The 57,671-nt window shown below is 72.1% G+C and carries 40 protein-coding genes (2 of these 40 only partly in view); 19 read left to right on the top strand and 21 right to left on the bottom strand.

All coding sequences use genetic code 11. The features are described from left to right. Both QDS12_RS09755 and QDS12_RS09750 read right to left on the bottom strand, forming a co-directional pair. A protein-coding gene (locus tag QDS12_RS09755) for an NAD(P)/FAD-dependent oxidoreductase (RefSeq protein WP_279878796.1) crosses the window boundary here: on the bottom strand, positions 1 to 127 show its beginning. Its footprint begins 1,271 nt before the window's first position; only the first 127 of its 1,398 coding nucleotides appear in the window; the start codon lies at positions 125 to 127; its stop codon lies beyond the left edge, outside the window. A 106-nt stretch (positions 128 to 233) separates the two neighbouring features. Then, entirely contained in the window at positions 234 to 986 is a 753-nt protein-coding gene (locus QDS12_RS09750) for an SDR family oxidoreductase (RefSeq protein WP_279878795.1), read from the bottom strand. A gap of 360 nt (positions 987 to 1,346) precedes the next feature. On the opposite strand from QDS12_RS09750, the gene QDS12_RS09745 reads away from it, so the two are divergent. Beyond that, positions 1,347 to 3,080, top strand: coding sequence for an FAD-dependent oxidoreductase (locus QDS12_RS09745; RefSeq protein ID WP_279878794.1), 1,734 nt, complete (start codon positions 1,347 to 1,349; stop codon positions 3,078 to 3,080). 25 nt (positions 3,081 to 3,105) lie between these two features. On the opposite strand, the gene QDS12_RS09740 is transcribed toward QDS12_RS09745, so the two are convergent. Beyond that, positions 3,106 to 3,786, bottom strand: a complete 681-nt coding sequence (locus QDS12_RS09740) for a sigma-70 family RNA polymerase sigma factor (protein WP_279878793.1) — start codon at positions 3,784 to 3,786, stop codon at positions 3,106 to 3,108. A 96-nt stretch (positions 3,787 to 3,882) separates the two neighbouring features. Between QDS12_RS09740 and QDS12_RS09735 the strand changes: the two genes are divergently transcribed. After that, positions 3,883 to 4,947, top strand: a complete 1,065-nt coding sequence (locus tag QDS12_RS09735) for a ferritin-like protein (RefSeq protein WP_279878792.1) — start codon at positions 3,883 to 3,885, stop codon at positions 4,945 to 4,947. Between the two features lie 14 nt (positions 4,948 to 4,961). Here QDS12_RS09735 and QDS12_RS09730 read toward each other — a convergent pair whose 3' ends face one another. The 5 genes from QDS12_RS09730 to QDS12_RS09710 all read right to left on the bottom strand — a co-directional run bounded on the left by QDS12_RS09730 (position 4,962) and on the right by QDS12_RS09710 (position 12,451). Then, positions 4,962 to 5,138 (bottom strand): hypothetical protein, encoded by a 177-nt coding sequence (locus QDS12_RS09730; protein WP_279878791.1) that lies wholly within the window; start codon positions 5,136 to 5,138, stop codon positions 4,962 to 4,964. Between the two features lie 80 nt (positions 5,139 to 5,218). Further along, on the bottom strand, positions 5,219 to 7,969 hold the full coding sequence (locus tag QDS12_RS09725) for a LuxR family transcriptional regulator (protein ID WP_279878790.1): 2,751 nt from the start codon (positions 7,967 to 7,969) through the stop codon (positions 5,219 to 5,221). Between the two features lie 99 nt (positions 7,970 to 8,068). Then, positions 8,069 to 8,809, bottom strand: a complete 741-nt coding sequence (locus tag QDS12_RS09720; RefSeq protein WP_279878789.1) for a sigma factor — start codon at positions 8,807 to 8,809, stop codon at positions 8,069 to 8,071. A 269-nt stretch (positions 8,810 to 9,078) separates the two neighbouring features. After that, positions 9,079 to 11,958 (bottom strand): LuxR family transcriptional regulator, encoded by a 2,880-nt coding sequence (locus QDS12_RS09715; RefSeq protein ID WP_279878788.1) that lies wholly within the window; start codon positions 11,956 to 11,958, stop codon positions 9,079 to 9,081. 25 nt (positions 11,959 to 11,983) lie between these two features. Continuing rightward, complete coding sequence (locus QDS12_RS09710; protein WP_279880408.1) at positions 11,984 to 12,451, bottom strand: Rrf2 family transcriptional regulator; 468 nt, start codon at positions 12,449 to 12,451, stop codon at positions 11,984 to 11,986. A gap of 88 nt (positions 12,452 to 12,539) precedes the next feature. Here QDS12_RS09710 and QDS12_RS09705 point away from each other — a divergent pair, with 88 nt between their 5' ends. The 3 genes from QDS12_RS09705 (at position 12,540) to QDS12_RS09695 (ending at position 14,908) form a co-directional block, all read left to right on the top strand. After that, entirely contained in the window at positions 12,540 to 13,274 is a 735-nt protein-coding gene (locus QDS12_RS09705) for an NAD-dependent epimerase/dehydratase family protein (RefSeq protein WP_279878787.1), read from the top strand. Positions 13,275 to 13,391: 117 nt separating this feature from the next. Then, entirely contained in the window at positions 13,392 to 14,315 is a 924-nt protein-coding gene (locus tag QDS12_RS09700) for an alpha/beta hydrolase (protein ID WP_279878786.1), read from the top strand. 11 nt (positions 14,316 to 14,326) lie between these two features. Further along, positions 14,327 to 14,908: a redoxin domain-containing protein gene (locus QDS12_RS09695; protein ID WP_279878785.1), complete on the top strand. Its 582-nt coding sequence runs from the start codon at positions 14,327 to 14,329 to the stop codon at positions 14,906 to 14,908. Positions 14,909 to 14,958: 50 nt separating this feature from the next. Here QDS12_RS09695 and QDS12_RS09690 read toward each other — a convergent pair whose 3' ends face one another. Both QDS12_RS09690 and QDS12_RS09685 read right to left on the bottom strand, forming a co-directional pair. Continuing rightward, positions 14,959 to 16,389 (bottom strand): aldehyde dehydrogenase family protein, encoded by a 1,431-nt coding sequence (locus QDS12_RS09690; RefSeq protein WP_279878784.1) that lies wholly within the window; start codon positions 16,387 to 16,389, stop codon positions 14,959 to 14,961. 28 nt (positions 16,390 to 16,417) lie between these two features. Next, a complete protein-coding gene (locus QDS12_RS09685) occupies positions 16,418 to 17,263 on the bottom strand; it encodes a helix-turn-helix transcriptional regulator (protein ID WP_279878783.1) in 846 nt (281 codons plus the stop codon). Between the two features lie 151 nt (positions 17,264 to 17,414). Here QDS12_RS09685 and QDS12_RS09680 point away from each other — a divergent pair, with 151 nt between their 5' ends. The 5 genes from QDS12_RS09680 (at position 17,415) to QDS12_RS09660 (ending at position 21,737) form a co-directional block, all read left to right on the top strand. Then, complete coding sequence (locus tag QDS12_RS09680) at positions 17,415 to 18,260, top strand: alpha/beta hydrolase (RefSeq protein WP_279878782.1); 846 nt, start codon at positions 17,415 to 17,417, stop codon at positions 18,258 to 18,260. 31 nt (positions 18,261 to 18,291) lie between these two features. After that, positions 18,292 to 19,245 (top strand): alpha/beta hydrolase, encoded by a 954-nt coding sequence (locus tag QDS12_RS09675; protein WP_279878781.1) that lies wholly within the window; start codon positions 18,292 to 18,294, stop codon positions 19,243 to 19,245. 37 nt (positions 19,246 to 19,282) lie between these two features. Then, positions 19,283 to 20,014, top strand: a complete 732-nt coding sequence (locus QDS12_RS09670) for an alpha/beta hydrolase (RefSeq protein ID WP_279878780.1) — start codon at positions 19,283 to 19,285, stop codon at positions 20,012 to 20,014. A 24-nt stretch (positions 20,015 to 20,038) separates the two neighbouring features. Continuing rightward, positions 20,039 to 21,496, top strand: a complete 1,458-nt coding sequence (locus QDS12_RS09665; RefSeq protein WP_279878779.1) for a cytochrome b N-terminal domain-containing protein — start codon at positions 20,039 to 20,041, stop codon at positions 21,494 to 21,496. A gap of 64 nt (positions 21,497 to 21,560) precedes the next feature. Beyond that, on the top strand, positions 21,561 to 21,737 hold the full coding sequence (locus QDS12_RS09660) for a hypothetical protein (RefSeq protein WP_279878778.1): 177 nt from the start codon (positions 21,561 to 21,563) through the stop codon (positions 21,735 to 21,737). Between the two features lie 186 nt (positions 21,738 to 21,923). On the opposite strand, the gene QDS12_RS09655 is transcribed toward QDS12_RS09660, so the two are convergent. Together QDS12_RS09655 and QDS12_RS09650 are read right to left on the bottom strand one after the other, a co-directional pair. Next, positions 21,924 to 26,819: an NAD-glutamate dehydrogenase gene (locus QDS12_RS09655; protein WP_279878777.1), complete on the bottom strand. Its 4,896-nt coding sequence runs from the start codon at positions 26,817 to 26,819 to the stop codon at positions 21,924 to 21,926. 69 nt (positions 26,820 to 26,888) lie between these two features. After that, the gene (locus QDS12_RS09650; RefSeq protein ID WP_279878776.1) at positions 26,889 to 27,338 is read right to left on the bottom strand and encodes an Lrp/AsnC family transcriptional regulator; all 450 of its coding nucleotides are present in this window, start codon (positions 27,336 to 27,338) and stop codon (positions 26,889 to 26,891) included. Positions 27,339 to 27,496: 158 nt separating this feature from the next. Here QDS12_RS09650 and QDS12_RS09645 point away from each other — a divergent pair, with 158 nt between their 5' ends. Then, positions 27,497 to 31,027 carry an indolepyruvate ferredoxin oxidoreductase family protein gene (locus QDS12_RS09645; protein ID WP_279878775.1) on the top strand — a complete coding sequence of 1,177 codons (3,531 nt, stop codon included), beginning with the start codon at positions 27,497 to 27,499 and terminating at the stop codon, positions 31,025 to 31,027. A gap of 34 nt (positions 31,028 to 31,061) precedes the next feature. Here QDS12_RS09645 and QDS12_RS09640 read toward each other — a convergent pair whose 3' ends face one another. The 5 genes from QDS12_RS09640 to QDS12_RS09620 all read right to left on the bottom strand — a co-directional run bounded on the left by QDS12_RS09640 (position 31,062) and on the right by QDS12_RS09620 (position 38,889). Then, a complete protein-coding gene (locus QDS12_RS09640; protein ID WP_279878774.1) occupies positions 31,062 to 33,662 on the bottom strand; it encodes an ABC transporter permease in 2,601 nt (866 codons plus the stop codon). 71 nt (positions 33,663 to 33,733) lie between these two features. Further along, on the bottom strand, positions 33,734 to 36,913 hold the full coding sequence (locus tag QDS12_RS09635; protein WP_279878773.1) for an ABC transporter permease: 3,180 nt from the start codon (positions 36,911 to 36,913) through the stop codon (positions 33,734 to 33,736). A 10-nt stretch (positions 36,914 to 36,923) separates the two neighbouring features. Beyond that, a complete protein-coding gene (locus tag QDS12_RS09630; RefSeq protein ID WP_279878772.1) occupies positions 36,924 to 37,610 on the bottom strand; it encodes an ABC transporter ATP-binding protein in 687 nt (228 codons plus the stop codon). Beyond that, complete coding sequence (locus tag QDS12_RS09625) at positions 37,607 to 38,530, bottom strand: ATP-binding cassette domain-containing protein (protein WP_279878771.1); 924 nt, start codon at positions 38,528 to 38,530, stop codon at positions 37,607 to 37,609. Before QDS12_RS09625 ends, QDS12_RS09630 begins: the two co-directional genes overlap by 4 nt. A gap of 221 nt (positions 38,531 to 38,751) precedes the next feature. Next, positions 38,752 to 38,889 carry a hypothetical protein gene (locus QDS12_RS09620; RefSeq protein WP_279878770.1) on the bottom strand — a complete coding sequence of 46 codons (138 nt, stop codon included), beginning with the start codon at positions 38,887 to 38,889 and terminating at the stop codon, positions 38,752 to 38,754. Between the two features lie 155 nt (positions 38,890 to 39,044). Here QDS12_RS09620 and QDS12_RS09615 point away from each other — a divergent pair, with 155 nt between their 5' ends. Beyond that, positions 39,045 to 39,698 (top strand): hypothetical protein, encoded by a 654-nt coding sequence (locus tag QDS12_RS09615; protein WP_279878769.1) that lies wholly within the window; start codon positions 39,045 to 39,047, stop codon positions 39,696 to 39,698. Between the two features lie 115 nt (positions 39,699 to 39,813). Here QDS12_RS09615 and QDS12_RS09610 read toward each other — a convergent pair whose 3' ends face one another. Next, positions 39,814 to 42,870 (bottom strand): glycoside hydrolase family 3 C-terminal domain-containing protein, encoded by a 3,057-nt coding sequence (locus tag QDS12_RS09610; protein ID WP_279878768.1) that lies wholly within the window; start codon positions 42,868 to 42,870, stop codon positions 39,814 to 39,816. A gap of 192 nt (positions 42,871 to 43,062) precedes the next feature. Between QDS12_RS09610 and QDS12_RS09605 the strand changes: the two genes are divergently transcribed. The 5 genes from QDS12_RS09605 (at position 43,063) to QDS12_RS09585 (ending at position 47,583) form a co-directional block, all read left to right on the top strand. After that, the gene (locus tag QDS12_RS09605) at positions 43,063 to 44,235 is read left to right on the top strand and encodes an ROK family transcriptional regulator (RefSeq protein ID WP_279878767.1); all 1,173 of its coding nucleotides are present in this window, start codon (positions 43,063 to 43,065) and stop codon (positions 44,233 to 44,235) included. 276 nt (positions 44,236 to 44,511) lie between these two features. Beyond that, positions 44,512 to 44,964, top strand: a complete 453-nt coding sequence (locus tag QDS12_RS09600; protein ID WP_279878766.1) for a VOC family protein — start codon at positions 44,512 to 44,514, stop codon at positions 44,962 to 44,964. Between the two features lie 106 nt (positions 44,965 to 45,070). After that, a complete protein-coding gene (locus QDS12_RS09595) occupies positions 45,071 to 46,756 on the top strand; it encodes a ribonuclease J (protein ID WP_279878765.1) in 1,686 nt (561 codons plus the stop codon). Continuing rightward, the gene (locus tag QDS12_RS09590; protein WP_279878764.1) at positions 46,753 to 47,100 is read left to right on the top strand and encodes a hypothetical protein; all 348 of its coding nucleotides are present in this window, start codon (positions 46,753 to 46,755) and stop codon (positions 47,098 to 47,100) included. The genes QDS12_RS09595 and QDS12_RS09590 overlap by 4 nt, the downstream gene beginning before the upstream one ends. Before the next feature lie 186 nt (positions 47,101 to 47,286). Further along, entirely contained in the window at positions 47,287 to 47,583 is a 297-nt protein-coding gene (locus QDS12_RS09585) for a DUF4193 family protein (protein ID WP_279878763.1), read from the top strand. Between the two features lie 86 nt (positions 47,584 to 47,669). Here QDS12_RS09585 and QDS12_RS09580 read toward each other — a convergent pair whose 3' ends face one another. Then, positions 47,670 to 51,098 carry a glycosyl hydrolase gene (locus tag QDS12_RS09580; protein ID WP_279878762.1) on the bottom strand — a complete coding sequence of 1,143 codons (3,429 nt, stop codon included), beginning with the start codon at positions 51,096 to 51,098 and terminating at the stop codon, positions 47,670 to 47,672. A gap of 79 nt (positions 51,099 to 51,177) precedes the next feature. Next, the gene (locus QDS12_RS09575; RefSeq protein ID WP_279878761.1) at positions 51,178 to 54,678 is read right to left on the bottom strand and encodes a family 78 glycoside hydrolase catalytic domain; all 3,501 of its coding nucleotides are present in this window, start codon (positions 54,676 to 54,678) and stop codon (positions 51,178 to 51,180) included. A 298-nt stretch (positions 54,679 to 54,976) separates the two neighbouring features. Here QDS12_RS09575 and QDS12_RS09570 point away from each other — a divergent pair, with 298 nt between their 5' ends. Then, positions 54,977 to 55,315, top strand: coding sequence for a hypothetical protein (locus QDS12_RS09570; protein WP_279878760.1), 339 nt, complete (start codon positions 54,977 to 54,979; stop codon positions 55,313 to 55,315). Beyond that, positions 55,312 to 55,986 carry a hypothetical protein gene (locus QDS12_RS09565; protein ID WP_279878759.1) on the top strand — a complete coding sequence of 225 codons (675 nt, stop codon included), beginning with the start codon at positions 55,312 to 55,314 and terminating at the stop codon, positions 55,984 to 55,986. The genes QDS12_RS09570 and QDS12_RS09565 overlap by 4 nt, the downstream gene beginning before the upstream one ends. Positions 55,987 to 56,102: 116 nt before the next feature. Here the strand turns inward: QDS12_RS09565 and QDS12_RS09560 are convergent, their stop codons facing one another. Further along, positions 56,103 to 57,671 carry the 3' end of a TIM-barrel domain-containing protein gene (locus QDS12_RS09560; protein WP_279878758.1) on the bottom strand. It continues 1,677 nt past the right edge of the window, so the window shows 1,569 of its 3,246 coding nt (coding positions 1,678-3,246); the start codon falls outside the window, past its right edge — the gene reads right to left on this strand; the stop codon is at positions 56,103 to 56,105.

Below are 57,671 nucleotides of genomic sequence, written 5' to 3'. Positions count from 1 at the left end.
CCGTCGCCTCGCCGGGGCGCAGGCGCTTCTCGAGCTGCCACGCGGTGTAGAAGCCGGCGTACCCGCCTCCGACGATGACGATCCGTCGGGGCGCGGAGCCTCGGTGTGCACGGGTGAGGGTCTTCACGAACTCTTAGACCGCACACCCCGCCACGGTGTGACAGCCGGGGGCAGCAGCGCGCCGGCCGCCGGACAGATCCGGCGACCGGCGCGACGTACGCCCCGCGGAGCGGTCAGCGCTGCTCGGAGAGCTTCACCCACTCCTCGTAGGTGGTCGCGGCCAGCTCAGCACCCTCGCCCGGGACGATGGTGTCCTCGGCCAGCACCTGGCCGAAGTACGGCGCCTGCGGATCGGCGACGACGCGGCGCGGGTCGCCGAGGCGCTCGAGAACACCGGCGATGAACTCGTCGAACCGGTAGCGGGTCGGGCCGGCGACCTCGAGATGCCCGTTGATCGGCTTGCCGGCGGCCATCCGACCGACGGCGCGCGCGACGTCGTCGGACGCGATGGGCTGGAACCCGACCGGCGGCAGGTGCACCTCACCGTCGACGGTGGCCGAGTCGGCGATCGTCTTGCCGAACTCGAAGAACTGCGTCGCGCGGACGATGCAGTACGGCTGTCCGGACTCCTGGATGAGCCGCTCCTGGGCGACCTTGGCGCGGAGGTAGCCGCTGTCGGGCGCCCGGTCGCAACCCACGATCGAGAGGGCGACGTGGTGGTCGACGCCGGCCTTCTTCTCCGCCTCCAGGATGTTCGTGGTCGACGCGGTGAAGAAGTGCAGGACGTCGTCGTCGGCGAACGACGGTGAGTTCGACACGTCCACGACGACGTCGGCGCCGGCCACGGCTTCGTCGAGGCCTTCACCAGTGACGGTGTTGCACCCGGTCTGCGGCGACGCCGGCACGGCCTCGTGGCCGTGCTCGCCCAGCAGCTTGACCACCTTCGAGCCGACCAGACCGCTTCCTCCGATGACGACGACCTTCATCAGACACCTCTTTCCTCTTCGTTGACAGGCGTGTGGGTCCTCTGCCCGGCCGGGATCGCCGGGACGAGCAGGGGGTGGGTGTGCACCACGGACGACCGGACGCCACGGTCGCGTGTGACAGCTGACCCGGCCGGGGTGGCGAGTGGGACCAGTCGCTCTCTGCTTCCGGCATGGCGGCGTGGGCCGCCCCGGTGAAACCCGGTCTGTCCCGCCCTTCTCCGCGACTCGACCCCGACCGGTGCGCCGGACCGACCGGGAGGAGGCGCGCCCTGTGACGGCCCGCTACGCGTTGTCACAGCGCGGCGCGCTGTCCGGTCGTGCAGGTAGGCGCCACACCGGGTGGCCCGGAGAGGTTGATGCATGCGCGCGAACGAGCGGCGGATCACGACGAGCGTGCTCGTCATCGGCACGGGCGGGGCCGGCCTGCGGGCGGCCATCGAGCTCGCGGAGGTCGGTACCGACGTCCTCGTGATCGGGAAACGGCCCCGGCTGGACGCCCACACCTCCCTGGCGGCAGGCGGCATCAACGCCGCACTGGGCACGATGGACCCCGCCGACAGCTGGCAGCAGCACGCGGCCGACACCATCAAGGAGAGCTACTTCCTGGCCGACCCCCGCACCGTCGAGGTCGTGGCGAAGGGCGCCGAGCGCGGGATCGCCGACCTGGTCCGGTTCGGGATGGACTTCGCGCGCGAGGACGACGGCCGGATCTCGCAGCGCTTCTTCGGTGCGCACACCTACCGCCGCACCGCCTTCGCCGGCGACTACACCGGCCTCGCGATCCAGCGGGCGCTCGTCGACCGCGCCGAGCAGCTGCGCGTGCCGATCCTCGACAGCCTCTACGTGACGCGGATCCTGACGGCGGACGGTGTCGTGTTCGGCGCCTACGCCTTCGACCTGACCGAGGGCACCCGATATGTGCTGCACGCGGACGCGGTGATCCTGGCCGCCGGCGGCCACACGCGCATCTGGCGGCGTACGTCGTCCCGGCGCGACGAGAACAACGGCGACTCCTTCCGCCTCGCGGTCGATGCCGGCGCCCGGCTGCGGGACGCCGAACTCGTGCAGTTCCACCCCTCGGGCCTGCTGGCGCCGGAGAACGCGGCCGGCACCCTCGTGTCGGAGGCCGCCCGCGGCGAGGGCGGGGTGCTGCGCAACGCGCTCGGCGAGCGCTTCATGGAGCGCTACGACCCGGCGCGGATGGAGCTCTCGACGCGTGACCGGGTCGCCCTCGCGTCCTACTCCGAGATCAAGGCGGGCCGGGGAACCCCGCACGGCGGGGTCTGGCTCGACGTCTCGCACCTACCCCGCGAGACGATCGTGACCAGGTTGCCCCGCGTCTACCAGACGCTGATGGACCTGCAGATGCTCGACATCACGACCGACCCGATCGAGGTCGCCCCGACGGCGCACTACTCGATGGGCGGCGTGTGGGTGCGACCGGACGACCACGGCACCGACGTCGAGGGCCTGTATGCGATCGGCGAGGCCGCCAGTGGGCTGCACGGCGCGAACCGCCTGGGCGGCAACTCCCTGATCGAGCTGCTCGTCTACGGCCGGATCACCGGCCGCGCCGCCGCGGAGCACTCGGCGGGGCTGGAGGTCCATCGCAGGTCGCGGGAGGCCGAGGAGGAGGCGCGCGAGGAGGTGCGGGCGCTCCTCGCGGCCGACGGTCGGGAGAACGTCCGCGCGCTGCAGCGCGCGGTCCGCGACACGATGACCGAGCATGCGGGCGTCCTCCGTGACGGGGAGGGGCTGCGGGCTGGCCTGCTCGACCTCGAGGAGATCGAGGGCCGCGCTGAGTCCGTCGGCATCCACCCCGACATCGCCGGCTTCCAGGACCTGGCCCACGCCTTCGACCTCAAGGCCTCGCTGCTCGCGGCGCGAGCGACGCTGGAGAGCGCCCTCGAGCGGCGCGAGACCCGCGGGTGCCACAACCGGAGCGACCACCCCGAGCTCGACCCCGCGCTCCAGGTGAACCTCGTCTGGTCGCCGACGACCGGGGTGGTGCGGGAGGGGGTCCCGCCGGTCCCGGCCGAGCTGACTCGGCTCGTGCGCGAGGACGTCCCGATCGACGGCAAGCTGGTCGAGTGAGCGCGCGGGCGGTGGCCGGGCCGGCTCAGGCGGGCTCGGTCATCCGCTCACGCAGCTGGCGCAGGTAGCGGTCGAGCAGTCGGGAGACGTGATATTGCGACACGCCGAGCTCGTCCGCGATCTGCTGCTGCGTGCGGTCCTCGACGAACCGCCGGTGCAGCACCCGCCGCGCTTGGACGGGGAGAGCTTTCAGGTGCGGCGCGAGCATGAGTCGTGCCTCGGTCTGCTCCCAGGTCCGGTCGTCGAGGTCGACCAGCGTCTCTCTCAGCGGTGCGGCGGTGTCATCGGGAGCGTCCAGGCTGTAGGGCCTCAGGCAGGACCGGAGGGGGACGCCGTCCACCACGTCGTCGCCGTGGTCGGACCGCAGGTACTGCGCCTGTGCGGTCCGCGGCGGTCGCACGAGCCAGGCCGAGTCGCGGAAGTAGCGCTTGACCGCGCCCCTGATGCACGGGACGGCGTACGAGAGAAAGTCGTGCCCGAGCGTCGGGTCGAAGTCCCGCGCGGCCCGCACCAGGGCGAGATAGGCCACCTGCTCCAGATCCAGAACGTGCTGGGAGTGGCGTCCGAGGCGGTGCGCGATGCGCCGGGCCAGCACCATGTTGGTCACAGCGAGGTCGTCGACCAGCTCCGCGCGTTCTTCGTCGGTGGCCGTCCTGAGCCGGTCCACCAGCTCGTCGGTGCGCATGCGTCGTTGGACGTCGTTCATGGTTCCTCCTGCGTCGTGCTTCGTCGGCAGGAATGACCGGGGGTGGGGACGGCTTGTGACTCGTCACGTCGGCGGCTTCCGTCCGGTCGGAGGGGCATGAACCAGATGACATCCCCCGTCCCCCTGTCGCCCGCCCGGATCGACAGCATGGAGAGCCTGCGTGAGCACCTGCAGTGGGCCATCGAGCTCGAGCACGCGACGCTGCCGCCGTACCTGTGCGCCCTCTACTCGCTGGATCCGCAGCGGAACCGGGCGGCCGCCGAGGTCGTCGAGAGCATCTTCATCGAGGAGATGCTGCACCTGACGCTCGCGGCCAACCTGCTCAACGCGGTCGGTGGCAGCCCGATCCTCGACTCGCCCCGGCTCCTGCCCGCCTACCCGACGACGCTGCCGCACGCCGACCGGTCCTTCGACGTCGAGCTCCTCCCGTTCGGCCCGCAGGCGATCGAGCTGCTGCTCCGGATCGAGCGGCCCTCGGTCCGCGAGGCGGCGCCCGAGAGCGAGGGCTACGAGACGATCGGCCAGTTCTACGCCGCGATCCGGGCAGGCCTGGTCGACCTGTGCGCGGAGCTCGGCGAGGACGCCGTGTTCAGCGGCGACCGTGCGCGGCAGGCCACCCCGACGGTGCCCTACGGCGGCTCGGGCCGCATCATCGCGGTCGACGGGCTGGACTCGGCACTGCAGGCGCTCGACGAGATCGTGGAGCAGGGCGAGGGCGCCGCCCACCGCGACGTCTGGGACGGCGACCACGACATGTTCCACCCCGACCGGGACGAGGTCGGGCACTACTTCCGGGTCCTCGAGCTGAAGCTGGGCCGGCGCTTCCAGCGCGGTGACACCCCGGTCTCGGGTCCGAGCGGTGAGCCGGTGACCGTGGACTGGGACGGCGTGTGGCCGATGCGGCCGAACCCGCGGATCGCCGACCACGAGCCGGGCAGCGAGATCCGGGTCGCGCAGGAGCGCTTCAACGTCTCGTACTGCACGCTGCTGAACCACCTCGAGCAGGCCTTCAACGGCAACCCGGGACTGCTGGGCGCGGCGGTCGGGGAGATGTACGGGCTGAAGGCGCAGGCCCAGGCGCTCATGCAGCTGCCCAACGAGGACGAGGAGTCCACCGCCGGACCGACCTTCGAGTACGTCGCGCCGGCGGACCGCGGCTGACGGTCTCCCCGTTCTCAGCCCTCCTCCGTGTCCCCGGCCGCGACGGCATCCCGGAGGCTGAGCAGCCTGGTCAGGTAAGGCTCGGCCTCCGGTTCGTCGTCGCCGGCGGGGTCCGCGCCGGCCCGGGCGAGAGCGATCTCGAGGTCGATGTCGTCGCGGAGGCGATCGGTGCGGTGAGGCTGCTCGGGCATGGGTGGCTCCTGGAGGTCTCGTGCCGGACCGGTGCCCGGTCACTGGGACGACCGGACTCCTCACGTGTTCGTGACAGGCCTCACCGAGCGAGTCGCGAGGCGATCTCCCGCCGCGACCGGATGCCGAGCTTGGCGAAGACCTTGCGCAGGTGCCACTCGACAGTGTGGGCGCTGAGGAAGAGCTCCGCCCCGATCTCCGGATTGGTCATGCCGGTGGCAGCGAGCGCCGCGATCTGCGCTTCCTGCGGGGTGAGCGGTGATGGCGCCGTCCGTGCCTGGCTGTTGACCGCGGAGCGGCTGGTGCCGAGCGCGGCGAGGGCACGTCGGGCGAAGGCGGCCGCGCCCATCCGTTCGAACAGGTCGTGGGCGTGCGCGAGCCGGTCGCGCCCCTCGTCGATGCGTCCCTGTCCGAGCAGCCACTCGCCGTAGACCAGGTGGGCCCGTGCCGCGAGGGCGTGGACGTCGGCGCGCTCGAGGCGGTCGACCGCCTCCTGGTAGAGCTCTTCAGCGTCCTCGTCGCGCGCGACCAGGGCGGAGACGTAGGCCGCCGTGCCCAGGGCCCAGTCGCTGCCGCTGGCCAGCGCACTCGCGCGCAGCCGGCGTACGGCGTCCTCCGCCTCCTGCGGACGGCCGACCCGGGAGGCCGCCTCGACGACCTCCACCATCGACCAGGTGGAGAGGCCCATCTCCGCGGGGTGCGCCGCGCCACCCCGCCCCGCGACAAGCGCCTCCTCGTGGTGTCCGGTGGCGTTGGCGAGCACGGCAGCCGCCCATCGGGTCGCCGTGATCACCTTGCCCTCGCCCTGGATCGAGCTGTCCGCGTTGATGCGCCCGATGAGGTCCGCCGTCCACTCCTCCTCCCCTTGCCACGGCGCGAGCACCAGAGCGCCGTAGTTGGCTGCGAATCCGCTGCCGGCGACCTCGGCCAGGGAAGTGGCCTGTGCCAGGAGCGCCTCCCCGGCGGCGAGCTCACCGGCGAAGACCCGGTTGGAGAGCCGCAGCAGGAACGCCGAGGGCAGCACGGCGAGGGCGCCCGCGGCCCGGGCGAGGTCGACGAGGCGGCCGGAGAGGAACGACCAGGTGCCGAACTCCCACGCGTCGTGCGCCATCCGGCAGGCGAGGGGGAGCCACCCGAGTGCCTCCTCCGGCTCGAGGTCAGCGGACTCGTACGCCGTGAGCGCCTCCTGTAACTGGGGTAGTCCGGCGGGGTCGCCGGTCACCAGGCGTGCTGCGCCTTCGAGGAGGAGGTCGGCGCGGGACCGATCGACGGCCTGTCGCCTCATCAGGATGGCCGCAGCGACGTGCTCGGCCGCGCCTGGCTCCCGGGGGACGCTGCCGGCGGTCAGGGCCGCGTAGAGCGCGTCGCGGTAGGTGAGTGTCGCCAGCGCCGGGTCGAGCGTCTCCAGCCGCCATGCCGCGGAGAGCAGCAGCGGCAGCCCGGCGCTCGCGCTGCGCGATGCGGCCAGTACCTGTCCCCGGACGAGTTCGGCTCGAGCTTCGTCGCGCTCACCGAGAGGATGCAGCCGCGCGGCGTCGAGGAGCTCGAGGGCGGGGCCGAACTCCCCCGCCTGGGACATCAGGGTCGCCGCCTCGAGCGTTCGCCGGCCACGGCGCTCGGGATCGGCCGTGAGCTCGGCGGCCCGGCCGAGGAACGCGGCAGCGGCGGCGACACCGCCGCGCGCGCGGGCGCGCCCGGAGGCCGCCTCGAGCCCGGCGGCGACCCGCTCGTCCGCGGCCGCGGTGGCGTTGGCCAGGTGCCACGCCCTGCGATCGGGGTCGGTCAGGGGATCGGTGGCCGCGGCGAGAGCGGCGTGCACCTGGCGGCGCTCCGCTGCGGAGGCCGAGTGGTAGGCCGCCGAACGGACCAGCGGGTGTCGGAATCGCACCATGCTCCGCACCGTGAGCAGGTCCGCCGCTTCCGCCTCGGCGGCCGCGACCTCGACGTGGAGGTGCAGCGCCTCGGCGGCCAGACGCAGCTGTGAGACGTCCCCGGCCGGGTCCGCGGCGGCGAGGAGCAGGAACCGCTGGGCGTCGGGCGACAGCGCCTGGAGTCGTCGACGGAATGCCCTCTCGACGTGGTTGCCGGTGACCGATCGATCGCCGTCGCCGGCCCCTACCGTGAAGGTCGTTGCAGTCCGGGGCAGCTCGAGGAGGGCCAGCGGGTTGCCGCGCGCCTCGGCGAGCACCCGCTCCCGGACCCGTTCGTCGACGCGGCCCGGAGCGCTCCTGGCCAGCAGCGTTCGAGCGTCGTGGTCGTCGAGGCCGGTCAGCTGCTCTTGCGGAAGGACCTGGAACGGGTGTCCGGCAACCGGGTCGCGCATGGCGGCGAGGAGGAGCACGCGCTCTGCGGAGAGGCGGCGACCGACGAAGGCGAGGGTCTGGGCCGAGACCTGGTCCAGCCACTGTGCGTCGTCGACCTGGCAGAGCAGCGGCCGCTCGGCGGCGACATCGGCGAGGAGGCCGAGGGTGGCCAAGCCGACCAGGAAGCGGTCGGGAGGGGTTCCGGTCCGCAGGCCGAAGGCCGTCTCGAGTGCCTCGCGCTGAGGCGGGGGCAGTCCAGGCAGGTGCGCGAGGAACGGTCGGCAGAGCTGGTGCAGGCCCCCGAAGGCGAGCTCCGCCTCGGCCTCGATCCCCGCCAGGCGCGCGACGCGGAAGGTCTCGGCCTTCTGACGGACGTAATGGAGCAGGGCGGTCTTGCCGATGCCGGCCTCACCGTGGATGAGGAGCGACGCGCTGAGGCCGCCTTCGACGGACGTGATCAGCTCGTCGAGTGCTGCACACTCACGCCGTCGTCCGAGCAGGGCCGCCGACGGTCTCGGACTTCGTTCCATGGCTCGGCGCGAGCATAGTGAGTGACTCTCGATCGAGTCATCACGGTGTCCGCGGTGCGACCATGCTGAGGGGACGGGCAGGCCCAGGCGAGAGCGAGATCAGGCGATCCGGGGCGTCGGCCGGTGCCCGTATCGGACCCTCGGCCGGCGCACTCCGCCGCATCCGGGGGCCGACGCGTCGGCGGCCAGGAGCCGCTCGAGCGCCTCCACGTGGCCCGTGCGGGCGGCATGCAGGAAGACGGCGGTCAAGAGTCGCAGCTCGGCCTGCTCGACCGGGCGGTCGGGTCCGCCGTCCAGACGCAGCTGAGCGCGCCGGACGAGCTGGCGGGTGTTCGGGACGGTGGTCCGCAGCAGGCGCGCCAGGTCGGCGTACGCGTAGTCGAAGCCCTTGCGCAGCAGGTAGGCGGTCAGCTCGGGGCGGGTCAGCCGGGCGAGCATCAACCGCATGCTCTCCTCCACCGCCGCGGCCTCCTCCGCCCGGGCCGCCGGGTCCTGCGCGGTGTCCACGAGGTCGATCAGGGGCGGCTCGGCGGGAGTCTCGTGGCGGTGCCGGGCGGTCTGGATCAGGTTGATCGCCAGGTGCGTGGTCGCGGTGGTCAGGAACGCGGCGGGGTTCTTGATGACGGCACGGTCGACGCGCTGCCAGCGCACCCACGCCTCCTGCACGACGTCCTCGGCGCTGGCGACGTCGCCGGTGACCCGGTGGGCGATGCGGAACAGCCGGGTGCGGTGGGCGAGGAAGACGTGCAGCGCACGATCCACGTCGTCCACGCCCTCGACTGCACCGCCTGCAGCCGGTGGCGTCTCGACGGGGACGGTGTCCAGGGCGAGCGGTGACATGGCGGTTCCTCCTCGTGGCGACGTGCCGGGAATGGCACTGCCTCTACGCTCGCCGCCGAGGCGGGTACGCCGCGCCACGGACCTGCGTGGTGGGCCGCGTGGCGGCGGGCCACGGGCCACGACCACGCAGCGCGTGGTGGTCCGCTGACCGCGTGGCGACGTGTCGCGATCACGTGGGAGACGCGTGGTCGACGCATGGTCGACGCATGGTCGACGCGTGGTCGCCGCATGGTCGACGCGTCGCGGCCCGAGGGGCGGTGGCCTCCGCTTCAGCCCTCACCGGCGAGCGCTCGGAGGGCGGTGGGCAGCTGACGCCGCGAGCTGATCCCGAGCTTGCCGTAGACCTTCCTCAGGTGCCACTCGACGGTGTGCGGACTGAGGAACAGCTCGGCGCCGATCTTCGGGTTCGTCATGCCGTCCGCGGCCAGGGCGGCGATCTGCGCCTCCTGGGAGGTCAGCTCGGTGACCACCTCGACGGTGCGCGCCCGGACGTGCTCACCGGTCGCGTTCAGCTCACGCCGGGCGCGCTCGGCGAAGCCGCGGGCGCCCATGGCCTCGAACATGTCATGTCCGGTGCGGAGCTGGTCGCGAGCGTCGGCGCGACGTCGCGACCGGCGCAGCCACTCGCCGTAGAGGAGATGGGTGCGGGCGACCTCGACGACGACCCGGTCGCGGTCGAACTCAGCCAAGGCGGTGCGATACAGAGCCTCGGCGTCCTCGTCCGCAGCGAGCAGTGCACGGCTGCGGGCACTCGCGCCACCGGCCCAGCCGCTGCTGACGGCGCTCGTGAGGTCGAGGAGCCGCTCCAGCGACTCCTGAGCCTGCTCGCGCTGGCCGCACCGTACGGCGGCCTCGACGTGCTCCACGAGGGGCAGGCCGGTGAAGTTGTAGCCGTCGTGCTCGATGCCGGCGCGGGCCGCCTCCAGGGCGCGGTCGTACTGCGCCAGCCCGTTGTAGAGGACCGCGCGGATGTAGCCGGTGACGCCGAGGAGCGAGACCTCGCCGCGCTCGGTGGCGTTGGCCAGCGCCGGCCGGATGAGGTCCATCGCGGCCTGCTCGTCGCCACGCCAGCCGGCCAGCACGAGCGCGGCGTAGGCGTGCGGCGCGTTGCCGGTCGCCGCGGCGATGGCGTCGGCCTCGCCGATCATCCGGGCCGCGGCCGCGAAGTCGCCGTGGTGGATCTGGACGCCGCCGGCGTAGATGAGCGCGGGAGGCAGGACGCTGAGCGCGCCGATGTCGCGGGCGAGCCGGACGGCGCGGGCCGACAGGGCGTCCCAGGCGGGCAGGTCCCACGCATGGTGGATGAACGACTCGATCGCCACCGGCACGTGCAGCAGCCACCGCATCGTCTCCTCCCGGCTGGCGAGCTGTTCGGTGAGGAACGGGTCGAGGGCGCGGCGCAGCGCCGGCGCTCCCGCCTGGTGGCCGTCGGCGAGGAGCGTCGCCACCCCGTCGAGCAGCTGGTCGGAGGCCGGCGAGCTCGATGGCTTGGCGCCCGCCCGTCGAGAGGCGACGGCGGCGGCCCGGGCCCCGGCCGGGCCGTGAACGCGTCCGGCGAAGACCGTGGCGCTGATGGCCTCGAGGTAGGTCTCCCGGGCCAGCGGCGACCCCTCGGCGGCGAACGCGCCGGCCGCGTCGAGGAGGAGCGGAGCCGCCTCGTCGCTCCTGCTACGGGCGAAGAGGATGCGGGCGCGCAGGCGCGAGAGTCGAGCCCGGTCGAGCGCGGTGAGGGGGCACAGCTCGGCGAGCGAGGCCAGCTCGGTGGCCCGGTCAGGGGAGGCAGCGGAGAAGTACGCGCCGGCGGCGGCGAGGGCTCGCCGACCGCGCGTCCACGGGTCGGGGGTGAGCTCGGCGGCCCGCTCGAGGAGCACCGCCTCCGCGGACATCCCACCGCGTTGCCGAGCGCGGTCGGCGGCTCGCTCGAGGCCGGCGGCGACCTCTTCGTCGGGTCCGTCGGACGCCTGGGCGGCGTGCCAGGCACGTCGGTCAGGGTCCGTGACCGGGTCGGTGGCGGTCGCGAGGCTGCGGTGCACCGCGCGGCGGTCCTCGGGTGCGGCCTGCCGGTAGACGGCAGAGCGCGCCAGCGGGTGCCGGAAGCGAAGGCTCTCGCCGAGCTCGATGAGACCGGCTGCCTTCGCCGGAGTCGCGTCCGGAGTGATCCTGAGCAGGTCGGCGGCCTGCAGCAGCAGTCGTGGGTCACCCACGGGCTCGGCGGCGGCGATGAGGAGCAGCGTGCGGGTGTCCTCGGGCAGCGAGGTGAGCCGGCGCGCGAAGTCTTGCTCGATGCGACTCGACAGCGTGGCGGTCTCGGCTGCGTCCAGTCCGTAGGCGAGCTCTGCGGCGCTCCGGCCACGAGAGAGCTCGAGGAGGGCGAGCGGGTTGCCCTGGGTCTCGGCGACCAGCCGGTCACGGACCCGGTCCTCCAGCGCCCCCTCCACGGACGACTCGAGCAGCTCACCGGCGGCGGCCGGGTCGAGGCCTGCCACGCGGAGCTCAGGGAGGCCGACGAGGACGGCGCTGCCCTCCGGCTCCCGCACCGCGAACACCATCGCCACCGCCTCGGCCAGCAGCCGGCGGGCGACGAACTCCAAGGTCAGCAGGGAGATCCGGTCGAGCCACTGGGCGTCGTCGACGACCAGCAGCACAGGCCGGTTCTCGGAGGCCCGGGTCAGCAGCGTGAGGACCGCCAAGCCGACCAGGAAGCGGTCGGGCGGGTCCCCTGCCGCCATCCCGAAGGCGACCTGCAGGGCGTCCCGCTGCGGGTCCGGAAGGTCGTAGATGCCCGACATGAAGGGAGCGCAGATCTGATGCAGGCTCGCGTAGGCCAGCTCCATGTCGGCCTCGATGCCCTGGGCCCGGCTGAGGGTGAGCTTCCCGCCGCGCGAGACGACGTACTCCAACAGGACCGACTTGCCGATACCCGCCTCGCCCCGCACCACGCAGGTCGCAGAGCGGCCGGCATGCAGGTCGACGAGCAGGTCGTCGAGCGTCCCGCGCTCGTCGCGGCGACCGACCAGGCGGGGCGAGGTGGCGCTCATCGGACTCCTCGAACGACTCCGGCCGATCTCGACGGTGCGGGGGTGCGAGGACGACGCCAGCGGCTCGGCCGCGGTGCCCGGTTCCCGAACCACGTCGTCCCAGACGGTCATGACTCGCCCCTCTCCGCTGCCTGCGTCACGGCCGCAGCCACTTCCCGACGGCGACCTGGGTGGGCTCGTCCATGAGGTCCGCGAGCTGGCCGCCCAGGTCGGCGATGGTGACCTCCCTCAGCGAGGCGCGCCACGCACGCTCGGCGTTCGCCATCACCTTGGCCACGCCGCACGGTCGCAGGCACTCCTCCGGCGGCATCCCGAACGGACCGTTCTGCCGGATCTCGGTGCACCTGAACGCCCGCTCGCGCCCCTCGATCGCCTCGACCACTGACAGCACCGTCACGTCCGTGGCCGGCCGTGCGAGCACGTAGCCGCCGACCCGCCCCTCGGTCGTCTCGACGATCCCGGCCCGCGAGAGCGACTGCAGGCTCTTGGCCAGGTAGGTGCGGGACACGCCGTGGAACTCAGCGAGCCGCTGGGCAGAGACCGGCCCGTCGGCCTGGCTCAGGACGACGCAGCAGTGGATCGCCCACTCGACCCCAGCGCTCATCTTCACGACCTCAGCATAACCCGGATAGGGGGAATCCGTGTTTCGTGATTCAATCACGGATGTCAACTATCCGTGTTAGGAGCACATCATGAAGATCGCCGTCGCCGGATCGACCGGACTCATCGGCAGCCAGGTCACCGCCCTCGCCCGCGAGGCCGGGCACGAGGTCGTCGGGATCGCCCGGCAGACCGGCTTCGACCTGCTCGCGCCCGTCGGCCTCACCGACGCCCTCGTCGGTGTCGAGGCCCTCATCGACGTCACCCAGAGCCCCTCCCTCGACGAGGCCGAGGCGACCGAGTTCTTCGAGACCGTCGCCGCCAACCTGGGCACGGCCGCCACCAAGGCCGGCGTACGCCGGACCGTCGTGCTGTCGATCGTGGGAGCCGACAAGAGCCCCGACTACGGTTACTACGTCGCGAAGGTCGCCCAGGAGGAAGCCGTCCGCCGGTCCGCGCCCGGCCCGGTGGTGCTGCGCGCCACCCAGTTCCACGAGTTCGCCGGCCAGATGCTCGAGTGGAACCGGGACGGCGCGGTGACCCGGATCATCGACGTTCCCACCCAGCCGGTGGCCAGCGCAGAGATCGCCCGGCTCCTGGTCGACCTGGCCACCGCGGAGACCGCCGTCGACACGGACCTGGCCGGCCCGCAGCAGGAGGGGCTGGTCGACCAGGTCCGCCGGCTCGTGGAGCTCCGCGGAGACGACCTGCGGGTCGAGGCGGTCGCGGCGCCGGCCAGCATGGCCGGCGGCTCGATGCTGCCGGGGCCGGATGCGGTGATCCGTGGGCCGCGCTGGGACGAGTGGGTCGCCGCCCAGCAGTCCTGACGCCCCGCCGCGCGGACGCGTCTCGCGTCCGCGCGGCCCGGCACCTGGCTGTCACCGAATCCTCCTCCGCGTGGTCGTAGTGGTGAGCCGGACCGTCCGGCGCGAGAGGGCGAGACCATGGGACAGCTCAAGGGGGTCACCACCCGCACCCTGGAGGTCGGCTACCTCGAGCAGGGACCGTCCGACGGCCCCGCCGTGCTGCTGCTGCACGGCTTTCCCTACGACGTGCACAGCTACGAGGCGGTCACGCCCCTGCTGGCGGCACGCGGTCACCGGGTGGTGGTCCCCTACCTGCGCGGCCACGGCCCGACCCGGTTCCTCAGCGATGCGACGGTCCGCTCGGGACAGCAGGCGGCGCTCGGCGCCGACGTGCTCGAGCTCCTCGACGCCCTCGACCTGCCGGAGGCCGTCCTCGCCGGCTACGACTGGGGCGGCCGGGCCGCCTGCGTGGCCGCCGCCCTCCACCCCGACCGGGTCTCCGGGCTGGTCACCGTCAACGGCTACCTGATCCAGGACGTCGCCGCCGCGGCACGGCCGCTCCCACCCCAGCTCGAGGCCGGGTTCTGGTACTTCTTCTACTTCCTCACCGAGCGCGGACGCGCCGGCCTGGCCGCCGACCCGCGCGGGGTCGCCGAGGTGATCTGGCGGCGCAACTCCCCCGCCTGGCACTTCGACGCCGCGACGCTCGACCGGACCGCGGCCGCGTTCGCCAACCCCGACTACGTCGACGTGGTGCTGCACTCCTACCGGCACCGGCTCGGCCAGGCACCGGGCGACCCGGCGTACGACGACCTCGAGCGCGCCCTGGCAGAGCGTCCGGTGATCAGCGTCCCGACCGTCACCCTCGAGGGCGAGGCCGACGGCAACTTCCCCGTCACCGAGGGACTGCCCGACGCGGACCGGTTCACCGGTCCGCGGCTGCACCGCCGCGTGCCGCGAGCCGGGCACAACCTGCCGCAGGAGGCCCCCGAGGCGTTCGTCCGGGCGGTCACCGACGTCATCGAGCTGAACCCGCAGACCGACCCGACCAACGCCCGCTGAGGAGTCGCACCATGCACCCTGCCCTGACCTCCGGGGGCACCTTCCCCGACTACGAGCTGCTCGACCACACCCGCACGAGGCGCCGGCTCTCCGACATCCAGGGCAACGATCCGATGGTGCTCACCCTGGCCCGCGGGGCGTACTGCCCCAAGGAGCACCAGCAGCACCTCGAGCTCGCCGCGTTCTACCCCAAGATCGCGGTGGCCTACACCAAGGTCGCCACGATCACGCCCGACCGCCCGCGCGGTGCCCAGGAGTTCCACGACGCGGTGGGCGCGCAGTGGCCGTTCTTGTCCGACCCGGAGCGGACGGTCCAGCGCGACCTGGGCATCCAGGAGTACACCGACCCCGGCGACGACCCGATGATCCCGCACACGCTGGTGCTCGAGCCGGGACTGGTCGTCCACTCCGTCTACAACGGCTACTGGTTCTGGGGCCGGCCCACGACGACCGAGCTGTGGCAGGACCTGCGGGCCGTGACCCGCAAGATCCGGCCCGACTGGGACCTGACCGCACCGGGCCTGCGCGAGCGTTGGGATGGCGGCGACCGCGCGCTCTTCTACGGTCAGACGCCGCCGCCCCACGCGGGCTGAACGGCCGAGCGACCCGGCGACCACCTCGGGGCGGTCGCCGGGTCGCTCGATCAACGCTGAACGGCCTTCAGCTCGGTGAACTCCTCCACGCCGGCGCGGCCCATCTCCCGGCCGCCGCCGGACTGCTTGCGGCCGCCGAACGGCGCCAGCGGGTTGAACGTGGCGCCGTTGACGTAGACCTGCCCGACCTCCAGCCGGCCGGCCACGGCGAGTGCGTGCTCGGGCTCGCCGAACACCGCGGCGGTCAGCCCGTAGACGGTGCCGTTGGCGATCTCGACCGCCTCGTCCTCGGTGCCGTAGGGGATCACGACGAGGACGGGCCCGAAGATCTCCTCCTGAGCGAGCCGGGACGCGGGGTCGACCCCGGCGAAGATGGTCGGTCGGATGAACGCACCGGCTTCGAGCCCGGGAACCCGGCCCGGGCCGCCGTACACGAGGTCGAGCCCGTCGTCGACGCCCTGCTCGAGGTAGCGGTTGACCCGCTCCCAGTGCGCCTCGGACGCGAGCGGCCCGATCCGGGTCGTCTCGTCCCAGGGGTCGCCCACCGTGTAGTCCGCCGCCAGCTCGACCAGTCTCGTCACGGCCTCGTCGTGGCGATCGGCCGGCACCAGCAGCCTGGTCCACGCTCCGCAGGCCTGTCCGCTGTTCGTCCAGCCGTAGGCGAGGGTCTCGCTCAGCGCGTGGTCGAGGTCGGCGTCGGGGAGGACGATGTTGGCCGCCTTGCCGCCGAGCTCGAGGGCGACGCGCTTGAGGGAGTCGGACGCCGCGATCATCACCTGGCGGCCGACCGCCGTCGAGCCGGTGAAGGACACCATGTCGATGTCGGGGTGCCGGGAGATCGCCTCGCCGACCACCCCTCCGAGGCCGTAGACGATGTTGAGGACGCCGTCGGGCAGCCCGGCGGCCTGGGCCGCCTCGGCGAGGATGGGAGCGGTCAGCGGCGCTGACTCGGCGGGCTTGAGCACGACGGTGTTGCCCGCGAGGATCGCCGGCACCACCTTGGTGACGACCTGCTGCAGCGGGAAGTTCCACGGCGTGAGGGCGCCGACGACGCCGACCGGCTCACGGACGATCACCGAGTTGCCGACCTCCTCGCGCCAACCGACCTCGTCAGCGAGGCTCGCGATGGCGCGGGTGACCAGGACGGGGAACCCGGCGTGTGCAGCTCGCGCGAGACTGATCGGCGCTCCGATCTCGGAGGTCACGGCCTGCGCGATGTCCTCCTGCCGCGCCTGGAGCTCGTCGGCGAGGCGCTCGAGGATGCGGGCGCGCTCGGCCGGGGCGGTCGCCGACCACCCGGGCAGGGCGGCGCGGGCCGCCCGGACGGCGCGGTCGACGTCAGCGGCGGTGCCCAGGGGCGCGGTGGCGACGACAGCGCCGTCCAGCGGGCTGACGATGTCCAGGCGTGGGGCGGTCTCGGTGCTCGTGGTTCCCCCGATCCAGTGGCCGGGGATGTCGCGGACGTGTTGTTCGAGTGTCATGCCTCCACCGTGCAAGCGGCGGAGCGGCTCAACCATGGTCGGAGAGGGCAAGGCTCTCGGCGCGCAGCCGGGCCAGCGCGGCCTCGCTGTCAGTGCCCGGTTCGGCGGTGAACACCGTCAGGGCGTGCTCACGGCCGGGGTCGACGAGACTGTCACCGTGCAGCTCGAGCACGCCGAGTCGCGGGTGCACGACGCGGACCGGCTCGCAGTACGGGCCGTCCACGGGGTGCGCGGCCCACAGGGCCGCGAACTCCTCGCTCCGCCGCCGGAGGTCGGCGGCGAGCGCGGCCGCTTCGGACCGAGGGCCCTGCGCCGAGGCGGTGGCGGCGAGCCGGCCCACGAGGACGCGGCCGTGGTGCTCGTGGTCGGCGACCGGCGAGGTCGCCCGGGCGGACGGGTCGGTGAACCAGCGGTAGACGCGGCTCCGGGCCGGCCCCGTGAAGCGCCGCTCGTCGCCGAACAGCGCGCGGGCCAGCGGGGTCTGTGCCAGGGTCCGGCCCAGCTCGTCGGTGATCATGGCCGGGGTGTCCCCCAGCCGGTCGAAGGTGCGGAGCATGCCGTGACTGACCGGCTCGGTGTCGTGGCGCCCGCGCGGGGTCAGGGCCTGTCCGGCGAGCCGGAACAGGTGCGCCTGCTCGTCCTCGGTGAGCCGCAGCGCCCGCGAGAGCGCGGCGAGGACCTGCGGCGACGGCGTCGGGCCATGCGGCTGCTCCAAGCGCGTGTAGTAGTCGGTCGAGACGCCGCTGAGGGCAGCGACCTCGTCCCGCCGCAGCCCCGGCGTACGCCGGCCGCGACCGCGCGGCATCCCGACGTCCTCGGGCTGCAGCGCCGCCCGTCGTGTGCGGAGGAACTCCGCCATCTGGCCTCGGTCCACGACCCCTCTCCTCCTGCCTGATCGTCCTCGACCTTCCGACCAGGGCCGGCTGCTCGCCGTGACAACAGTCCGTCACACGCGCCGCCCCTCGGTGGTCATCCCTGCCGACCGAGGCGCTTCGCCGCCCACCCCGATCACCAGGGAGCCCGACATGAACCGAGGCCACACCCGGCCACGCCGGACCCGCGGGCTGCTGCTCGCCGCCGCCGTCCTTCTCACCGGCCTGCTCGTCGTACCGAGCCCGGACGCCTCCGCCGGTCGACCCGTCGAGCCGACCGACAGGCCCACGATCGTGCTGGTGCACGGCGCTTGGGCCGACGGGTCGAGCTGGAGCGGTGTCGTCCGCGGCCTGCAGCACGACGGCTACCGGACGGTCGCCTTCGCAAACCCGCTCCGCTCGCTGTCCGGCGACGCCGCGTACCTGAGGCAATACCTGGCCACCGTGCCCGGGCCCGTCGTCCTCGTCGGCCACTCCTACGGCGCGGCCGTCATCAGCGACGCCGCCACCGGCAACGCCGAGGTTCGGGGGCTCGTCTTCGTCAACGGCTCGCTGCCGGACCGGGGCGAGACGGTCGCGGCGCAGGCAGGTCCGGACTCCGCCCTGTCGGTGCCGGACCCGACCACGATCTTCGACTTCGTCCCCGGCACGCTGCCGCCCGGACCGGACGCCGACGTCTACCTCAAGCGGTCCACGTTCCTGACCTCGTTCGCCACCGGCCTGTCGCCCGCCGAAGCCGAGGCGTCGGCGGCCCTGCAGCGCCCGATCACCCTCGGCGCGCTCAACGAGCCCGCCGCGTCGCCGGCCTGGCACTCCATCCGGTCCTGGTACCTGATCGGCACCCAGGACCGCGTCATCCCGGCCAGCGCGCAGACCCGGATGGCTCAGCGCGCCGGCTCCACCGTCAGCACGTTCGCAGCCGGCCACCTCGGCCTCGTCACCGACCCGCACGCCGTGGTCCGCGTCATCGAGCGCGCCGTGCGCAGCACCACCCACTGAGACACCGACACCACCCCGAGAGGAAGATCCGATGAACCAGCACCACCTCGAGCCGGCCGCCCAGGCGATCGCCGACGCCACCGCGAAGCCGCCCTTCATCTACGAGCTCGACGCGTACGGCGCCCGCAAGGTCCTCGACGACCTGCAGATCGCCCACCCGTCCCCGCGCCCCGACGTCCACGAGCGATGGGTCACCGTCCCCGCCGAGGTCGGTGACGTCCGGGTGCGCGTGGTGAGGCCGACCACCGCCCCCGGCCCGCTGCCCACCGTGCTCTACATCCACGGCGGCGGCTGGGTCATCGGCAACGCCCAGACCCACGACCGGCTCGTCCGCGAGCTCGCCGTCGGCGCCGGTGCCGCCGTGGTCTTCGTCGAGTACGACCGCTCCCCCGAGGCGCAGTACCCGGTGGCGATCGAGCAGGCCTACGCCACCGCCCGGTGGATCACCGCCCGCGCCGAGGACGAGGGCTTCGACATCAACCGCCTCGCGGTGGCCGGCGACTCGGTCGGCGGCAACATGACCGCCGCCGTCGCGCTGATGGCCAAGCAGCGCGGCGACGTGGAGTTCTGCCACCAGTCGATGTACTACCCGGTCACGGATGCCGCTCAGGACACCGACAGCTACGTCGAGTTCGCGGACGGGCCGTACCTGCCCGCCAAGTCGATGGCCTGGTTCTGGGACGCCTACCTGCCCGACGTCGAGCGGCGCAGCGAGATCACCGCCTCCCCGCTGCGGGCGACGCTCGAGGAGCTCGCCGGCCTGCCCGAGGCGTTCCTGCTCGTCGACGAGTGCGACGTGCTCCGCGACGAGGGCGAGGCCTACGCACGCAAGCTCAGCGCGGCCGGCGTGCGCACCACGTGCGTCCGCTACAACGGCACGCTCCACGACTTCATGATGCTCAACCCGCTGCGGGAGGACCCGGCCCCCACCGCCGCCATCGAGCAGGCGATCCACGTCCTGCGCAAGGCGTTCCACACCGCCTGACCGTCACCTCCCACCCCACCCTCCGGAAGGAACACCCATGTCCACCGAACGCCCCATCGTCGTCCTCGTCCACGGCGCCTTCGCCGAGTCCGCGAGCTGGAACGGCGTGCTCGCCCGCCTGCACGGCAACGGCATCGACGCGATCGCCGTCGCGAACCCGCTGCGCAGCCTGGCCGGAGACGCGCAGTACGTGCGCGACGTCATCGCCGGTCTCGGCCGGCCCGTCGTCCTCGTCGGCCACTCCTACGGCGGCCTCGTCATCTCGGCCGCCGCCTCGGACAACGACGCCGTCCGCGCCCTCGTCTACGTCGCCGGCTTCGCGCCGGACACCGGCGAGAGCGCCCTCACGCTCTCCGCCAGCTTCCCCGGCAGCACGCTGGGTGAGGCGCTGATCGCCTACCCGGTCAGCTCCGGCGGCAACGAGCTGGCCATCCGCGCCGACGCGTTCCACCAGCAGTTCGCGGCCGACGTACCGGCCTCGGAGGCGGCGCTGATGGCCGCGACCCAGCGGCCGGTCACCGAGCAGGCGCTCGCGGACGGCCTGCCGGGCACGCCGGCGTGGCGGCGGATCCCGTCGTGGTTCGTGTACGGCGAGCAGGACCGCAACATCCCGGCGGCGGCGTTGGCCTTCGAGGCCGAGCGGGCCGGTGCCCGTTCGGTCCAGGCCCTCGTGGGCGCCTCGCACGCCATCTCGGTCTCCCGGCCCGATGAGGTCGCGGCCGCCATCCAGGACGCCTTCCGCTTCAGCGAGACGCTCCGCGCGGCCTAGCCGCCAGCCCGAGAGGAACCGGTCATGACCTCGACGACCATGCGGGTGCGCGGCGACCAGCCGCGAGTGGCAGGCGCCCGCCCCAAGAGCCTGCGGTCGATCGCCACCTACGGCCGCCTCGGCCGCCGCGCCGAGCCGAACCACTGGAGCCGCCTGCTCGGTGCGTTGTCCGCAGCGTGCCTGGCCGTCCTGGTCGTGACCGGTGTCCTCCTGCTCCTGCACTACGAGCCGTCCGCCGACACCGTCACCTACTCCGGCAGCTACCCGCTGCTGCGCGGCGTGCCGGTCAGCGCGGCCTACGCCTCCACGGTGCACCTCTCGCTCGAGGTCCGGGGCGGGATGCTGATCCGCCAGACGCATCATTGGGCCGCCCTGGTGCTGCCGGCCTCACTCATGCTGCAGCTGGCGACGCGGTTCTTCACCGGCGCGTTCCGCAAGCCGTACCGGCTCGCCTGGGTGCTGCTGTCGGCGACGTTCGTGCTGGCGCTGGCCGCTGGCTGGAGCGGTTACGCCCTCCCTGACGACATGCTGTCCGGCACCGGGCTCCGGATCTTCCAGGGCATCCTGGTCGGGACGCCCTTCGTGGGCGGCTGGCTCACGGGGTTGGTCTTCGGTGGCGAGTTCCCCGGCGACATCGTGCCGCGGCTCTACTGGCTCCACGTCGCGGTCATCCCGGCGGTCCTGGCCGTCGTGCTGGTGGCTCGCTACGTCGTCGGTCGCCGCCAGCGGCCCGCGCAGCCGTCGGGCGCCGGACACACCGAGTCGAACGTCGTGGGCCTGCCCTGGCCGGCCGCGGCGGTGCGGAGCGCGGGGATGTTCCTGATCACGAGCGGGATCCTGCTCGTCATGGGCGCCACGCTCACCGTCGCTCCGATCTGGCTCTACGGACCGTCGACGCCCGAGGCGGCCTCGGCCGGCAGCCAGCCCGACTGGTACACCTCCTGGCTCGACGGCGCGCTGCGGCTGGCTCCGTCCGGCTGGGACGTCACCTGGTTCGGAGGCACGCTGCCGCTGGCCGTGCTCGTGCCGCAGCTGGTGGCGGCGGCCCTGCTGGGGGCCGTCGCGCTGTACCCGCTGCTCGAGCAGTGGGTGACGCGCGACCGCGGCGAGCACCACCTGCTCGACCGGCCGAGGGACCGGCCGCATCGCACCGGGCTCGGCGTCGCCGGGTTCACGTTCTTCGGGGTGCTCTGGCTCTCCGGCAGCACCGACATCGTGAGCACGCTGTTCCACGTCGGCTTCGAGACGCAGGTCGATGTCCTGCGGGTGGTCGCGATCGCGGCCCCTGGGCTCGGCTACCTCGTCACCGTCGCCCTCTGCCGGGCCCTGCAGGCCCGCGACCGTGACGCGGTCCAGCACGGCGTGGAGACCGGTCGCATGATGCGCGCCCCCGATGGCCGGTACTGGGAGCCGCACAGCCCTCTGCCTGCCGAGGCGCGCGCCAGGATCACCGCCGCGCACCAGCAGGAGCTGACGCCATGACCCTCGACCTGGCCAGCACGCCGGCACCCACCTCGTACCCCTCGCCTGCTGAGGAGCGTTCGCGATGACTGCCTCAGCCCGCACAGCCCGCCGGGAGGTACGCCGCCGCCGGCTCCGGGCTGCTATCGCGACCGGCCGCATCCCCTCACCGCTCGAGCCGCGGCTGCTGCCGGTCACGCGATCGACGGCCGGCGACGAGCCCGCCGGCGACGTTCACACGCTCACACCCGGGGAGATCTGACGTCTCACGCCCGCGATCCCGATCAAGCCGTCCCCAGCAGGTGTGCCCTGCCGCCGGCGCGACGAGTAGGCCCCACGGCGGCCGATTCCTTTCGTGGCCGAAGCACCGGCGAGACGCACTTCCAAGGGCTTGACGTCCTGCAGGCGCCCGGTGCGGGAACAGCAGTTCGTGACCGTCGTCGGAACGTCAGCCCGACAGCAACCCCCGCACCACCCGCAGCCCGACAGAGAGCCGGGCCAGGTCCGCCTCGTCGTCGCCGCAGATCTGCTGGAGCGTCGCCGCGGCGCGGCTGACCAGGTCGGCCTCGCCCTCCTCCCACTCGGCGATCCGCGCGAGAGTGGTGTTCTCGGCCGGCGTGCCTCGCAGGATCTGAGCCGTGAGCTGGGTGTGCACGGCGTGCAGGTCGTCGCGCAGGGCAGCGCGGGCCATGGTCTGCCACTTGTCGTGGCGCGGGAGGGCCACGATCTTCTGGAGCAGGATCGGCAGCCCGAGCCGCTCGCCGAGGGCGAAGTGCAGGCGGGCGACCTCCTGGGGCGGCACGCCGTCACGCTGCGCGGTCTCGACGATGCCGAGCAGCACATACGCCGGCTGGAGCACTGCGACCCGGCGGGCCAGCTCCTCCGGCACACCACGCCCTTCGAAGCGGGCCTGCCGCTCCTGGAACCCCTCGAGCTCGAGGCCGGTCATCAGGTCCGGCAGCTGCGCCATGGTCTCCTGCACCGGGCCCGCGAACTGGTCGACGGTGGCGACGCTGTCCAGCGGTGGGCGACGGTTGGTGACCAGCCAGCGGGAGGCTCGCTCGACCAGGGTCCGCATCTCGATCCGCATCCGGGTCTGGACGGAGGCGTCGATCTTGTTGTCCCACGACCGGAGCTCCTGCCGTAGCGGCAGCGACCCGAAGATCTCACGCGCCACGAAGTTCGCCCGGGTCAGGTCGGCGACGCTCGCTCCGGTCTCGTCGGCCAGTCGTGGCCAGTAGGTCATGCCGGCACCGTTGACCAGGTCGTTGACGACCTGCGTCACGATGATCTCCCGGCGCAGCGGGTGCGCCTCGATCTGGCTCTCGAACCGCTCGCGCATCGGCGTCGGGAAGTAGGCCTTGAGATCGACGTCGAGGTACGGGTCGTCCGGGAGCTCGCCGCCCAGCAGCTCGTGGGCGAGCACGATCTTGGTCCACGCCATCAGCACGGACAGCTCGGGCGGGGTGAGCCCGACGCCGCGTTCGAGCCGGCGGCGTACCTCGGCGCGTGAGGGCAGCCCCTCGATCTCGCGGTCGAGCGTCCCGGCCTTCTCGAGCCGGCGCATGAAGTCCTCGTGCACGTGCAGCAGTGACGGCGCGTGGGCGACGGCGTTGGCGATGGCGAGGTTCTGCTCGTAGTTGTCGCGCAGCACCAGCGTCGCGACCTCGTCCGTCATCTCGGCGAGGAGGCCGTTGCGCTGCTTGCTGGTGAGGTCGCCGTCCTTGACCACGCGGTCGAGGAGGATCTTGATGTTGACCTCGTGGTCGGAGGTGTCGACGCCGGCGGAGTTGTCGATGAAGTCGGTGTTGATCCGCCCCCCTTCCTCGCTGGGACCGTCGGTGTCTCCGCCGCGCAGGACGTACTCGATCCGGCCGGCCTGGGTGAGGCCGAGGTTGCCGCCCTCCCCCACGCACCGCGCGCGCAGCTGCGAGCCGTTGACCCGGATCGCGTCGTTGGCCTTGTCACCCACGTCGCCGTGCGACTCGCTCTCGCCCTTGACGTAGGTGCCGATGCCGCCGTTCCAGAGCAGGTCGACGGGCGCCTGCAGGATCGCCTTCATCAGCTCGGCCGGCGTCATCTTCTCCACGCCGGCGTCGATGCCGAGAGCGGACCGGACGGCGTTGTTGAGCGGGATGGACTTCAGCGAGCGGGGGTAGATGCCGCCGCCCTCGGAGAGAAGGCTCTTGTCGTAGTCCTGCCAGCTCGACCGCGGCAGCTCGAACAGCCGGCGCCGCTCGGCGTACGACGTCTTCGGTTCCGGATCGGGGTCGAGGAAGATGTCGCGGTGGTCGAACGCGGCGACCAGCCGGGTGTGCTCGGAGCAGAGCATCCCGTTGCCGAACACGTCGCCGCTCATGTCGCCGATGCCGACGGCGGTGAAGTCCTCGGCCTGGCAGTCGATGCCGCGCTCGCGGAAGTGTCGCTGCACGGACACCCACGCGCCGCGGGCGGTGATGCCCATCGCCTTGTGGTCGTAGCCGACCGAGCCGCCGCTGGCGAACGCGTCGCCGAGCCAGAAGCCGTAGTCGTGGGCCACGCCGTTGGCGATGTCGGAGAACGTCGCGGTGCCCTTGTCGGCGGCGACGACGAGATAGGAGTCGTCGCCGTCGTGACGCACGACGTCGCGCGCCGGGAGGGTCTTGCCGTCGACCAGGTTGTCGGTGATGTCGAGCAGCCCCGAGATGAAGGTCTTGTAGCAGGCCACGCCCTCGGCCAGCCACGCGTCGCGGTCCGAGGCATCGGGGAGCTGCTTGCAGAAGAACCCGCCCTTGGCGCCGACCGGCACGATGACCGTGTTCTTCACCATCTGTGCCTTGACCAGGCCGAGCACCTCGGTGCGGAAGTCGTCGCGCCGGTCCGACCAGCGCAACCCGCCGCGGGCGACCGGGCCGAAGCGCAGGTGCACGCCCTCGACGCGAGGTGAGTAGACGAAGATCTCGAACTTCGGTCGCGGCTGGGGCAGGTCCGGGATGCCCGAGGGCTCGAGCTTGAGCGACAGGTACGGGTGCGGTCCGCCGGTCGCCGCGTCCTTCTGGAAGTAGTTGGTGCGCAGCGTCGCCTTGATGTGGGTGAGGTAGGAGCGCAGGATCCGGTCGTGGTCGAGGCTCGCCACGTCGTCGAGCGCGTCGAGGATCCGCCGCTGGAGGCGCTCCTCCTCGTCCGGGGACCCGCTGACCGGGTCGAACCGCGCCTCGAAGAGCGACACGAGCAGTCGGGTGATGTGGGCGTTCCCGCGCAGGGCGCCCTCGATGTAGTCCTGGGCGAACGGGCTGTTGCACTGGCGCATGTACTTCGCGTACGCGCGCAGCACCGTGGCCTGGCGCCAGGTCAGTCCGGCGGCGAGGACGAGCCCGTTGAAGCCGTCGGTCTCGTTGAACCCGTCCCACACCGCGCGCAGCGCGTCCTGGAACAGCTCGTGCGAGCCGCTGGGCAGGTTCTCGCCGTACCGCAGGCCGAAGTCGTAGATGATCGACCGCCGCTCCAGTCCCTCGAGCTCGTGGGGTCGCTCGTCGACGACCTCGACGCCCATGGAGGCGAGCATCGGCAGCACCTGGGAGAGGGAGAGCGGGTCGCCGACCCGGTAGACCTTGAGCCTGATCTCGCCGGGGCTCGCGTCGAGCTGCTCGTAGAGCGAGAGGTCGAGGCCGCTGTCGTCGGGGCCGTCGGTGCGGATCGCCTCGAGCCGGCCGAGGTCGGCCGCCGCGGTGCGCGCGGAGTAGTCCTCCTTGTAGCCCTCCGGGAAGGAGAGGGCGTAGCGGCGGCCCAGCTTGGTGCCGCGCTCCTCGCCGTACTCGGCGATCACAGCCTGGGCGAAGTCGTCGCGCCACGAGCGCGAGGCCTCGACGAGGCGGTGCTCGAGGTCGACGGTGTCGATGTCGGGGACGTGGTCGCCCGTGGGGAGATGGACGACGAAGTAGACGCGGGCGGTCGTCGACTCGTTGATGCGGACGGTGAACTCGATCGACTCGCCGTGCAGGCGCTCCTGGAGGATGCGGGAGAACCGTTCGCGGACCGCGGTGTTGTAGCGGTCGCGGGGCAGGTAGACCAGGACGGAGACGTAGCGGCCGTAGGTGTCGCGCCGGATGAACATCTTCACCGCGCGGCGCTCGCGGGCGCTCATGGCCGCCTCGGCCATCGGCGCCAGCTCGTCGACGGGCGTGTGCAGCAGCTCGTCGCGCGGGTAGGTCTCCAGGGTGTCCATCAGGGCCTGGCCGGCGTGGCTGCGCGGGTCGAAGCCGCTGTCCTTGAGGACCGCCTTGGCCTTCTCGCGGATGAGCGGGATCCGCATCAGTGACTCGGTGTACGCCGCGCTGGTGAGCAGGCCGAGGAAGCGACGCTCTCCGTCGACCTCGCCGTTGGCGTCGAAGGTCTTGACGCCGACGTAGTCGAGGTACGCCGGGCGGTGCACGGTCGCCCGGGAGTTGGCCTTGGCCAGCACGAGCAGCGTCTTCTCGCGGGCCTTGGCCTTGACCGCCTCGGGCAGCCGGCCCGAGGAGTCCGACATCTCCTGGTCGGCGCGCAGGATGCCGAGGCCGGTGCCGGGGATCGCGCGCAGGTAGTCGTCGTCGCCGCGGCGCTCGAGCTTGTACTCCTTGTAGCCCAGCAGCGTGAAGTGCTCGTCGCCGAGCCACTCCAGGAACTCAGCGGCGTGGCGCACCTCGTCGCCGTCGAGCGGCGGCGGGTCGGTGCGTAGCTGGGTGGCGATGGCCTCCATCTGGGCGTGCATCTTGCGCCAGTCCTCGTTGGCCTCGCGCACGTCGCGGAGCACCCGCTGGATGTCCTCGATGATCGCGTCAGGGTCGTCACCGGCAGGCAGCCGATCGATCTCGACGTGCATCCACGACTCGCGGACCGCCTCGCCCTCCGGCTCCAGCGCGCCGTCGGCCACCACGGCCATCGACTGCAGCGCACCGGTGATGTCGCGGACGACGTCGAAGCCCGGGTGGATCACGACGTGTACGTCGCGCAGCTGGCGCGACAGCTCCATCGTCAGCGAGTCGACGAGGAACGGCATGTCGTCGACGACGACCTCGACCACGCTGTGCCCGCCGGCCGACCAGCCGGTCTCGGCGAGGGTCGGCGTGCTGACCCGGACCTGCGCGGTGCCCTGGGGACGCTCGAGGCCGAGCTTGTAGTGCGCGGCGAACGCGCCGTAGACATCGACGTCGGTACGGTCGAGGAGGTCCTCCGGCGCCACGTGGCGGTAGTAGGCGCGCAGCAGATCAGCGATCTGGTCGTGCGGTGGCCCGCCGGTCCCCCTCCCTGATCGGGCCAGCTCGATGGCCTCGTCGATCAGTTCTTCCTTGGCCTGCTCTGATGTCTGCCGCGTCGTCGTTGACACCCTTCTGACACTAGCCGTCCGGCACGCGCCGCGCTGGCCGACGTCGCACTCGACGTCGGGTCGCCCCCGTCAGGCGTTGCGGGTCCACTGCTCGAGGACGACGAGCGTCTTCGTGCTGGCGATGGCCCCGCCCGAGCGCAGCGAGCTGACGACCCGGCGCAGGTCCTCGACGCCCTCGACGCGGATCCGCACGAGTGCGTCGGGATCGCCGGCGAGGGTGAGGACCTCCTCGACCTCGGGGATCTGCGCGACGAACTCCATGATCTGCGCCAGATCGAGGTCGTCGGCGAACTGGAGCTCGGTCATCGCCTCGATGCCGGTCGCGATCCGGCCGTGGTTGACCTGGACGGTGTAGCGCTCGATCACGCCGAGCGCCTCGAGTCGCGCGATCCGGCGCTGGACCGGGGCGACGGTCAGTCCGACCGCCGCCGCGATCTCGCGCAGCGGACGCCGGGCGTTCTCGCGCAGGAGGTCGAGGATCGCGCGGTCGGTCTGGTCGATGGACGCCAACTCGGTCACGCAACGAACTCTAACCGCGACACCACGTTCGTTGCGCGGCACAGCCGTCGATCACGATGGAGATTGCGGATCGTCGCCACAGACGACGACAAGAGTTGTGACCGGGCCCACGTCGACGGCATGCTCGGGGGCGCCGACCCCCTGCACCAGGAGAGCCGATGACCGTCACCGCCGACCGGCCCGCCGACCTCACGCCCGAGCCGCGGACGACGTACGACCTCGACGACCGGTTCCGCCACGCTGCGCCGCCGGTGCTGCTGACCGGGGTCCAGGCGATCGCCCGCCTGCTCGTGGAGCACCGCGCTCTCGACCGGCGCCGCGGCCTGCGGACCGCGTCCTTCGTCTCCGGCTACCAGGGCAGCCCGCTCGGCGGCCTCGACAAGCTGCTCGGCGGCATGAAGGACGTCCTCGACGCCAACGACGTCCGCTTCGTCCCGGGCCTCAACGAGGAGCTCGCCGCCACCTCCGTGTGGGGCAGCCAGATCGAGCTGCCACTGGGCACGAGCACCCACGACGGCGTGACCGGCTTCTGGTACGGCAAGGGTCCGGGCGTGGACCGGGCGACCGACGCCCTGCGGCACGCCAACATGTATGGCGTCAACGCGCGCGGTGGCGCCGTGCTCCTGGTCGGCGACGACCCGGCGTCGAAGTCCTCGACGGTGCCCGCGGTCAGCGAGCGGTCGCTGGCCGCCCTCGGCATCCCCGTCCTCTTCCCCCGCAACGCCGCCGAGATCGTGACGCTCGGGCTGCACGCCATCGAGCTGTCGCGGACCTCGGGCTGCGTGGTGGCGCTCAAGATCGTGGCCGACGTGGCCGACGGCGCCTGGGTGGTCGACCCCTCGGTCGGCGACGTGGCGCCGGTCGTTCCCACCGTCGAGTGGGAGGGCGCGCCCTACGCCTACCAGCAGCGCCCGATGGTCGTCCGGCCCGACGCCATCGTCAGCGCCGAGGCCGACCTCGTCGGCCCCCGGACCGCGCTCGTGCATGCGTACGCCGTGGCGAACACGCTCGACGTCCTCGAGGTCGACCCGCCCCACGCGACCGTCGGCTTCGTCGCGTCCGGCAGCTGCTTCGACTCGATGCGTCAGGCGATGACCGACCTGGGCGTCACCGACGAGGCCCTGGAGGACGCCGGCATCCGCGTCCTGCGGCTCGGCATGATGAGCCCGGTCGCGCCCGACACGATCCGCGCGTTCGCTGACGGGCTGGACCGGGTCGTGGTGATCGAGGACAAGACCTCGTTCGTGGAGACCCAGATCCGGGAGATCCTCTACGGCACCTCGAACGCTCCGCAGATCCTCGGCAAGCGCGACGCCGACGGCCGCACCCTCGTCCCCGCCAACGGCGAGCTCACCGCCGGACGCCTGCTGGCGCCGATGCGGCACCTGCTCCAGGACGTCGTGGCCATCACGCCGCCCGCGCCCAAGCGCACGCCGCTCCCGCTGCTGTCGACCAGCCGGTCGGCGTACTTCTGCAGCGGTTGCCCGCACAACCGCTCGACGTCGATCCCGGAGGGGTCCATGGGCGGCGGCGGCATCGGCTGCCACGTCATGGTCACCATCTCCGACCGCGAGGACAGCGCCGTCACCGGCGTCACCCAGATGGGCGGCGAGGGCGCGCAGTGGATCGGCCAGGCGTGGTTCACCGACGCCGGGCACATCTTCCAGAACGTCGGCGACGGCACGTTCTTCCACTCCGGGCAGCTGGCGGTCCAGGCGTGCATCGCGGCGGGCGTGAACATCACCTACAAGCTGCTCTACAACGAGGTCGTCGCCATGACCGGCGCCCAGGACGCCGAGGGCGCCCTCACCGTGCCGCAGCTGACCCACAAGCTGGCCACCGAGGGCGTGAAGAAGATCATCGTCTGCGCCGAGGACCCGAGCCGGCACCGTCGCCGCGACCTCGCGCCCGGCACGCTGCTGTGGAGTCGCGACCGCCTCGACGAGGCCCAGCGGATGCTGCGCGACGTCCCCGGCGTGACCGTCCTGATCTATGACCAGCACTGCGCCGCCGACGCCCGCCGCCAGCGCAAGCGGGGCGCTCTCCCGGCCCGCACCCAGCGCGTCCTGATCAACGAGGCCGTGTGCGAGGGCTGCGGCGACTGCGGCGCCAAGAGCAACTGCCTCTCGGTCCAGCCGGTCGAGACGGAGTACGGCCGCAAGACCCGCATCGAGCAGACCTCCTGCAACACCGACTACAGCTGCCTCGACGGCGACTGCCCGTCGTTCGTGACCGTCGAGACCGAGCCGCGGCGCCGCCGAACGTCGGGCAAGGCGCGCCGGGCGCGCAAGCAGGGCGAGCGTCGAGGGTTCCCGACCCCGCCTGCCGTCGTTGCCGGCCCGGCCCAGGAGCCGCTGACCGGGACCCAGAACGTCTTCATGGTCGGCATCGGCGGCACCGGGATCGTGACCGTCAACCAGGTGCTCGCGACCGCGGCGCTCCGCGCCGGGTACGCCACCGAGTCGCTCGACCAGACGGGCCTGAGCCAGAAGGCCGGCCCGGTCACCGGCCACCTCCGCTTCGCCGCCGGCGACCTCGAGCCCGCGAACCGGCTCACGCCCGGCTCGGCGGACTGCTTCCTCGGGTTCGACCTGCTGACCCTGGCCGAGGAGCGCAACCTCGCCTTCGGGAGCGCGACCTCGACCCGGACCGTGGTGTCGACCAGCCGCACCCCCACCGGTGCGATGGTCTACGACCCGACGGTCCAGCACCCCGAGGAGGCCGACCTGCTGGAGCGGGTCCGTACGGCGAGCGCCGACCTGTTCGACTTCGACGCCCTCGAGGCGGCCGACCGGATCTTCGGCAACACCGTCGCCGCGAACTTCCTGCTCGTCGGCGCCGCCCACCAGACCGGTGCGCTCCGGCTGCCGGCGGCGGCCATCGAGGAGGCCATCGAGATCAACGGCACCGCCGTCGCCGCCAACATCGCCGCCTTCCGCTGGGGCCGCGTGGCCGTGGCCGACCCGGCCGCCTTCCGCGCCGCCGGAGCGGCCGTCGCTGCTCCGACCCCGGCGCGCGAGCTGCCCGTACCGGCCTCGGTGTCCAGCTCGGGCCTCGACGGTGAGGTGCTGCGACTGGTCACCCAGCGCGCCACCGACCTCGTCGGCTACCAGGACGAGAAGCTGGCCGACGCCTACGTCGACCTGGTCGCGCAGGTCGCCGCCGCCGAGCGCGCCGTCACCACCGAGACCCGACTCAGCGAGGCCGTCGCCCGCAACCTGTTCAAGCTGACGGCCTACAAGGACGAGTACGAGGTCGCCCGGCTCCTCACCGACGAGGAGTTCCTTGCCGCGACCGGCGACTCCTTCCCGGGCGGCACGGTCTCCTTCAAGCTCCACCCGCCGATGCTGCGCGCGATGGGGCGCACCAAGAAGATGTCGTTCGGGCCTCGCTCCCACGGATCGCTGCGCCTGTTGGCCCGGATGAAGTTCCTCCGCGGCACCCGCGCCGACCTCTTCGGGTACGCCCACGTCCGCAAGGTCGAGCGCGTGCTGCGCGACCACTATCGCGCGATGGTCGCCGACCTCGCCGCCGGCCTCGGCCAGGCGTCCTACGACCGGGCCGTGCAGCTCGCCGAGCTCCCCGACCTGGTGCGGGGCTACGAGTCGGTCAAGCTCGGCAACGTCGAGCGGTACGTCGCCGCGCTGCGCGAGCTGGGCGTCGAGGCTCCGGCCTCGCTGGGGGCCTGACGCCGGCAGCGGTCGGTGGCGCGCCCACTGATCCTCAGCTGCGCAACAGCTGGGCGAGTGGCTGCCGGCGCACGCGCCGCCACTCGGTGAGGGCGATCAGGAACACCGCCGCCAGGACGACCGCGCCGCTCAGGAGCAGCCACCAGGGAACGGTGGGTTCGGTCGAGTCGGCCGCCCCGGTGATCTGCTCGAGCGACAGCCGGCCGAACGTCGCGTACGCGCCCCCGATCCCGAGCGCGAGCCCGGCGAGCACGGCGACGAGAGCAGGGGCCAGGAGCTCGCCGACCAGGACCTGACGAAGACCCTGGTCGGGGAGCCCGAGCGAGCGGAGCCGTCCCAACGACTCGCTGCGGGCAGGTGCCTCGATCGCGGCGGCGAGCGCCACGCCGAGGACTGCGAAGATCAGCAGCAGCCCGGCCGAGGCCGCGGCGAACACGACGAGACCCGAGGCCAGCGGCGCGTGGCGCCGCTCGTGGAGGACGTCGGCGTAGGTGACGACGGAGCCGAACCGGCCCGCGCTGGCCCTCACCGCGGCGGCCGCCCCCGGACCCAGGGCCCAGACCGTGTCGGGCTCCGCCACGGCGCCCGCGTCAGCGAAGGCGGCCGCGGCCACGACCACGACCGGACCAACCGACGCGTCCACGCGAGGAGCCTCGCCGACCACGTCGACAGCGACGCTGGTCCGCTCCCACTGCAGCACGAGGCCGTCGCGCAGGTCGGCGTCGCCGACCAGCAGCGCCGGCACGCGACCGCCTTCCGCCACCGCAGAGCGCAGCCGCGCGAGCTCGGTGCGGCCGGGCAGCGAGCTCGCGGCGAGGAGGCGTTCGTAGTCCGCCGGGTCCACGACGACCAGCCGCACCGTCTCGGCGCCGCGTCGCGAGGACGCCTCCACGTCGTCGGCGACGCGCGCGGCCACAGCGGCGCGGACGCCAGGCGCCTTCGCGACCGACGTCGCGAGTTCAGCCACCGCTGGGTCGGGAGGGGCGGTGAGCCGGGCGTCGCCGCCGACGGCCTCCAGCGCCCCGGCCGACTGGCCCTCCCGCTCGGTAGCCGCGAGGACGACGCCGAGCGCGAGCTGGGCGACGGCGACCGCCACGACCAGCAGCGGCAGTGCTCTGGCACCGGCTTCGGCCAGCCGGGCCGCCACGAGGAAGCGAACCTCCCCGGTCGAGCGGCGGGCACTCCGCAGCAGGAGGCGGACCGCGTGCGGGACCAGCCGAATCACCACGACAGTGCCCGCCACCGCCCACCACACGACCGCGCTGGCGGCCGTCAGGTCGCCCAGGCCGCGTTGACGCAGAGCGACGAACGACAGCACCGCCACCCCGATGACCGCGACCTCGAGCGCGGCGCGCTGCAGTCGCCGAGCGCGAAGCGCCGCGCGCCGCGCCGAGCGGTTCGCTCGGATCCGCGGCGCGCTCGTGGCGTGGGCAGCGGCGAGCACGCCCAGGATCGGCGTCGCCGACGCGGCCGCGACGACCACCGGCACCGACCAGGCCCAGCCGACGTCCCCGACCAGGAGCCAGGTGACCGCCAGGCCGACCAGGGCGCCGCTTCCCGCGGCGACCACGGCCTCGATCAGGAGCTCCAGCCCGATCCCGGGCAATCCCGCGCCACGCTCCCGGGCCAGGACCACGGATCCCCGGCGGCGGCGTACGAGGAGGTGGGCGGCAAGGACGAGCACCAGCAGCGCACAGGCGAGCAGCCCGAGGAGCAGCACCTCGGCCTGACCGCGGGCGGAGGCGACGTTCGCGCGTCCGGCGTCCAGCACCCCGACCAGCAGGCTGTCCCAGGTGATGTCACCGCGGGAGGAGCGGCCGGAGGCCTGCAACGCCACGATCGCTCGCTCCACCGCGGCCGACTCGTGCCAGCGGATGAGCGAGGGCTGCGGGGTGAACGCGACCTGGTAGGTCAGGTCGTCGGCGGGTACGCCGACCCGCAGGTCCGGCAGCGACGCAGCCGTGACCAGGGCGGCTGCCGAGGCGCTCGGGACGCCGTCCGCGACCGCCACCGTCGGATGCAGCAGCTGCGTCGACGCGTGCCACGCATCCGCGGCCGGGTCCGTCGCGGCGTAGACCCCGCTGACCACGATCGTGAACCGCCGGTGCTGCTCGTCCTCGGCCGGCACGCGGTCGCCCGGACCGAGGCCGAGCGCTGCCGCCGCGTCCTCGGCCAGCCCGACCTGCACGGGCCACGGCTCGGGGCCGGGTCGCACCGTCAGACCGGCTCGCTGCGGCCCGACGCTGCCCCGCGGCGGACCTCCCGCCGTGTAGGTCACCGCCGGTGGACCGGCGGGGGTGTCGACGTAGACCAACCTCAGGTATCGCCCCGGGCCGTCGTCGAGGAGGTGGAGCGGCGGCGTGGTCAGGGTCGCGATCCCGGGCCGCAGCACGGCCTTCAATCGAGGTGGCAGCACGTAGTGCGCGTACTCGGCATCGTTGCGCAGCTGCACGTCGGAGAGCGGTTCACGCTTGGTGCCGGTCGGGTCGTCGTAGCCCTGCGGCGCCGTGGCCACGACGTCGCCGCGCGATCCGGCGTCGCGCACCGTGGCGGCGATGGCGCGGTCGGCCGTGCGCTCGCCCAGGGGCCGCACGGCAGCGGTCAGCGCGGTCGTGACCGCCACCACGAGTGCCACGAGGACGAGGAGCCCCCGGTCGCTGCGGAGGCGTCCTCGGATGGTTGCCGGGTGCAGCCGTGACCTCGGCATCAGAGGTCACCCGCGCGCAGGTCGGCCGGGCTCGAACGGCGGACCTGGAGGAACGTGAGGACCGCCGTCAGGACCAGCGAGGCGGCCAGCAGGCCGCCGAAGAGCACGCCTTCCGCTGCCCAGGGCACAGTGGCGACCGCGGGCGGAACCGGCGCCGCCCCGACCTCGGAGCGGACCAGGTGGGGGCCCAGCAGGACGGCCGCCGCCAGCCCGACGGACGCGCCCGCCAGCACGAGCGGCACGACGAAGGCACCGTGCTCCACGAGCAGCACCCGCCGAGCGTGCCGGCGGGTGAGGCCGAGCGCCCGCAGCCGCGCCACGTCCGCGGAGCGCCGCTGGCGGCCGGCGCTGAGCACCAGGCCGACGCCGGCGAGGAGCATCACGGCCGCAGTGGCGACCAGCGTGAGCAGGGCCGTCGGGACGGCCACCCGCAACGGTCCACGGGCCAGCTGCCCGGCCACGCCGTCGCGAGTGGTGACGTCTCCGAGGCCGGTGGCGCGCAGCTCCTGCTCCACGGCCGGAGTGGGCCGCGCGACCCACCACCCGTCGACGACCGGGTCGAGCCGGCCGGCGTCGATGAGCGCGCGCGAGAGGGTGTCGACGTCGGCGAGCACGGCCACACGGCCCGGAGCCGACGGCACGTCCGACACGACCTCGACCACCCGGAGCGGCACCGCGGTGTCACCGACCGTGGCCGAGAGCCTGGCGCCCACCTTCGTGCCGACGGCGTCGGCCAGCTCGTGGGAGACGGCGACGGGGACTGCCGTCGGCGCCGGGAGCACCGTCGCCAGCAACGTCGCGCCGGTGTAGGCGAAGTAGCTCAGGTCGATGCCGGCCGTCGCGGTCAGCCGGGTGACGCCTCCTCGCGTCGACACGGCGACCTGCGCGCCGCGCACAGAGCTCTCGCGCTGCTGCGGCCGAAGGTCCCAGGTGCCGCCGGTACCGGCGCCGCCCGGGATCGAGAGGCCGACCGACACGTCGCCGGTCGTGGCCGCCTCGGTCGCCTCGTCCGGCTCGATGCCGGGGCTGCCGTCCAGCACCAGCCGTACGGCGACCAGGTCGCCGCCGACCGGACCGAGCCAGTCGACCGGGTGCGAGCGGCCGTCCAGCGGGAGCGGCGTGGCCGTGACCGCGCTGCGGAAGCCGGAGGCATCCTGCACCACCGCGGTCGGCGTCACTGTGATCGACGCCCCGTCGGGCGCTCTGCCGGCGAGCGTCATCCGCGCTTCCCCGGGCAACGACAGACCGTCGACCAGGGTGCCGGGAGCCAGGTCGGCGCCGACCGCCGACCAGCTCGCGCCGGATGCCACCCGCCCCCGCAGCAGCGCCGCTGCATGCCTGGTGTCGACGGCCACCAGCATGGGCGGTGTGCCCGGGTCGCCGAGATAGCTGCCCAGCGCGAGCGGGGTGTGGACGACCGGGGAGGTGACGGTCGTCGGTGGACGGTCGCGGGTGGCGGCGGCGACGGCGACCGCGTCCTGGGAGGTTGCCGGGGCGGCCAGGGCGAGCGACAGGTCGGACCCCACCCGCAGCGCGGCCTGGTCGTCCTGCGAGCGCTCCCAGGTCGTCCTCACGGAGAGCCCGAAGACCGACGCCGCGACCGCTGCCGCGATCAGCACCATGGCCGTGCCGACGTGCGGACGCCGCGCCGCCTGCTGCGCCGCGAGCGGTAGGACGAGGCCGCGCGACCGGTCACCAAGACGCGCCGCCGCTGCGAGCAGGAGCGGCACCAGCCGGACGGCCAGCACCGTCGCCGCGGCGAGGCAGAGCACCGGGGCCAGCGTCAGCGTGAGGTCGCCGCGGGCGGCGGTGGTCGGCGGCTGCGTGCGCAGCTGCCACCAGCCGGTCACCGCGACCCCGGCGAGGAGCACCACCATGCCCGACCGCGCGGCCACGGCGACCCGCCCCCGTGAGCTGCGGTCCGGCGCCGTGTCCGCGTCCTGGACGGTGAGGACGAGGGCGAGGGCGAGGACCACCGCGCCGGCCAGCACGGTGAGGACCAGCCCCCGCGTGACCGACGGTGGCTGTGCGAGCCCGGCCACCCGGAGGCTGCGCAGGTGGGTGAGGCGGGAGTGCACGAGCGCGGCGACCGGGACCGCCAGCAGGGCAGCGAAGCCGGCCAGCACGAGTGCCTCGATCGACGCGACGCCGATCTGCTGCCGGCGGCTCAGGCCGAGGGAGACGAGCAGCGCCCTCTCCTCGTCTCGGACCGATGCGAGGAGCCAGCCGGCGAGCAGCGCGGCCGCGAAGGCCAGGCCCGTGCCCAGCGTCAGCAGCACCAGCACGGTGGCGCGGGTGGTTGCCTGCTGCGCTTCGAACCCGTCGAGCGTGTCGGGAAGGCTCGAGGCGACCCTGGTGATCCGTGCGCGGTCGCCGACCCGCGAGGACAGCGCGGCGTCTGCGGAGTGGAGCCGGTTCGTGGCCGCCCGCAGCGTCGTGTGCTCGGCCAGCGCGAGCGTGGGGTCGGCGGTGACCCGCAGGCCCGTCACCGACGAACCGGTGGCCAGGAAGGCTGCGCTGTCGACCACGAACGGACCGTAGGCCGGCGCGGTCACCGACCCGTCGCTGTAGGTCGCGTCGAAGCCCTGCCCCACCAGCGGGTCGCCCTGCCAGCTGAGGCGATCCTGCGGCCGGAACGTCCCCACGACCACGACGTGGACCGGGACGTCGACGCCCCCCAGCCCGATCTCGTCGCCGAGCGTCACGCGGTCGCCGAGACGCAGGCCCAGCAGGCGGGCCGTCGTGTCCGGCACTGCGGCCTCCGTCGGGTGCGCCGGCGTGCCGTCGGGCCAGCGACCGGAGGTCAGCTCGGCGCCATGCACGAGCGTGTCGCCCGAGGCCAGGTAGGCCAGCCGGTCGGTGCCCTCCAGTCGCCGCATCCGGGCCGTGGCGACACTCGTCACCCGCGGCCTCATCCGCGCGAGCACGGCACCGACCGCGTCACTGGCCTGCTCCTGGACGCTGGCGAGGTCGGCACCGGTGACATCGACGAGGTACGCCGTGATGGAGACGTCCTCCGGCTGTGACCGGAGGATCTCGGCGTGGAAGGCGCGGTCCTGGGTGACGCCCAGCAGCTGCGAGCAGACGCCGAGCAGGCTCGCGGAGGCCGCGACGAGCAGCAGCACGGCGGCCAGGAGGCGCCGCTGGACCAGCGCGCGCCGGGCGACCAGCGCTAGCACGGGTGTGCCGTCATTCGTGGACCTGACCGTCCGCAATGCTGAGCACGCGGTCGGCGAGCGACATCATCACGGGGTCGTGGGTGGCCACGATCGCGGTGACGCCCTCGGACTCCACGACAGCGCGCAGCAGCGCCATCACCGAGAGCCCGGTCTCCGCGTCGAGCTGGCCGGTCGGCTCGTCCGCCAGCAGCAGCCGCGGCGACCCGGCCAGCGCACGGGCGATCCCGACCCGCTGCTGCTGACCGCCGGACAGCTCCGACGGTCGCTGCAGCTCGTGGCCACGCATCCCCACGAGATCGAGCAGGAGTGCGACCCGCCGCTCTCGGTCCGCGACCGGCGTACGACGCAGCCGCAGCGGCAGACCGATGTTCTCGGCAGCGGTCAGTGCCGGGATCAGCCCGAAGGTCTGGAAGACGTAGGAGATGGAGTCGCGACGCAGGCGTCCGAGGCCCCGGTCGTCGAGGCCGGTCACCTCGGTGCCGTCGACACGCACCGTGCCCGCGTCCGGCTGGTCGAGCCCGCCGATCAGGTTCAGGAGCGTGGTCTTCCCCGAACCGGACCGCCCGACCACGGCGACCATCTCCCCCCGCGCGACGTCGAAGGAGACCTCGCGCAGCGCGTGCACCGTGGCCGGGCCCGAACCGTAGGTGCGCGACAAACCGCTGACGGTGACCATCGGGTCGGGGGCGGCGCTCACTCGACCTCGCCCTGCCCGGGGCGGATCTCGACGTGGTCCTCGGCAAGCGCGATCCGGACCCGGCGGGTCAGCTCGAGCGCCTCGCGGAACTCCCGCGGCACCTGCACGCGCCCGGCGCGGTCCATGACGGCGTACTCCTCGACCACGCCGACGGCGTCGGCAGTGTCCACGCTGCGCAGGACCTCGCTGCTGGTCCGCCCGTCGCGAATGGCGACGGTCCGTGCCACCTGCCCGCTCACGGCAGCGTCGTGGGTGACGACCACGACGGTCGCGCCGAGCTGCTGGTTGGCGGTGCGCAGGGCAGCGAAGACCTCCTCGGCCGTCTCGCTGTCGAGCTCGCCCGTCGGCTCGTCGGCCAGCAGGACCTGCGGCCGGTTGGCGAGCGCGACCGCGATCGCGACCCGCTGCTGCTCACCGCCCGACATCTGCTGGGGGCGACGGGAGGCGCAATGTGCGACGCCCAAGCTCTCGAGCAGCGCCTCGGCGCGCACCCGCCGTTCCTTGCGCGCGGTTCCGGCGATCGTCATCGGAAGGTCCACGACCTGGCTCGCGGTCAGGTAGGGCACCAGGTTGCGGGCGGCCTGCTGCCGGACGAAGCCGACGACGTGCCGGCGAAAGAGCACCCGCTCCGCCCGCGACATGTCCACCAGGTCGTGACCCGCCACCCGGGCCCGGCCGGCGGTCGGGGTGTCCACGCCGGCGAGCACCTGAAGCAGCGTCGACTTGCCCGACCCTGACGCACCGACGATCGCGACCATCTCGCCCTCGTGGATCAGCAGGTCGAGACCCTGCAGTGCCTGCACCTCGACGCTGTCGGTCTGGTAGATGCGCACCAGGCTGTCGCACACGACCAGGGCGTCATGCCCGAACTCCGGCTCGTGCCGGGGACCCGCCGGGAGGGCCAGTACCGGTCCCGCCATCCTCGTCCTCCGCCCTTGCGCGCCCGTGCCCGCCGATGCTAACCACCCGCGTCAGCGCGCGGGTGGAACTCGGCCGGTGCTCACTGAGGGGACGTCCTCAGCCGACGCTGGTGCCGCGCGGCCAGCCCGAAGAGGAGGCCGCCGAGGAGGAAGTAGGCGTCGATCGAGTCGTTCGCCGCCAGCGTGTACGTCGACGGGTCGCTGGTCCCGAGCCTGGTAGCTCAGGCCGGTGATCCCGCCGCCGCCAGACCGGTCTGGCGGACGAGGTCGTCCACGAGCCCGGATGCTCCACGCAGCACGAGGACCGCCGTGCCGAACCCAACGAACGCCACCCACAGGGTCGCCTCCCTGGCTCTCATCGCACCTCCCTCCTGCCTCTCGGAGTCGTGCCGACCTGATCGATTCGGACCCTGCGCGTCATCATGTCGGAGACGGAGCGAAGGCGACTCGAGGCGCCGACGGATGGCCTATGGTGCGTTCAGGACGATTCGCCCGCGTCTCGGCAGGATGGTGGGTGTTGGTGCAACCACTCGGTCTCGACGCCGTGAGGCCGGGAGACGTGCTGTTCTTTCGCCGCAAGGGTCCCCTGTCGTACGCGATGCGGGCTGTCGATGCCACGGTCTTCCAGCACGTCAGCCTCGTCATCGACGCGACGTGGATCGCGCACTCGGGAGTGACCGGCATGCGCGCCGTTCGGCTGGAGGCCGTGCTCGGCTCAGCGCTCGACATCCACGTGCTGCGGAGCAACACCGTCACGGATCTCGCGCCTGTCACGAGCATCGCGTGCTCGTACCTCGAACGAGGGGCACGGTTCGCCTACGGTCACGTGATCCTCGCCGGTGCGATGCAGCTGGCTCGGCGGCTGTCCGACGACGGCGCCCTCAGGGCGGCATCGAGGGGCTCCGTCCGAGCGATCGCGAAGGTGGCCTCACGTCGGGCGGCCGGCCGCCGAACTCCCATGACGTGCTCGGAGTTCGTCTACCGATGCTTTGCGGAGTCGAGCATCGGTAGCGGCGCTGCTTATCTGTTGAGCATCGCCGATCGCCGACCTACGTCGCCGGTCGGAGACGCGAGCGCCCACTCGGTGCCGGCCCTGCCCAACTTCGTGACACCCGGCGATCTCTATCGATCGCCTTCCCTCGAGCTGGTCGGCCGACTGCTGACGTGACCTCCTCAGGCGCTCAGCGATGGCTGGGCCCGCCGGTCGGCCGGCCCGAGGACGGCTCTGCGCGCAGACGCGGTCGCGGGCAGGTGCCCGCGACCGCGTCCTCACCGACGGTGTCTCAGCTGACCGTGATGGTGACCTCCTGGGTGGCCGTCGGGCTGACCTCGTTGCTGGCCCGGACTCGGACGGTGAACGTTCCGGCGGCGGTCGGCGTGCCGGAGATGGTGCCGGTGCCGTCGCCGTGGTCGGTGAGGGCCAGCCCGGCAGGCAGCTTGCCGACGACCGAGAGGCTCGGCACCTCCTGCAGGGTCGGCGACTGCGTGGTGGCAGTCGTCACCGTGAAGCTGCCGGCCGTGCCCGCGGTGAAGGTCGCCGTCGGTTCGGAGGTGATCTGCAGCGGTGCGACGTTCACGACGAACGACGTGCTGGCCGTCCTGCCGTGGTAGGTGGCGTCCACCGTCACGGTGGCGATCCCCGAGCCAGCGGCGCGCAGCACGGTGCCGCCCTGCTCCACCGCGACGACGTCGCGACGGTTGGAGTGGTACCGGACCTTCATCCCCTTCGGAAGCGGCGTGCTGCGGCCCTTGCTGATGTAGCCGTGCAACGCCTCGTCATCGGTGGCCACGGTCACCTGCGGGTCGATGCGGGTGCCCGCGTCGAAGGCGACACGCTGCGCGACGTCGGCGGCCGCGTCGCCGGACTCGACCGGACGCACCGAGACCGTCGTGGGCACGCGGCCCAGGCGTCCCGTGACAGTCACCGAGGCCCGGGCCCTGACGTCCGCGGAGGACGCGGCGAGCTGGAGACCGTAGGTACCGCGGTCGACCTTCATCGTCTGGCTCTGCTCATCGAGGAAGGCCAGCTGCGAGGCCGGTGCCGAGAAGTGCACCCGGACCGACCTTCCAGGCTTCACCACGACCCGATCGAAGGCGAGCAGCCGCTTGGCCGGCCGCTCCGCTGCAGCGGAGGCGAACGGTGTCGTCACGTAGAGCTGCGGGGTCGCCGCGCCGGTGACGTCACCGGTGTTGGTCACGGTCGCGGTCGCGGTGATGGTGCCTGACGCCTTGACCGTGCCCCTGTCGACCTTGAGGTCGGAGAAACGGAAGCTGCTGTAGCCGAGGCCGTGGCCGAACGAGAAGCTCGGCGTGCCGGTGTAGTACATGTAGGTGCGCCCCGGCGCGGACTGGCTGGGCCGGATCGCGTAGTCGGTGATCGCCGGCAGCTGGCTGTCGTCGGTGTACCACGTGAAGGGCAGGTGCCCGCTCGGGTTGACGTTGCCGAGGAGCACGTCGGCGATCGCCGGCCCCTGTCGCTGCCCGAGGTAGGAGCTCCAGAGGATGGCCGGACTGGTCGCCTCGAAGCTGCGCACGTCCACCGAGCCCACCGTCTGGAGGTAGACCACGGTGTGCGGGTTCGCCGCCTCGACCTGGCTGATCATCGAGGCCTGCGCCCCGGGCAGCGCGGTGGTCGTGCGGTCGTGGTCCTCCGAGGCGGTGCTGCGGTCGGTGCCGGCGACGACGACGACGGCGTCGTAGCCCTTGACGGCCGCGATGGTCCCGGGGTCGACGGTGGTCAGCTTCGACGCGGTCGTGCCGCCCGTGACGCCGGGCAGGAAGTCGACCTGGGCGTTGGGGTTCCGTGCCTCGATGGCGTCCTTGATGCCGGTGTAGGCGTCGATGTTGTTCGCGGCGCCGGCGTTCACCTGGAAGCTGGAGTAACCGCCCGTGTCGAGCTGCGTCGGGTGCGCGAAGTAGCCCACGACCGCGACCTTGAAGGCCTGGCTCTTGGGAACGCTCAGCGGTAGCAGTGACGCAGCCCCGACCTTGTCGTTCTTCAGGAGGACCAGGCCCTCCTGAGCGCTCTCACGCGCTTGCGCGAGACGTTCCGGCGTCTCGGTGACCGCGTTGTTGTCGGGCGAGCTCGTCCAGGTGGCTCCGCCCAGACGCTCGCGGGCCGCGCGGACCCACGGGACCTGGTTCTCCTGGTCGAACTCGCCGGTCTCGATGCGGGCGGCGAACAGCCGCGTCACGGACGTGTCGACATCGCCGACGTTGAAGGTGTCCACCTCGGTCTTGATCTTCTGCGCGATCGCGGTCGGCACGGTGTTCCCGTAGCTGTACTGGTCGTGGTAGCCCCAGTTGCAGTCGAGGTCCTCACCGGCGGAGATCGCGTACGCCGACCGGCCGTACTGGTCGAGCGGGGCGCTCGCCGTCGGCGGCTGCCAGTGGTGGCCGTTCTGGATCTCCCGCACCGCGTCGCAGTCGGAGGTGAAGTAGCCGCGGAAGCCGTAGGTGTCGCGGGCCAGGTCGCTCATCAGCTGCACGCTCGCGGCGGCCGGGACGCCGTTGACCGAGTTGTAGGAGCTCATGATCGAGCCCGGGTGGGCCGCCTTGACGATGTCGGCGAACTGCTTGGTGTAGTACTCGCGCAGGGTCCGCTGGTCCATGTCGGCGGACCCGTTGCGACGGTTGACCTCGCTGTTGTTGGCGGCGTAGTGCTTCAGCGTCGCGATGGCCTTGTAGTAGCCGTTGGCCGAGTCAGGCAGCACGCCGTCAGGCGTCTGGCCCTGCAGGCCGTCGACGTACTGACCCGCGAGCGCGGCGGTCAGCGTGGGGTCCTCGCTCCAGCTCTCGTCGTTGCGTCCCCAACGCGGGTCGCGCGAGAGGTTGACGGTGGGAGCGTAGAAGTCGAGGTTGAGCCGGTTGTCCGGTGCGGTGTCCCGGGCCTCGTCACCGATGAGGGACGCCTCCCGGTAGACGAGCTTCGGGTCCCACGTGCTGCCCATCGACAGGTCGGAGGGGTACGACGTGGTGTTGGTCAGCGTCGTGGCGTTGCCCGTCGGGGTGATCGTCGAGGCGTTGACGCCGTGGTTGGACTCGTTCCACCATCCCCACGCCGCGATACCGAGGCGCGGGATCGCGGGGGCCCGGCTGCTGTTCATCTCCTGGGCCTTCTCGGCCAGGGTCATGCGCGAGACCAGGTCCGCGGCTCGCTCCACTGGCGTGTAGGACCTGTTGAGGTAGACCGGGGTGGACGACGCCCCGGGTGCGGACGATGACGAGGCGGCGGGTGCTGAGGCCGAGGCCGCGTTGCCGAGAGTTGTTGCGGCGAGGGCGCCGGCGACCACGGCAGTGCCGAGGGCGGCGACGGTACGCCTGCGTTGTCTGCTGACCATGTGTGCTCCGAGAGAAGGCGTACCGAACGGTGCGCGCCGATAGGTCCCCCAGCCCTGCCCCGAGAAACAGGCAGTGTGGCGTGGGTCTCATGAACGTACGGCCATCGTTTTATCCGGGTCAAGGATGAATCTGACCCGGTTTTAACCATGTTTGTCCTGTTCTGGACTAACTCGAATCGCTAGGCTGCCGCGATGAGCGAGCACGGGGTCGAGTCGCTGCTGAGCCGGAACGGGCGGGCCGTGCTCGCTGCCGTCCAGTCGCGGCCACGCTGCAGCCGCGCCGACGTGGCACGCGCCACGGGCCTCTCGACCTCCGCCGTCTCCGCCCTCGTGAGCAGCCTGATCGACGCCGGGCTGCTCCTCGAACTGGGCACCAAGCCGCCGGCCGGCGGCGGCCGGCCTTCGGTCTCCCTCGGCCTGGCGCCGCGGGCCGGCTCCCTCATCGGCATCCACCTCGGCCACGCCGATCTCCGTGTGGTGCTCACCTCCCTCGACGGCACGCTGATCACCGAGCAGCGGCACGTCCTCGACGTCGATCACCAGCCGGCCGCGTCCCTGGACCGGGTCGCGCGCAGCACCGCCGACCTGGTCGAGAACGCGGACCTCGACCTCGGGCGCGTCCTCGGCGTCGGGGTGGCCGTCTCAGCCCCGGTCGTCGGGTCCCGACAGCTGAGCTCACCGCCGATGCTGCTCGACTGGGGCGGCGTGGACATCGGCGGAATCCTCGCCGAACGCACCGGCCTCCCGGTCCACCTCGCCAACGACGCGAGCCTCGGTGCGCTGGCCGAGTGGCGCCTGGGAGCAGGCAACGGAGTCGACGACCTCGTCTACGTCATGCTGGGCGAGGGTGTGGGTTGCGGACTGATCCTCGGCGGCCGGCTGCACACCGGGGCCTCGGGCATGGCGGGAGAGCTCGGCCACCTCGCCGTCGTCCCTGACGGCAAGGTGTGCCGATGCGGCGCACGCGGTTGCCTGGAAACGCTCGTCAGCAAGCGCGCACTCGTCTCCGCGCTCGCCCACACGCTCGGCCCCACCGCGACGGTCGAGTCACTGCTCGACCTGGGGGACGCCGGCGACCGGGGTGCGCGCCGACTGCTCTCGGACGCGGGGCAGGTGCTCGGCACCGCCCTCGCCGGCGTCTGCACCATCACCGACCCGCGTCTGGTCGTCGTCGGAGGCGACCTCACCGCCCGGCCCGACTCCAGCAACGCCCTCCTCGCCGCAGCCAGCCAGGCACTCGACTCAGCGCTACCCCCGGTGGCCAGCCACGAGATCCGGGTGGTGCGTGCCCAGCTCGGCGCGAGAGCGGAGGCGCTCGGCGCCGCTCTCCTCGCGGGATCGCGGGCCGGAGGCCGGGTCGCTTGAGCGAACCGAGGTCGCCGAGCTGGTCTGAGGGCACGGTCGCCCCAGGCACTTCCGCGGCTGCGACCATCGGCCGGCCGAGACAGTGTGCCCATCGCGGGATGACCGCACGCCCAGGGCGGTGTGATTCCGAGAGGTTCCGGAGCCGCCGGTAGCCGCGGTGCGGAACCCGGGACCAGCTCCGGCCTCGGGTCGCCCGCTGACAGATCGCCGGGCTACGTCGTCGATCTGTCGGGCCGGCCAGACCGGTCCGATCCAGGCCTCGAGAGGAAGCCCACGATGACGATCCACTCCCACACCCTGCACCTCACCGCACGCGGCGCGGGCCAGGCGTCCGCCTGGTACCAGAACGCCTTCGGAGCAGAGGAGCTCACCCGACTGGTCGTGCCCGGGGGTCGGCTGATCCACGTGCAGCTGCGGATCGGATCGCTGGTGGTCATGCTCGCCGACGAGTTCCCCGAGATGGACTCCTACGGGCCGCAGCACTTCGGAGGCACCTACGGCGCGACCTGTCTGCACGTCGACGACGTCGACGCTGCGTGGCAGCGCGCCGTCGACGCCGGGGCCGCCGTGATCCGGCCCCTGAGCGACACGTTCTGGGGGGAACGCGAGGGCCAGCTGCTGGACCCGTTCGGTCACCGCTGGGGACTCGCCCAGCACCTCCGTGACGTCCCGCTCGGCGAGCTCCAGGAACTCACGACCGCGGCCTTCTCCAGCCTCGTGGCGCGCTAGCCGGAACCCTGCGATGGGGACGGCCTGCAGCTCCGGAGGCCGGGGCGAGCGAGGCCGTCCGACGCCCCCGCACGGGCGCGCAGGTTCCCTCAGTTAGCGTGAGATCGTGAGCCACCCCCATCCAGAACTTCGGCTTCCTGGGAAGCTGCCAGCGGACGGCCTGCGCGTCGTCGGGCTCGGCGGCCTCGGAGAGATCGGCCGGAACATGACGGTGTTCGAGCATCGCGGGAAGCTGCTCATCGTCGACTGCGGCGTGCTCTTCCCCGAGGAGCACCAGCCTGGGATCGACGTGATCCTGCCCGACTTCACCTGGATCCGGGAACGGCTCGACGCTGTCGTCGCGGTCGTCCTGACGCACGGGCACGAGGATCACATCGGCGGGGTCCCCTACCTCCTGCGGGAACGCAAGGACATCCCGGTCGTCGGTTCCACGCTCACGCTCGCGCTGATCGAGGCCAAGCTCAAGGAACACCAGATCAAGCCCACGCTGAACCGGGTCAAGGAGGGCGACCGCGTCAGGTTCGGACCGTTCGACCTGGAGTTCCTCGCGGTCAACCACTCGATCCCGGACGGGTTGGCGGTGGCGATCCGCACGAAGGCCGGTCTGGTGCTGCACACCGGGGACTTCAAGATGGACCAGTTCCCGCTGGACGATCGCATCACCGACCTGCGTGGCTTCGCCCGGCTCGGCGAGGAGGGGGTCGATCTGTTCATGACGGACTCGACCAATGCCGAGGTGCCGGGATTCACCATGTCCGAGCGGGAGCTCGCACCGGCGATCGAGACCGTCTTCCGGACTGCGCCTCGACGCATCATCGTCTCCAGCTTCGCCAGCCACGTCCACCGGATCCAGCAGGTCCTCGACGCCGCCCAAGCACACGGCCGCAAGGTCGCCTTCGTCGGCCGGTCGATGGTCCGCAACATGGGCGTGGCCCGCGACCTCGGCTACCTCCGCTATCCCGACAACCTCGTCGTCCCGTTCGACCAGCTGGACCGGATGGCTCCGACGAAGGTGGCGATCGTGTGCACAGGATCCCAGGGCGAGCCCATGGCCGCGCTCTCCCGGATGGCCAACCGCGAACACCAGATCAGGGTCAGCGAAGGTGACACGGTGCTGATGGCCAGCTCGGTCATCCCCGGCAACGAGAACGCCATCTCCTCAGTCATCAACGGGCTCACCCGGTGGGGCGCCAACGTCGTGCACAAGGGCAATGCGAAGGTGCACGTCTCGGGTCACGCCAGCGCCGGCGAGCTCGTCTACTGCTACAACATCGTCCGCCCGGCCAACGTGATGCCGGTGCACGGCGAGTGGCGGCACCTCCGGGCGAACGCCGACCTGGCGATCAGGACCGGCGTCGATCCCGAGCGGGTCGTCATCGCCGAGGACGGCGTGGTCGTCGACCTGGTGAAGGGTCGCGCGAAGATCACCGGCAAGGTCCCGGCGGGCAACGTGTACGTCGATGCCCAGACCGTCGGCGGCGCTACCGAGACATCGCTGAAAGACCGGCGCACCCTGGCCGCGGAGGGTGTCGTCACCGTGCTCGCCCTCGTCGACTCCGACACCGGGAAGCTGGCGGAACCGCCGGACTTCCTGATCCGAGGCTTCGTCCAGGATCCCGACACGTTCCAGGCGGCGGTCCCCGTCGTGGAGAAGACCCTGGCCCGAGCGGCGGCGGAGGGTATCGGCGAGCCGCACCAGCTGGAGCAGATGATCACCCGAGAGGTCGGGCGGTGGACGTACAAGAAGTTCCGCAGAAGTCCGCTGATCATCACCATCGTCGTGGATGCGTGAGCACCGCTGGGCAGCCGCGCACCGTTGACCCAGGGGTCCTGGTGTGGACCGCGACGACCGCGCCGATGACGCACCTTTTGTCGCAGTCGCTGCTCGCCACGCACATCGGTGTCATACTCGACGTGATGACAACCTCAGCCAGACCACGGCGACACTTGGCCAGCAGCCCGTTTCGACCCGACCCGGAGGTGATCATCGAGCAGTATGCGCTGGGTGATCTCGTCGCCCACGACGCCTACGGGGTGGGTCATGTAGTTCAGCTCGAGGCCGGTGCAGTGCTGGTCGACTTCCGCTCCCAGGTCGTCCGGGTGACGAGTCCGTTCGCCAAGATGGCGAAGCTGTAGGCGCTCCGGGAGGATCCGCGACGCGAGGGTGAGCCGACCGGCTGACGCCCGTTTCTCAGACGATTCCTGAGGTTCGCCGACGTCCTCTGACGCGTGCCGGCGCCGGGCTCGTCTCGGTCGGCGATTGACTCCGCGACGCCGCACGGGGCTAGCCTGCGCGCTCCGTTCAGAGAGGACCCCGGCGACATGGCAACTGACTACGACGCGTCCCGCAAGACCGAGGACGAGCAGAAGGAAGAGTCCCTCGAAGCCCGTCGACTGGCTTCGGGAGACCAAGACAAGACCTCGGGGAAGGTGGACGAGGACGAAGCCGAGGCGGCGGAGTCGTACGAGCTCCCCGGCGCGGACCTCTCCCACGAGACCCTCGACATCGAGGTCACCCCCGAGCGGGCCAACGAGTTCACCTGCGCTGCATGCTTCCTGGTCCAGCACGAGTCACGGCGGTCCGCATCGGCCGCTGACCTGTGCCTGGACTGCGCCTGAACGCATCGCCGCGTGAACGGCGCGGCGACGCCATCGGCCGTGGGGGCCGGTGACGTCGCCGCCATCCAGGCGAACTCTCCCGCCGGCTACCTCAGGGTCACGTCGACGACAGCCTGCGGGCGCAGGGCCACCGGGCCGAGCAGGCCCGAGGGTGGCGGTGTCTTGCTGCGCTTGTTCAGCAAGGTGTTGGTGACTCGTACCTCGATGGCGTTGTCCCCCGCTCGGAGCGCGTCGGTCACATCGACGGTGTAGGGGCTCCACAGGGCTCGCGGCAGCGTCACACCGTTGACCGTCACCTGAGCGATGTCGTGCACCTCGCCGAGGTCGAGCACGAGCCGTCGGTCCGCCAGGTCTTGCTTCGTGAGGTCGACCGACGTCCGGTAGACGCCACTTCCGGAGAACGTCGGGTCGGTCCGCGTCCACGAGCCCAGGACTGTCGGTTGCGGACTCTCGCCGCCACGCTCGAGCTGCAGGGTCCACGGTCCATCGAGGACGATCGGCCGTAGGAGGTCGCTCACCGTGGCCGTGCCGCGATAGGTCCGTCCATGGGCCTGACCGCGCAGGTCGACGGTCCCGGGCTGCTCGACGACCACGCGCGCACCGAGGGTGTTCCGGACCGCGGTGACCGACTCCGCGACGCCGTCGCCCACCAGGTGCGGCCCTGCCGTGGTGCCCTTGTGGAAGACGACCGCGAGGGTCTCGTACGGGTCGAGGTCGAGAGGCACGCTCGTCGCGCCGTGCCCGTCCTCGTCGTAGGTCGTGGCCACCTCGGCGTCGCCGGTCCGCGGATCCCACACCTCCGGCACGCCGTCGATCGGGAGGGTCGCCCGCGTGCTGACGCTCTGGCTGCTCTCGTTGTTGATCAGGAAGGCGGTGTCGTTGCCTCGGGTCGTGCGGAGGACGCGGATCGCCGGCACTGCCGGGGTGAGCCGAGCGGCCGCCACCCCGGCCTCCTGCGCGAGGGCACCGAGCGCGTCGGTGTCCGAGACGACGGCGACCCGGCCGGCCGCGTGACGCGTCCACCCGTCGGTGGCACCGGTGAACAGCGCGTCGAGCCCGGCGGCCAGGCGCGTGTCCCGCCCGCGCGCCTCGTGCACCGGAAGCGGTCCGACCAGGACGACCCGACCGCCGGTCCGGACGAACTGCTGCAGCGTCTCGACGGTCTCCAGGTCAAGGATCGACGTCCGGGGGACGACGACCATCTGGTACGACGCCTGGCCGACTTGCAGCTCGCCGTGCCCGGGCTGGGCGTGGAAGCGCGTGTGTGGGTCACCGGAGAAGGCTCCGTCGCTCACCAGGTCGTAGTCGATCTGTCCACGCTCGAGCGCATACGCCGTGCTGCTCAGATCCTTGTCGAGCTGATGGGCGGCGTCCGACGTCCGGGTCTGCTCGGCGGCTCGCTGCGGCTGGAGCAGCGCCGTGTGCGCCGCGGAGTCGCCCCGGGCCAGCTCGCTGACCCGGCCGATCCACGCGTCGACGTCGCCCATCGCGTCCCAGAAGGTGCTGCTGGGCCCGAACGGAGGGGCGAAGTAGACCTGGTTCTCGTCGGTCCACATCGCGTGCAGGGCGAAGGAGTTGACCCCGCGGGTGGCGAGGGCGCCGATGGTGGCGTGCATGAACTCCGGCGCGACGCCCCAGCCCGAGTTGCCGAAGACCTCCGAGAGCGCTCGCTCGGCCCCGCTGAGGTGCGCGGAGGACGCCGCGTTGCGACCCAGGGTCGTCTGCTGTCCGGGCACGTAGTCACCGGTGATCATGTCGGTGCCGGGTACCTGTGCGTACTGGTTGTCCTTGGCCAGGTCGCCGGTGCTGTTCATCCGCTGCTGCGGGCTCGTCTCGTCCAGCAGCGGGTTGGTGATGAGCTGCAGGCCGCGCTGCCCCATCCACTCGGCCTGACGTTGGTAGTAGTTGGTGGCGAACGCATCGTTGACGGCCCGCCAGTAGGCGCCGGAGTACTGCTCACCGGTCCGGCCGAGCTGTTCGAAGGCGGCGGTGTAGGCGACACCGGGCGTGGAGCCGGCCTGCTCGATCAGGTTCTCCAGACTGCTCGACCACGGCAGGCGCTTGAAGGGCCACGGCTCGGCGGAGGAGATGAACGGCTCGTCGTCCCAGAAACCCGGGACGACCGTCCCCATGGCCCAGCCGAAGCGGCGGACGTACTCGCCCTGGGCGGTGTCGAAGAGACGGTCGGTCGCCACGGGGTCGAGCAGGTCGAGGTAGCCCCGGTGGTAGCCGCTGGAGTCGTCGGTCAGGACGGCCTTGCCGTAGGTGTCCACCTGCCAGCGCCCGGCCGGCACGTGCCAGCCGCCCGTCTCGAGGTCAGGGGTCAGCTCGACCAGGTCGCCGGCGTCTGTCGACCCGACCGGACGTGCGGCGGCCGCCACGGCGCCGTCGATACGCACGAGTGGCCCGCCGAAGCCGTCGACCTGGTCGCCGGTGTCGAAGGTCCGCGACCACAGCTGCTGACCGTCTGGGGCGGTGACGACGAGGCCGTCCCACGTGACCCGCTGCAGACCCTCGACGGCGTCCTGGACGCCGACGCCGCCGTACTCGGCGCTGACGGCAGGCGCGCCGGTCGGGTACGTGGTGTCGACGGCGACCGGCTGCACCGTCTTGTTGATCACCGGTTGGATCCGGTCCCCGGAGACGGTCACCGTGATCGTCTGCTCGTTGCGTGGGTGGAACCCGGGCGCCGGGATGCCGGTGGTGAGCCGGGTCCTCGTCCCGTGGTCGAGGCGCCACACGCTCGCTCGACCCTTGATGTCCACGTCGACCAGGTAGCCGCTGGTCCCGTCCTCGGAGGAACGCACGGCCAGCTGCGCGCCGGACGCCGTCAGCCGGACCTTGCCGGTCACGGTGTAGTCGGCCCAGTCATGACCCGCGATGATCGGGTGTGCGCCCTGGCGGATGGCGGCGTCGACGACGAGCCGGCCGTCCGCGACGCTGAGGCCGCCGGACTCGGCCGGGTCGATCGTCGTCGGCCCCTCCACGACCCGGGTCGACCGCTGAAGGGCCTTGAGTCTCAGCTCGGGGCTCGGCTCCACCGACTTGTCGCCGATCGTCCCGCCGTTGGCGATGATCCCGCCGGCCTTGCCGCTCGGGAAGTTGCTGTCGTTGAAGAGCCAGATGCGCATGCCGGTGCGCTGGGCCTCGCGCAGGACGTGCTCGACGATGTCGAACCAGCCCTGCGTGAAGTACGCGGGCTTCATGCCGTCGCCGCCGTACGGGAAGAGCACGGCTTCATGGATGCCCTTGTCGCGCATCTCGGCCATCTGCGCGTCCACGACGGCGGGGGTGACGGTCCCGGTCCAGTACCAGTACATCATCGGTCGGCTGTCGGAGGGCGGGTCGGCGAACACCGCCGGATCGAACCCCTGCGCGCGTGGCGTCGCAACCCGCGCGTCGTCGGGGCCGGCGAGGGCCGGCGCTGTCGGGCTCGCCGCGACCGTCAGGACGAGCGCGGCGGCCGAGAGGGCTCCGAGGGCGGCATGCCGACCCCGAGTTTTGAAACGTCTCACGTGGAAATCTCCTTGATCGGGAGCAGTGCTGGCAGTCGTACGGCGGCGCCCGTCCAGGACACCGCGGCGCCGCGGAGGGTCAGTTGGCCTTGCGGAAGGTCACGTCACCCGGCCGGGCCGAGAACACCTGGTAGCCGGGCACGCGACCGGTGGCCGTCACGTCTCCGCCGACCGGAACGAACGACTGACCCTCGTCGGCCGGCACGTACACCGTCGCGGTCACGCCGGCGGGGATGGACACGTGCATCGACGAGAGCCCGTGCGCGCCGCGGGTCCACTTGCTGGCCACCGTGCCGTGCGGGGTCTCCCGGCTGCCGGACACGTGCGTGAGCGTCCCGACCGCCTGCGGCTTGATGATCACCCGGTCGAAGCCCGCTGAGCCCGGCGCCTGCCTGATGCCGGCCAGGCCCGCGCTGAACCACTCGTCGATCTGCAGCAGGATCATGTGGTTCTGGGAACCGGCGAGGTCCCAGGACTCGGGGATCGTCGTGCGGCCCTGGTCCACGAAGTAGGCGTAGCTCGGCGCGGTCCTCTCCTGCAGCGCGTCCCAGAGCACCTGGCTGCGGTCGTTGCTCGTCAGCACCTCGTAGATCGGTTGGAGGGAGACCTCGCCGCCGGAGATGTGCGGACCGCCACCGTTGGGGTGGTAGGCGTAGATCCGGGCTTCGAGGTCGTCGAGCACCGAGTCCTTCGCCCCCTCGGGGACGATCCCCATGGCCAGCGGCAGCGCGTCGAGGGCCTGGGACCCGGTGGTGCCCTTCGGACCGGCTGAGGTGTAGGTCCGGGTCGTCGGGTTGAAGAACGCGGTGTTGAACGCCCTCGCCAGCTCGGCGGCGAGCCCGCGGTAGTCGGCCGCGTCGTCGTCGTGCCCGAGCGCGCTCGCCATCTCCGCGAGCTGCGAGGCGATCGTGTAGAGCCCGTAGGTGCCGGTGGCCGCCTTCGGAGTGGTGGTGTCGCCGGCGATCCAGTCGCCGAGCCCGCTGACGAGGAGTCCGCCGGAGACCTGGCCGCGCACATAGGCGAGGTAGTCCTTCATCGGGGCGTAGTACTCGCGCATCGTGGCGGTGTCGCCGTAGGTCTTCCAGAGCTCGTACGGCGTCAGGATGAACGCCCCGCCCCAGTTGACGTCGTCGCGGTAGCCGCCGCCGAAGTTGGGGAACTCCGGAGCCGTGCCCGGGACGAGCCCGCCGGGCTGCTGCGACTCGAGCATCTGCCGCTCCATGCCGCGCAGGTACGACGACACGTCGAAGTTCGAGCGGATCGCGCCCATCGACTGGATCATGTCGGCGAGCCAGCCGAGCTTCTCGCGGTGCGGGCAGTCGGTGAAGATCGACTGCATGTTGGAGCGGATCGAGTACTCCGACATGTGATGGATCGTGTTGACCAGGTCGTTGTCGGTCTCGACCGACCCGCCGCTCGGGACGTCGGCGTTGGTCTGGAGGCCGACGAGAGTGTCCTGGTCGGGGGTGAAGTCGTCGGGAAGTCCACTGACCTGGACGTACTGGAAGCCGTGGTACATGAACTGCGGCGTGAACGTCTCGCCGTTCGGGTCGCCCGACGTGGTGTAGGTGTCGAGGATGCCGCTCGCCGAGCCGGCCGAGGCGGTGCTGACGACGCCGTTGCCACTCCAGCTCTCACCGGGCGTCATCGTGATGACGGTTCCGGCGGGGACCGTGCCGCCGGGGATGTGCAGCTGCGGCATGCCAGCGAAGTTCTGGCCGAGGTCGAAGGACCACGAGCCGGTGCCGGACGGCTTGATCCTGACCGCCGTGAACGTGTGCTGCACGCGCACCGGCGGCGCCTGGCGCCAGACGAGCTCGGTGTCCAGTGACGGGGGCGAGGTGATGGAGGAGTCCTCCCAGCCCTTGTCGGCCGACAGGTCGGCGCCCGGCTCGTCCCAGCCGGGCTGGACCTCACGCGCGTCGAAGTCGGTGCCGGCGTACCAGTTGTCGGTGGTCGTCGGACCGTGCTTGACCCGCCATGTCGGATCCGTGCTGACCGTCTCGGTGGTGCCGTCGCCGTAGGTGAGCTCGAGGCGTGCGATCAGTCGCGGGGAGACGGCCATCTCGCCCTTGGTCGGGGACCCGGAGCCGAGCACGTCGGCCCCGGTCGCGTGGGACTGCGCGAAGGCCGTGTCCACGGTCAGGGAGCTTCCGCTCACCGCGGTGACCTTGCGCGACTCCAGCCGGCTGCCGCCATCGCCGGTGTCGACGTTGACGGTGTCGCCCGCGGCGTAGCCCACGACCCCGGACAGCTGGATCGTCGTGTCACCGGCTGCGACCGGCGCGCTCAGCGTGCCGGTCGGGACCGGCGTGGAGTTGAACTTCGTGTAGACGTCGTTGCGGCCGACCGCGGCGTTGGCTTGCGGGTTGACGTTGGTCTGGCCGTTGCCGAGCGCGGCTCCGAGCGTGTTGTCGCCCTTCTGCACGAGCCTGGTGACGTCGTAGGTGCCGTACTCGACCGAGCGCAGCGGGTTGGTCACGCCCGGGTTGAGGACCGTGTCGGTGACCGGCTTGCCGTTCACCGTCGCGTCATAGGCGCCCAGTCCCGCAACGTAGAGGCGAGCCTTCGAGACCGTCTTCTCGGCAGTGAAGGGACGCGCGAAGATCGGCAGCGGGTTGCTGAGGTCGGGCCCCTGGGGGTTCGGCTCGTCGGTGACCGTCTTGATGACGGTCGTCGGCACCGACGACGTCGCGGACGCGCGGATGGTGAAGTCGACCGGGAAGCCCGGGATCTTGCCGTCCGGTGTGCGGGCGTCGGTGCGCGGGAAGAGCACGATCCGGTCGAAGTCGCGGACCGACCCGAGGTCGATCTGCACCCACTTCGAGGGGCTGATGTCCTGGGTGTAGGACTGCCGGCTCATGTAGCCCGGGCTGATGATCTTGCCGTCCGTCAGCAGCTTCGTGCCGCAGCCCGGGCACGCGAACTGGTCGTAGACGGACACGCTCCGACCGAGCGCGACGTTCGTCCCGTCGGGCGCGAGCACCTGCATCTCGGAGAGCGCGATCCGAGAGACGGGGTCGGGGTAGGACGACTCCTTCAGCGGTAGCCCGAGCTTGGTCACGTCGAGGCGCACGTAACGGGCGCTCTGGTCGCCGACGTCGACCGTGACGCCCCGGTTGAGGGGTGGCGGCGGGAGCTGGATCCACCTGGCCGCGCCCCAGTCGGAGTGCTTCAACAGGCCCATCTCGAAGGTCGACGGCTTGCTCCAGGCCGACGCCGTGCCGTTGCCGTCCCAGACGCGGACCTGCCAGGACACCGCGGTGCGGGAGGTCAGTGGCGCCCCGTCGTACGTCGCCTGCTGCGCTGACCCGGGGACTCGGCCGGAGTCCCACAGCTGGCCGCCGGACGCCTCCGTCGCCCGCACCTCGTAGGCGGTCTGGCGGGCCGTGGCGCCGCTGCCCGCGAGCTGCCAGCTCAGCGTCGGGCTCGTGTCGTCGACGCCCAGCGGTCGGTCGCTGCGGTTGTCGACCCGCATCGCACCGATCGCGACGTCGGCCTTTCCAGCGCCCGCAGCGACGGCCGGCCCCGCCATGCCGCCGGTGCACGCGACGCCCCCGATCGTCGCAGCGATCGCCATGGACCTGGACCAGCGAGACAGCGCGCCTGATCTCCGATCGGTTCGTTCCGAAGCACATCGTCCGAGCACGAGGGGTCTCCTAAAAATTGAAACGATTCATTTCTCGATGCCCGTCATCCTGGCACAGGCGTGACCTGAGTCACAAGGGTCGGTCCAACGGTGAGAGGGCCTCCGCGGGGCTTCGAGACAGGGAGACGTGGGACCCGGGTCCGCTCTCCCCAGCAAGGACTCGCGCCGGATTCGGCCCCGCCGACCCGGGGCAGTTTCGATGCCGACGAGACGGGCGGTCTCGGTACGCGTGAGCACCATCGCGGACTCCGACGTGACCCCGTCGGGCTGGGTGTCAGCAACATCGACGTGGTCGGCAACCGCTTCATGGAGGACGCGGGGCCACGGCATCGCCGTCGGCGGCGTCCTTCCCGACGCGCACCACCCGAGCGACCCGCGGATGACCAACGAGCACATCCTGATCTCCGACAACACGATCGACCGGGTCGGCGTCGACTACAAGGACAACAGCGGGATCCTCAGCACCTACGTCACGGACGCGCGGATCCTGCACAACGAGGTGTCCAATGTCCCCTACGACGGCATCGACACCGGCTACGGCTGGGGCATCAACGACGCCGTGAGGTGATCTGCCAGGCGGGCGTCGCTCCGGAGTACCGCACGTCGCTGAACGCGAACGAGTTCGGCTTCACCGGCTGCGCCGTCGACGCACCGGTCACCGCCGGCCTGAGCACCGCCGCAGGCTCGGCCGTCAGCTCGTACTTCGGCCAGAGCGGCGACTCCTTCGGGATCGCGGCCGCAGGCGCCGACGTGTGGGGCGCCGGCGGTCAGCACGACGACCAGTTCGGCTCGATCTACAAGGCCGGCTCGTTCGGCACGGACGCGAGCGTGTCCACCCGGGTCGTGTCGGTCAACGACGCGAACGCCTGGGCCAAGTCCGGGGTCATGGTCCGCAACGACACCACCAAGGCGGGCTCGTCAGCGGGCTACGCGGTGGTCGCCGTCACCGCGCGCAACGGCGTCGTGTTCGAGTGGGACGCCAACGGCGACGGCTACCTCGACACCGACGCCCGTGCGAGCGCCGACATCTACCGACCCATCTGGGTCAAGCTCACCCGGTCCGGCACCGCGTACGCCGCGTCGTACTCCTACGACGGGGCGAACTACGTCCCGATCGGGCAGCCGGTGACACTGGCCTCGGCGGCGGCCCAGCAGGACGCGGGCCTCTTCTCGACGTCCCACGACGTCACGCAGTCGGCGATCAACCAGTTCGACTCGAGCTCCCTCGCGGCGCGATAAGCGCTGCTGGGAGGCGACAAGCCGGGGAGTGGGTCGACGTACTGTCCCGACCGTGCGGGGTGAGCAGACGCTCGCCCCGCACGGTTCTTCTTGTCCAGGACGGAGGTGCCACGAGCTCACCGGTAGTCGACGACGAGCCGCTGGTGCACCGACTGCGCCGGGGTACGGACGGCCAACGTCCGCGTCGCCGAGTCGTAGGACCAGGCCGACGCCGGCAGCGGCCGGCCGTTGGCAGAAACAGCGCGCGGCTGGTCGGCGTTCCGGTATTCGACCGTCCAGGCGCGGTTCTCGACCTGTCCACCGAAGCGGCCCTCGACCGGGGCGACGGTGACGCGGTGGTTCGCGCCGAGCCGGGCGTAGTCGATCTCGGTCGTCGCGCTCTGCGTCAGGTCGCGCGTCGTCCCGTCGTCCTCGTACAGCGTCGCGCTGCCGGAGGCGGCGCCCTCCGCCACCGTGACGGTCGCCGCCGTGAGGGGGTTCTGCGCGTCTCCGGAGACGTCGTCGGTCCGCGTGGTGACGATCCCGCCGGAGCGCAGGAACACCGGCATCCGCGAGAGGTCGGTGGTGACCTGCGCGGTCGTGCCGCCCTCGTAGGTCTTCCCGGTGAACCAGTCGGTCCAGCTGCTGCCCGGCGGGAACCAGACCGTCGTCGTGGCGGAGGTCCCCGGCGTGGTCACCGGCGCGACCAGCACGTCGGGGCCGTAGAGGTACTCCGCATCGGCCCTGGCGTAGGCCTCCTGCGCCTGCGGATAGGCGAGGTAGAGGGGCCGGGCGATCGGTACGCCGGTCGCGGTGGCCTCGTGCGCCAGCGTGTAGGTGTACGGCAGCAGGCGCTCGCGCAGGTTGAGGAAGCTCTTCGCCGACTTCTCCGCCGCCTCGCCGTACTGCCACGGCAGCCGGGCACTGTGGTTGGAGTGCAGCCGGTCGATCGGCTGGAAGGTGCCGAGCTGGACCCACCGGGCGTAGAGGTCGTCGGGCAGCTTGCTCTCGCCCGGCTGCGAACCCGGCTCCTGCAGGCCGCCGGTGTGGCCACCGATGTCGTGGCTGACCGACGCGTTGCCCGTCGCGACCGACTCCCCCGGCGTGTAGCCGACCTCGAAGGCGAGGGTCTGCCAGTCCGAGGTGGTGTCACCGGTGAAGTGCAGCGTGGTGCGCTTGTCCGCCCACGGGCCGGTCGGCACCGGGGTGGGGCTGCCGTAGCCGCCCGCCTGGAGCGAGCCGTACGCGCGCGAGAACGCGAACCCGCGGCCCACCGTCGTGTCCGCACGGCGCGCGTACTGGTCGTTGATCCACGCGTCCGGGGTCACGCCCGGCAGGGTCGAGCTGGAGCCGTCACAGCACCAGTCGAGCCACCAGACGTCGACGCCCTGCTTCTCCATCGTGTCGTGCAGGCCGAGGTAGGCCGCCAGCTGGTCGGGGTCGCCGAAGTCGAAGACGTAGCACTCGCTGCCGCCGCCTCCGCAGCCGCCGCGCTGCAGCTTGCCCTTGGCCGTCGCCTGGGCGGCCGCGAACTGCGGGTCGCTGGCGAGGATGCTCGGGTGGATGTTGAAGGAGGTGTGCAGGCCTTGCTGGTGCACCCAGTCCAGGAACGCCTCCGGATCCGGGATCCGGGTGGGATCGATCTCCCAGCCGTTCCACTTGTTCGGCGCCTTGAAGTCGGTGTCGACCACCAGCATGTCGAGCGG

Source organism: Nocardioides sp. CER19 (assembly GCF_029846275.1).
Lineage (GTDB): Bacteria > Actinomycetota > Actinomycetes > Propionibacteriales > Nocardioidaceae > Nocardioides.
The sequence above is the reverse complement of the archived record's forward strand: the minus strand, read 5'-3'. Positions and strand labels throughout refer to the sequence as shown.

Bases quoted from the DNA above. Each gene is read 5' to 3' on its own strand.
- QDS12_RS09750 (WP_279878795.1), bottom strand. From the start codon at position 986: ATGAAGGTCGTCGTCATCGGAGGAAGCGGTCTGGTCGGCTCGAAGGTG.
- QDS12_RS09745 (WP_279878794.1), top strand. From the start codon at position 1,347: ATGCGCGCGAACGAGCGGCGGATCACGACGAGCGTGCTCGTCATCGGC.
- QDS12_RS09740 (WP_279878793.1), bottom strand. From the start codon at position 3,786: ATGAACGACGTCCAACGACGCATGCGCACCGACGAGCTGGTGGACCGG.
- QDS12_RS09735 (WP_279878792.1), top strand. From the start codon at position 3,883: ATGAACCAGATGACATCCCCCGTCCCCCTGTCGCCCGCCCGGATCGAC.
- QDS12_RS09730 (WP_279878791.1), bottom strand. From the start codon at position 5,138: ATGCCCGAGCAGCCTCACCGCACCGATCGCCTCCGCGACGACATCGAC.
- QDS12_RS09725 (WP_279878790.1), bottom strand. From the start codon at position 7,969: ATGGAACGAAGTCCGAGACCGTCGGCGGCCCTGCTCGGACGACGGCGT.
- QDS12_RS09720 (WP_279878789.1), bottom strand. From the start codon at position 8,809: ATGTCACCGCTCGCCCTGGACACCGTCCCCGTCGAGACGCCACCGGCT.
- QDS12_RS09715 (WP_279878788.1), bottom strand. From the start codon at position 11,958: ATGACCGTCTGGGACGACGTGGTTCGGGAACCGGGCACCGCGGCCGAG.
- QDS12_RS09710 (WP_279880408.1), bottom strand. From the start codon at position 12,451: ATGAGCGCTGGGGTCGAGTGGGCGATCCACTGCTGCGTCGTCCTGAGC.
- QDS12_RS09705 (WP_279878787.1), top strand. From the start codon at position 12,540: ATGAAGATCGCCGTCGCCGGATCGACCGGACTCATCGGCAGCCAGGTC.
- QDS12_RS09700 (WP_279878786.1), top strand. From the start codon at position 13,392: ATGGGACAGCTCAAGGGGGTCACCACCCGCACCCTGGAGGTCGGCTAC.
- QDS12_RS09695 (WP_279878785.1), top strand. From the start codon at position 14,327: ATGCACCCTGCCCTGACCTCCGGGGGCACCTTCCCCGACTACGAGCTG.
- QDS12_RS09690 (WP_279878784.1), bottom strand. From the start codon at position 16,389: ATGACACTCGAACAACACGTCCGCGACATCCCCGGCCACTGGATCGGG.
- QDS12_RS09680 (WP_279878782.1), top strand. From the start codon at position 17,415: ATGAACCGAGGCCACACCCGGCCACGCCGGACCCGCGGGCTGCTGCTC.
- QDS12_RS09675 (WP_279878781.1), top strand. From the start codon at position 18,292: ATGAACCAGCACCACCTCGAGCCGGCCGCCCAGGCGATCGCCGACGCC.
- QDS12_RS09670 (WP_279878780.1), top strand. From the start codon at position 19,283: ATGTCCACCGAACGCCCCATCGTCGTCCTCGTCCACGGCGCCTTCGCC.
- QDS12_RS09665 (WP_279878779.1), top strand. From the start codon at position 20,039: ATGACCTCGACGACCATGCGGGTGCGCGGCGACCAGCCGCGAGTGGCA.
- QDS12_RS09660 (WP_279878778.1), top strand. From the start codon at position 21,561: ATGACTGCCTCAGCCCGCACAGCCCGCCGGGAGGTACGCCGCCGCCGG.
- QDS12_RS09645 (WP_279878775.1), top strand. From the start codon at position 27,497: ATGACCGTCACCGCCGACCGGCCCGCCGACCTCACGCCCGAGCCGCGG.
- QDS12_RS09625 (WP_279878771.1), bottom strand. From the start codon at position 38,530: ATGGCGGGACCGGTACTGGCCCTCCCGGCGGGTCCCCGGCACGAGCCG.
- QDS12_RS09620 (WP_279878770.1), bottom strand. From the start codon at position 38,889: ATGAGAGCCAGGGAGGCGACCCTGTGGGTGGCGTTCGTTGGGTTCGGC.
- QDS12_RS09610 (WP_279878768.1), bottom strand. From the start codon at position 42,870: ATGGTCAGCAGACAACGCAGGCGTACCGTCGCCGCCCTCGGCACTGCC.
- QDS12_RS09605 (WP_279878767.1), top strand. From the start codon at position 43,063: ATGAGCGAGCACGGGGTCGAGTCGCTGCTGAGCCGGAACGGGCGGGCC.
- QDS12_RS09600 (WP_279878766.1), top strand. From the start codon at position 44,512: ATGACGATCCACTCCCACACCCTGCACCTCACCGCACGCGGCGCGGGC.
- QDS12_RS09585 (WP_279878763.1), top strand. From the start codon at position 47,287: ATGGCAACTGACTACGACGCGTCCCGCAAGACCGAGGACGAGCAGAAG.
- QDS12_RS09575 (WP_279878761.1), bottom strand. From the start codon at position 54,678: ATGGCGATCGCTGCGACGATCGGGGGCGTCGCGTGCACCGGCGGCATG.